Below are 44,337 nucleotides of genomic sequence, written 5' to 3'. Positions count from 1 at the left end.
TCTCTTCGCACCATACTTGCTGTATGACGAGGATGACCAGATGGTCATCTTTGTGTTTTTGGAATGCCCCCTCGGTGATTAGCGCAGCCCGGTAGCGCATCTGGTTTGGGACCAGAGGGTCAAAGGTTCGAATCCTTTATCACCGACCACATTTGAAAACCCCGCTCAGGCGGGGTTTTTGCTTTTTGGCGTTTCTCTTCCGCTTTTTCCTGTCACGTCTTTTTACACTTCTTCAGGCGCCTGTTCGCCACGAGTTCGCTATGCTGGGGCCCGGAGCCGCGAGACAGGGGACGCTCGGGCACGGACCCGATACAAGGCCTATGCATCACCATATCACTTCTCTTCAACTCTCCGTGCTGGCCATGGCCGCACTGCTGCTGGGTGGCTGCGCCCTGCAGCCAAAACCGGAAGATCTTCTGATGGGCGCCGCCCCCAAGCCAAAGGCGGAACTCGAGGCCACCTTGGTGACCAGTGGTGGCTTCTGCGTGACCCTGAGCGAGCAGGGCCGTCTGCTGACTCAGCCCTGCGATCAGCAATCGAACCAGTCATTCAGCTGGGATGTCGGTGCCCTGCAACTGGCCGGGGATTGCCTGGTCGCCAAAGGGGAGGATGGTCTGGGGATGGAGGCGTGCCGGGAGGAGAGCCATCAATGGCTGTGGCAGGGGGATCGTCTGTTCAATCGGCAGGTGTCGCTGTGCCTGGATGTGGCGGGTCGCCGTCATAAGCCGGCCGTCCCCCTGCGCCTCGCCGAATGCTATGGCGGCGCCAACCAGAGCTTTGAGTGGACGCCATCCGGCACGCTGTTGAACCGTCTGATGCACCCGGCACTGGCGTGGTGACAAGAGAGCGAGAAACAAAAAGGGTGGTCACATGGGCCACCCTTTTTCGATCCGCGATGGGGATGCCTTATCAGCGGGTCTGGGAGGCGAACAGTTTCTCCAGATAGACGGCAACGCCATCTTCATCGGAAGTGAGGGTCTGTTCATGCTCTGGCAGGGCCAGTTTGAGGCGATCGTGGGCGTTGCCCATGACCACGCCGCGGCCCACCATGCTCAGCATCTCGAAGTCGTTCATGCCATCGCCAAAGGCCACTGCCTGGGACATCTCCAGGCCGTGCTGCTCCAGCACGGCGCGCACGGCATTGCCCTTGTGCACGCCGGCGTGCATCACCTCGAGGCAGTCAGGCAGGGAGAAGGTGACGTTGATCCGATCACCATATTGCTGGTTGAGGTGCGCCTCTATCTTCAGCAGCTTGTCGTGGTCGCCGATGTAGAACACCTTGTTGACCCTGTCCTTCGGGTGGTTGGCCAGATCCGCCAGGCGGTAGCTGAAGCCGGAGTCGTGATGGAACTGCAGCAACCAGGGCAGCTCTTCTTCCACCAGCCACTCGTCGCCGTAGTAGACGTTGATGTGGATGGACGGGTCGCGTTCCATGGCGATCAGCTCGGCCGCCACCGTGCTCGGTAGCGCCTGGTTGTAGACCAGCTGATCCTGCTTGTCGTGTACCACGGCGCCGTTGGAGGTAATGAGGTAGATATCCAGCCCCAGTGCATCGCGGATGCTGCGCACATCCACATGGTGACGGCCGGTGGCGACCACGAACTTGACGCCCTGATCGACCAGACGGTGCAGGGTATCCCGGGTGCGGGAGGAGATCTGGTGCTGCCCGTTGAGCAGGGTACCATCGAGATCGGACACAACTACCTTGAACATCATTACCTCGACTTCAATTGAACGCCGGGGGAGTGTACCCCAGCGTCTGCCGTCACCCCATTTATTTAGGGATCCAAAAAATAACCAGCCCCTTCTGGTCGCGTCAGTAGCGCGCGAAGAAGGCCAGGGTTGCATTGAGCGCGGCGTGGCGCTGGGGATCCGCCTCGATGAAGAGCTCGTGCCAGGCCCCTTCGATACGCAGCGGCTTGCTCCCTTCACATTGGGCCTTGGCGCAGAAGGCCTCCTGGGCGGCGTTGTCCACCACGCTGTCCTCGCCGGCCTGCAGCAGCAGCAGCGGTGTCTTGATGGCGCCGGCGTCGGCCACGGCCGCGTCCGATCCTGTGATGGCCTGATGGATCCAGTGGGCGGTGGCGCCCCCCAGCCTGACCTGGGGATGCTGTTCGTAGATCTGGCGGAAGGCCTGATAACGCGCCGTGCTGTGGGTCAGCTCGTTGTCGGCAAAGCCGTGATCCTCATAGGGTCCCTGACCCGGGCCGTAGGGGGGCTCGCCCACCCAGCCGCCGACCGTGCCGATGGTGGCCGCCAACCCCTTGGCCAGCCACTTGGGCAGGCCGCCGAGGTTGATGCCCATCATGGGGGAGGAGAGCACCGCCGCCTGGATGTCGTTCGGCCAGCGTTCCAGATAGCGGGCCGAGATGGCCCCCCCCATGGAGTGGGCCAGCAGGAACAGCTTGGCGGGTTGGTCCTGGGCGATCACTTCATCATGAAACTGTTTGAGATCGGCGACATAGTCGTCGAACTGGTCGACATACCCCTTCTCCTTGTCGGCCAGCATGCGGTCTGACATTCCCTGGCCGCGATGATCGATGAGGTAGAGGCTGTAACCCTGACGCCAGAGATCCCAGGCCAGCTCCTGATACTTGAGGTAGCTCTCGACCCGGCCGTTGACGATGAGGATGGTGCGATCGATCTTGGGCTGGCGCAGGGCGGCATAGCGGAGGGTGACCCCGTCCTTGCCCTGGAACTCCCCCTCGACGGCATGCTGGCGCCAGAAGTCGGGCAGTGTCTGCTGATAGAGGGCGGGAACGTCGGCTTCAGTGGTCAGCTGGTAAGGATTGCTCACGGCAAGGGCTCCGGCAGAAAACAGGGTCAGGGCCAGCAGGGGCAGGTGGTTAAGCTTCATCAGTGTACTCTTCCGAAGGATCATCCGATTGTTGGGCGGCCCATCCTTTGCGGGTCAGCTGCATCTGCTGCCACCAGCGTTCGTCCGCCAGGATCTCGCCGGCCGGACCGAGCTGGGGGTAGGGCATCTCTTTCTCCTTGCAGAGCTGGGCATAGACGGGATAGCCCCCCTCGAACAAGATGGTGTTCTGCTCTTCCAGGCTGAGTGGACAGCCGCGCTGATAACAGCCGGCCAGTTCGCGCTGGCGCTGGGCCTCGTAAAGGATGGCGGCGGCGGCCACCGAGACGTTGAGGGACTGCACCATGCCTACCATGGGGATGACGATATGGTGATCGGCCAGGGCCAGCGCCTCTTCGCCGATGCCGTGCTTCTCCTGGCCCACCAGGATTGCGGTGGGTCTGGTGTAGTCGATGGCACGAAAGTCCACGGAGCTGTCGGAGAGGTGGGTCGCCAGGATCTGCATGCCGGAGGCCTTGAGTTCGGCCACCGCGCTGCCGATGTCCGGGTGCAGCTGCACGTCCACCCAGTTCTGGCTGCCGCGGGCAGTGCCCTTGCGCTTGTGGATCCAGCTCTTGGGCCAGACCGCGTGCACCCGGTGGATGCCGATGGCATCGGCGGTGCGCACGATGGCGGCCAGGTTGTGAGGTTTATGAACCTCTTCCATGCAGACGGTCAGGTCGAGCTGGCGCATGGCCAGCATGTCGGAAATGCGTTTGAAGCGTTCAGGAGTCATGTCGGTTTCTATGTCGTGAGGCCGGTGCATGCAACAAGGCTGGTGGCCTGCGGCATGGGGCCCTGGGTATCTCTTGAAAAGCAGCAGGCGGCTTGCGCCGCCTGTGTTCAGTTTTTCTGTCGGCTCACCCTGAGCACGTTGGGCATGACCCGGATCTTGCGCATGATGTTGGCGAGGTGGATCCGGCTCTTGGTGGTGATGAGCAGGGTGACCACATAGACCCGGCCATCCTTCTCCTCGGTGCTGATGGCGTGGATGTTGGCGCCGGTGGCGGCAATCACGTTGGCCAGCTCCGCCAGGGCGCCCTGGTGGTTGACGATCTCGATGCTGATGCCGGTGCGGAATTCCTGCTCCTGCTCCTTGTCCACCTCCCACTGCACCGGCAGGTATTTGTCCGGTTCGCGGCTGTAGCCCTTGATGTTGCGGCAGGACTCCTGGTGGATCACCAGTCCCTTGCCCGGGCTGATGTGGGCAATGATGGCGTCCCCCGGGATGGGGCGGCAGCAGTTGGCGAAGGTGACCAGCATGCCGTCGGCCCCCTTGATCGGCATCTTCTTGCTGGTGGATTTGGGCTGCTCTTCCGGCGGCAGTTCATCTCCCAGCATGCGGCGTGCCACCATGACGCTCATGGCGTTGCCAAGGCCCACGTCGGCCAGCAGCCCCTGCAGGTTCTCGTGTTTGGTATCGGCCAGCACCTGCTTGACGCGGGCTTCCGGAATGTCTTCGATGTTCTTGGCGCCGAGGGCATGGTTGAGCAGGCGGCGGCCCAGCACCACGGACTCTTCGGTGCGCAGGTTCTTGAGGAACTGACGTATCTTGGAGCGCGCCTTGGTGGTCACCACGAAGTTGAGCCAGGCTGCGTTCGGGCGGGCGCCGGGGGCCGTGATGATCTCCACCGTCTGACCGGAGTGCAGCGGGCTGCTCAGCGGATAGGGGTGGCGGTCGACCCGGGAACCGACGCAGGCATGACCGATGTCTGTGTGCACCGTGTAGGCGAAGTCCACCGGGGTGGCGCCGGCGGGCAGCTCCATGATGCGGCCCTCCGGTGTGAAGACGTAGATCTCGTCGGGGAAGAGGTCGGTCTTGACCCCCTCGATGAACTCGAAGGAGCTGCCGGCGCTCTGTTGCAGCTCCAGCAGGCTCTGCATCCAGCGCTGGGCGCGGATCTGGGCCGTGGTGCCCGAGCTGTCCCCATCCTGCTTGTAGGCCCAGTGGGCGGCGACGCCTTTGTCGGCCATCTGGTCCATGAACTCGGTGCGGATCTGCACCTCCACCGGTACCCCGTGGGGGCCCACCAGGGAGGTGTGCAGGGACTGGTAGCCGTTGGTTTTGGGGATGGCGATGTAGTCCTTGAAGCGACCGGGGCGCGGCTTGTAGAGGCTGTGCATCTGCCCAAGCACCCGGTAGCAGGTGTCTATGTCTTTCACTCTCACTCTGAAAGCATAGATATCCATCACTTCGTGGAATTGCAGTTCTTTCTTCTCCATCTTGTTGTAGATGGAGAACAGGTTCTTCTCGCGTCCGCTTACCTGGGCATCGATACCGGCTTCCCGCAGACGCCCCTCAATCTCGCTCTGGATGGAGTCGATGATCTCGCGCCGGTTGCCACGGGCGCGGCGTACCGATTCCCGCAGTACCCGGGAGCGCATGGGGTAGAGCGCCTCGAAGCCGAGCTCTTCCAGCTCGTTCTTCATGGTGTGAATACCGAGGCGGTTGGCGATGGGGGCGAAAATCTCGAGGGTTTCCCGGGCGATGCGGCGACGCTTGTCCGGTCGCAAGGAGCCGAGGGTACGCATGTTGTGAGTGCGGTCGGCCAGCTTGATCAGGATGACCCGGATGTCCTGGGTCATGGCCATCATCATCTTGCGGAAGTTCTCGACCTGGGCTTCCTTGCGATCGCGGAACTTCAGCTTGTCGAGCTTGGAGACACCGGAGACCAGCTCGGCGACGGCGTTGCCAAACTGCTCGGCAAGATCGTCCTTGGTGACAGGGGTATCTTCGATGACGTCGTGCAGCACGGCAGCCATCAGGGTCTCGTGATCGAGACGCATGTCGCCCAGGATGCGGGCCACGGCAACGGGATGAGTGATGTAGGGTTCACCACTGGAACGCATCTGTCCCTGGTGAGCATCACGGGCTACCACATAGGCTTGCCTGAGCTTCTCAACCTGCTCGGGTGGCAGGTAGGAACTGGCTATTTCTTTAAGATTTTCAAATAAATACAAGACAGTCCCCGCAGCGGTTAAACGGCAATCCGTGAAATTGAGGGTATGCCCTCGAGTTTGCGAGGTTTTCGAGCGGTTGTAAATGGGGAGAACAGCCGGCACCCGGGCGGGCGCCGACTATGGGAAGCGACTGACTTAGCCGCGACCTTCTGCGATGGCAGCAACGGCAGCCAGCTCGGCGGCTTCCTGCTCTTGCTGCTCGTAGCGGTCCTGAGTATCCATCACCTGGTTGTTGACCAGACCCAGTTCGATCTCGCGCAGGGCGATCACGGTCGGCTTGTCGTTCTCTTCGTCGACCAGGGGATCCTTGCCTTGTACCGCGATTTGACGAGCGCGGCGCGCGGCGACCAGCACCAGGTCAAAACGGTTACCTACCTGTTTTACAGCATCTTCTACAGTAACGCGGGCCATGCGGGACTCCAGTGTTTGGGCTTTCTGTGATTGAAAAAGCGGTGTTTAAAAATGACGCAAAAGTTTACTTGTTTTTGGCTTACTCTGCCAGTAGCTGTTTCAGCAAGTTTTGCTGGGCCTGCTGTTGCTGACGCATTTCCAGGCGCTGGCACTCGATGACGGCCCTGAGCTGGAACAGTGCCTGCTCAAAGTCTTCATTGATGATGACATAGTCATACTCGTCGTAGTGCACCATTTCGGCAATGGCTTTCTCCATCCGGCCCTTGATCACCTCGGCGCTGTCCTGGCCGCGGCCGATCAGGCGGCGCTCCAGCTCCTCGCGGCTGGGGGGCAGGATGAAGATGGACTTGGTCGGCATCAGTTCGCGGATCTGGCGGGCACCCTGCCAGTCGATGTCGAGGAAGACGTCGATGCCCTGCGCCAGACAGGCCTCGATGGCGGCGCGGGAAGTGCCGTAGTAGTTGCCGAAGACTTCTGCCCACTCCAGAAAGTCACCGCGCTCGATCAGCGCCTTGAACTCTTCCACCTTGACGAAGTGGTAGTGCACCCCGTGCTCTTCACCGGGACGGGTGGCGCGGGTGGTGTGGGAAACCGATAGTTGCATCTTGCCGGCGGCGTTGTGCTGGGTCAGCAAGGCATTGAGCAGGCTGGACTTACCGGCCCCGCTCGGGGAAGAGATGATATAGAGAGTGCCTTGTTGCGCCATGTCTGTACCTTTAAGCGATGATCCGCGCTTTGGTTGTAGCAGAGGCCGCCGTCTTGTGCCCGATAAGGGAGACGGTTGCTCGCAATGCGCGGAGGAATCAGAGTCAGGAGGATGTAAAGGCGGCGAATGTTAGCAGATGGGGGCGGATAAAAAAACGGCCGGAATCATATTCCAGCCGATCAAAATATCCGTAGCTTGCTGTGCGGGCGTTACCCGCATAGAGGGCCATTCTGCCCACGGAGCCGGGGCCGGGCCATCAGATTATCCCTGCGCCAGGGCTCGGAATTTCCGAGTTGCCCTGGGTCGGTAGAAGATGCTTGTCGGTACAGAGGCGGTCGAAGGCGGCGATGACCCGCTCGCGGCTTATCTTGGCCATGGCGTCAGGATCCTTGAGGCGGGTGCGCCAGCCGAGCTCGGCCAGCGGCTTGCCGGTCTCCTGCTCAATCAGTTCCTGATAGACGCTGACCAGATAATCCCGGCACAGATAGGGGCCGGTACGGGCGGGGTTATGGTGGGCGTAGAGGCCGATCACGGGTGTCCCCACCAGGGTAGCCATGTGGGCAGGGCCGGTATCCGGGGCCAGCACCAGGCTCGCCTCGCCAATCAGCGCCAGCAATTGCTTGAGGCTGGTCTGCCCCACCAAATCTTCCGGCTTGCTCTGGCTGAGGCGTTGGATCTCGGCGGCGAGATCCCGCTCCAGCCTGGCCGGTCCGCCGCACAGATAGACCTGAAAGCCCTTGTCTGCGGCGTGATCCGCCAGCGCGGCGTAGCCGGCGGCAGTCCAATTCTTGAATGCCTTGCTGGCAGCGGCGCAGATGAGCAGGGTCGGCTTACCACCCACCTTCTCCCGGGCCCAGGTCTGGTGCTCGGCGCTGATGGGCAGTTGCCAGTCCGGGGTCAGATCTTTTATCCCGAGCTCTTTGGCGAAGGCGAGAAAGCCGTCCAGCACGTGGGGGGAGGCGGGTGAGGGGACCCGATGGTTGGTGAACAACCACTGACCGTCGCTGGCGCGCTCCCGATCAAACCCGAGTTTGACCTTGGCCTTGATGCCGAGGGTGGCGATGCTGGCGCGCATGGCGGCCTGCAGGTGGAGCAGGGCATCGAACCTGCGCCCCTTGAGGGTCTGCCAGAGATCGCGATAGCCGCGCCACCCCTTGCTCTTGTCGAAGGGAATGACCTCGACCCCCGGCAGATCGGCGAACAGGGTCGCCTCAATCTTGCCGGTGATCCAGGTGATGCGGGTCTGGGGCCACTCCCGCTGGATGACGCGCACCAGCGCCAGCGCGTGGCAGCAATCTCCGATGGCGGAGAGCCGCAGGATGCAGATGGAGGAGGGCGGCGTTTGGAACAGCGGCATGATGTGGCGCAACGATGGCAAAATGGATGGATGGCATTATGCAAACTCCCCTGTGGATTGTAAAATTGCGCCGGTTGCCCGACCGGCACGGCTTTCTGAATGGATGCCCTGCCCCCACTATCGACCGGAATTCTCATCATGCTGACACACACCACCCACAACCAGGTCTGCTGGTATGCCGACGGAGTCTTCCGCGATCCTTCCCCTGCCTTGTTCGATCCTGTCTGGTGGCAGACCCATCGCCAGGTGGTGGGCTCTTCCATCGGCCGCGGGGTGACCTGGTTCGTGAAGGATGAGTCCCGTCACTTGGTGCTGCGTCACTACTACCGTGGCGGCATGGTGGGCAAGCTGGTGCGTGACCGGTTCTGGTTTGAAGGGGTGGAGAGCAGCCGGGCCATGGCTGAATATCGTCTGCTGGCGACCCTGAGTGAACAGGGGCTGCCGGTGCCGCGCCCCTTTGCGGCCCGCATGGTCAAGCAGGGGCCCTTCTATCGGGCCGACATCCTGATCGAGCGCATTCGCGGCGCCAAGGATCTGGTGGCCCTGCTCAAGCAGGGGCCGATCGCCGGTGAGGTGTGGCACAAGATAGGCAAAACGGTGCGCCAGTTGCACGATGCAGGGGTCTATCATGCGGATCTCAACAGCCACAACCTGCTGCTCGACAAGGAGGGCAAGGTGTGGGTGATCGACTTCGACAAAGGAGCCATCCGCTCCCCCGGCAACTGGCAGCAGGCCAACCTGGAGCGGTTGCTGCGCTCCTTCAACAAGGAGTCGCAACTGCACACCAGCTTCCACTTCGTGCCGGAGAACTGGCAAGCCCTGATGGCAGGCTATCAGGGCAAGGTGGCGTGACGTCGGGCTTCACTTCGTAGCAAGCCCTGATGGCGGACCACCAGAGGCGAGAGGTGCGAGGCCAGCGATGCTGGCGCGGTTGCTCGGCGCCAGCACCAATGTTACTTATTGAGTGTGATTGCTTGGACAGATATTCAGATCCGGTTTCGAGGCGCGTGATGGAAAGGTATGAGACTCCCGGGGTTGAGGTCACCACTCCCCTTGAGGTGACGCTGATGGCACAGGCCATGGCGATGTTGGAGGCCGGGATCTGGACCTGGTCGGCCGGGCAGGGTCTGAAGCGGGACCCTTCCTGTCTGCAACTGCTGGGTCTGGAGGGGGGCGAGCTGGGAGATCTCGGCTGGCTGGATCGGGTACATCCGGATGATGCTCCCCGTCTGGCAGAGGCCATGGAGGCCTGTCAGCATGGGCGCAGCAACGGGCTTCGACTCGAGTACCGCATCCTGCACCATCAGGGCCATTACATCCGGCTGGAGGAGCGGGTCCGTCGCGACGAAGGGGGTCAACTGCTGGGGGTGGTTCGCCATCTGGATGCCGCCATGGCGCCCCTGGAGGATCGCCACGACACGGATCCCCTCACCGGCCTCGAGAGCCGCAGCCACTTCGAGCTGTTGCTGGATGAACGGCTGGCCAGCGAGAGCGGCAGTTTCTGTCTGCTGCAGTTCAGCGTGGATCACCGCAGCAAGATCCTGCAGTTGTTCGGGGAGGCGGCCTGCGACGCCATGCTGGCCAAGCTGGCCCGCATCGTGCGCCGCGAGCTGCGCCGGGAAGATCCCTTCGCCCGTTGGGACGAAGACGGCTTCATCCTGATGCTCTCCCAGACCGATCGGCTGAGCGGCCTGGAGATTGCCGAGCGGCTGCGTCTCGAGATCGCCGACGCCAGCCTGCTGCCCCAGCGTCCGGTGACCGTGAGCATCGGCCTGGTGCAGAGCCAGAGTGCCGAGCAGCTCGATCACCTGCTGGCCCGGTTGGCCTCCTGCCACGGTCAGGCGAAGCGGGAACACAACGCCGTGGTCGGCTGACGGCCAGTCACTGTCCGCGTACCCATTGACGCCGATGGACCCATCAGCGTCAATGGTTTTCAGTCAGCGCTCACTGACCTGCTGACGCTGGCAGACCCAGAGAGAAGCCAGCATCAGCAGGGCGCCCAGACCGAGCCTGAGCAGGTCGGTATCCTTTCCCCAGAGCACCAGATTGACCAGCAGACCCGCGGGGATCAAGGCGTTGTTCATGATGGCCAGCACGCCGCTGCTGACCAGGGTCGCCCCCTTGTTCCACAGGAAGTAGCCGAGCCCGGATGCCCCGACCCCCAGCCAGAAGAGGATGCCCCATTGCAGGGAGCTGGCGGGATATTGAGGTTTGCCCAGCAGCCACCAGGCGGGCAGGGCGATCACCAGGGCGCCCAGATAGAAGCAGCCGAACACCGCCAGCTGGGGCGGCTGCTCAGCCTCCCGGGCCAGCAGCACCTTGTAGCCTACCTGGCCCAGAGCGAAGCAGACGTTGGCGCCCTGCACCACCAGGAATCCCAGTACATAGTTTTCGGTCAGGCCGTCGAAACGGATGACGGCCGCCCCCAGCACCGCCAGCAGGGCCCCCCACAGATAGACAGGCTTGAAGCGCCCTTCCAGCAGGTCGTGGATCAGGGTGACATAGATGGGGGTGAAGATGGTGAACACCAGCACTTCCGGTACCGTCAAGAGCAGGAAGGAGTGGTAGTAGAAGAGATACATGATGCCGAGCTGGATGGCACCGAGGGCCATCAGCTTGGCCACCAGATCGGGGCGCAGCCAGCGACGGCGCAGGAAGGGCAGAAACACCAGGCTGGCGAGCACGATGCGGGTCAGTACCGAGAAGTAGGCATCCACCTGACCGGCAAGGTAGACCCCGATCAGGCTGAAGGAGAAGGACCAGAGCAGGGTAACCCCTATCAAGTAGTTCATGTGATTGAATTGTCGTCAGTTGTCAATTTGGAGGGCGCTATGATGGCCGAGTTGGAAGGCGCGATCCAGCGTTTATGGGAAGGGTTGTCACAGATCGGAGCATTTGCCTTCGAGGCGAGCAACGGGGCCGGATCCGCCACCGACTGGTGCGGTCGCGGGGAGGGGGCCGTGGTGGTGACCGATCACCATGGGGGGTGGCTGTATGCCGAGACGGGTCGCTACACCACGCCCCATGGCCGGGAGCTGACCATGCACAACCGCTTCTGGTGGCAGCGCACCGCACGGGGGATCATGCTCTCCCACCTGCGCTACGAGCAGCCGGTGATGCTGTTCGAGCTGTTGCCCCGGGGGGACGGGCACTGGGTCACGGCCGAGCCTCACCGGTGCGGGCAGGATCACTACAGCGCCGAGCTGACCGAAACCTGCGAGGGTTTCCTGCTCACCTGGCAGATAACGGGGCCGCGCAAGAACGAGCGGTTGAGTTATCGCTACGGACCAGAGGCGCAGAGATAAAAAAACCGGCGCAGGGCGCCGGTAGAGGGGACAAATCGGAGGTTTTGTTAAAACGGTCCCAAAAACAGGAGAGATACACTCTCGTCACACACGCAGAGAGGGTCTTCAGGCATTCAGTGCATAGTTCAGCATGGCTTGCAGCTTGCTGTCGAAGAACCAGGGCAGCAGCACCATCAGCAGACCCAGCACCCCGGCCAGCCGGTGGCGATACTGCCAGCCGGCTATCAGTACCAGACCGCCGCAGAGGGTGGTCAGGATGCCTGACATAGGGCAGCCTCCCGCTGTTGGCGGCGCTGCTGTGCCCACTGGTTGAGGGCGACCGAACCCAGGATCAGGGCCAGCGCCACGCCCGTGGTGGACTGGATCTGCTCGCCGAGGAACAGGGCTCCCAGCATGACGCCGAACAGCGGCACCAGGTAGTTGCTGAAGGAGGCGAAGGTCGGGCCCGCCTTCTGGATCAGCGCCATGTAGAGGAAGTAGACCAGGCCGGTACAGAAGATCCCCAGCATGGCGACGGCGCCCATGGCCTGCTGGCTCGGCAGGGTGAGGGTGCTCAGGTCGGCCACGAAGGGCGCGGCCAGCAGCAGCTGGATGGCTGAGGAGATCAGGATGTTGCGGGCCACGACCACAGGATGGTCCTTGGCGAAGCGCTTGATCATCAGCAGGCCGATGGCGAAGCAGCTGGCACCGAACAGGATGGCCATGGCACCGAGCAGGCCGGCATTCATGCCGCTGGTCAGCTTGGGCCAGAACAGTACCAGCACGCCGACGAAGCCGATGATCACGGAGACGAGGCCGCCCTTGGTGATTCTTTCACCAGAAATAAACAAGGGAGCCGCCAGAATGGTCACAAAGGGGATACAACCCATGACCACGGCCGCGATGGCGCTGTCCACATACTGTTGTCCCCAGGCCACCATGATGAAGGGGATGGTGGCGTCGAGCAGGGCGATCAGCATATAGGTTCGCCAGGGTGTGTGTTCACTCTTGAGGCGCATGAACAGGCAGAGCAGACCCAGGGTCAGGCTGCCGCACAGGGCGCGTCCGGCGGCCACCATGATGGGGGGCAGTTCAGCCACGGCCTGGTGCATGAAAATGAACTGGGAGCCCCACAACAGGCCGATCGCCAGCAACAACAGATAGCTACGCATTTGAATCTCCGATGTAATTCGCCTGCGCATTCTATGCAATCTGCTACTATGCCAAAAATGAATTGTCGTCATTCAACTATGGCCAATATCGATGGAACTGCCCCTCTCCCGCCTCGACCTCAACCTGCTCACCGTGTTCGACATGCTGATGCAGGAGCGCAACGTCACCCGTGCCGCCGAACGGCTACACCTCTCCCAGTCCACCGTCAGCCATGCGCTGGGGCGCTTGCGCCAGGCGCTGGATGACCCCCTGTTCGTGATGAGCCGGCGCGAGATGATGCCGACCGAACGGGCCAAGGCGCTGGCGAGCCCGGTGCGCCAGGCGCTGGCCATGCTGGAGCAGGGGCTGCGTCAGGCCAAGGGATTCGACCCGGCAAGTGCCCGGCGGATCTTTCGCATCGCCACCCCGGGCTCGGTGGAGCACGGTCTGGTGCCGGTGCTGGTGGAGTGGATGGTGCAGCAGGCTCCCCACTGCCGACTGGAAGTGTGCGAGCTGGCGGACAGCGACTACGAGCGGGAGTTGGAGAAGGGGGAACTGGATTTGGTGATCGGGTTTGCCGGTGCCAACCACCTCTCGCCCCGGTTGTGGCGCGAGGAGTGGTTCAGCAATCCGCTGGTCTGTTTGTCGCCCCTCGGCAGCGCCCTGCCCGACATGCTGGGGCCGGGAGAACTGGTCAGCCGCCCCCATATCCACACCTCCAGCTGGGGCCACAGCCAGGCCATGGTGGATCTCTGGCTGGCCCGTTTCGGGGTGGAGCGGGAGCTGGGGGTCAGGCTGCCGAGCTTTATGGCGGTACCGCCGCTGATGGCGACCGGCCGCTACCTGGTGGTGGTGCCCGAGATGATCGGGCGCCACTTCTGTCGCCACTATCCGTTGCGCCTGCACCAGCTGGAACCCGCCATCCCCATCGTCTACCTGATGGCGGGCCACCCGCTCAGTGCCCATGACGAGGCGATCGGCTGGTTCAAGGGGTTGTTGCACCGGCTGGCGAAGGAGCGCTACGGCGCGGATGCGCTCGGCCATCCCGCGCCGCAGGGGGCAGATCACGCCAATCCGGAGAAGTAGTCCAGCCCCATCGCCCCCTTCACCTCGGCCAGCACCTCGTCGGTGAGGGCCCGGGCCTGCTCGGTACCCTGCTGCAACAGGCGCAGCAGCTGGCGCTTGTCGGCGATGGCTGTTTCGCGCCGCTCCCGCATCGGAGCAAGCAGGGTCTGCAGGCAGTCGTTGAGTACCTGCTTGCAGCGCATGTCCCCCAGACCACCGCGCTGGTAATGGGCCTTCATCTCGGCCACCAGTGCCTTGTCGGGGTGGAAGGCATCCAGATAGGCGAACACCGTATTGCCCTCCACCTGACCCGGATCGCTCACCTTGAGGTGATTGGGGTCGGTATACATGGCGAACACCGCCTGCCTGATCTCGTCGCTCGACATGCCGAGTTCGATGGTGTTGCCAAGGGACTTGGACATCTTGGCCTTGCCGTCGATGCCGGGCAGGCGGCCGGTGTCGCTCAGGATGGGCTGGCACTCGGTCAGCACCTCTTTGCCCACCAGGGTGTTGAAGCGGCGCACTATCTCGTTGGTCTGCTCCAGCATGGGCAGCTGATCCTCGCCCACCGGCACGTGAGTGGCACGAAAGGCGGTGATGTCGGCGGCCTGGCTGACCGGATAGACGAGGAAGCCGGCGGGCAGGCTGCGCTCGAACCCTTTCTGCTGGATCTCCGCCTTGACGGTGGGGTTGCGCTCCAGCCGGGCGACACTGACCAGGTTGAGGTAGTAGGTCGTGAGTTCGGCGAGGGCGGGCAGGGCGCTCTGCAGGCAGAAGGTGGTCTTGGCGGGGTCGAGGCCAGCGGCCAGGTAGTCGGCCATCACCTCCAGCACGTGATCGGTCACCTTGGCCGGGTTGTGGCCGTTGTCGGTCAGCGCCTGCAGATCGGCGATCATGACGAACTGGCGGTAATGGTGCTGGGCGGCCACGCGCTGGCGCAGGGAGCCGACGTAGTGGCCGATGTGCAGTTTGCCGGTGGGGCGGTCGCCGGTCAGGATCACGGGGTTGTGCATGTCACTCTCTCCAGTTGGGTGAGCCGGGAGGCGACATAGGGATGAAAACAATGACCGCCTCTCGGCGGTCACGGTGTTTTCTTTGGGAAATTTTACATAGAAAAGCAGTGCCGCCTGTTTAGAAGCAGCACCACCAGTAGTTGTGATTGAATGAGGTCATATTCATGGCAAATCACACTACGCCTGTTCGATCACTTCTGCAAGGGCACGACCAGCATGTCGCAGGGCACGGTATTCATCAGCTGGCGTGCGCTCGAGGTGAGCAGGCTCCAGAAGCTCTGGCGATGGCCGCACACCAGCAGGTCGATCTGGTAGTCCTTGACCGCCTGGTTGACCCGCTCGCTCAGATCGCCGCAGATGACCAGCTTCTTCTCGATGGGGTAGTCCACCGAGGCGAGGAAGGCTTCCAGCTTCTCCTTCGCTTCGGCGATCACCTGGTCCTGCACGTTGTCGATGTCGATGTCGATCATCTCGGTGTAGAGATCCTTGAGGTCCACATCCACATGGATCACCGACAGCTTGGCGCCGTTGGAGCGGGCCCGGTCGACCGCCTTCTCGATCACCTTGCGGTTGTCTTCCGACAGGTCGATCGCGGCCAGTACGTGTTTGTAATAGGTTCCATTCATGGGAGTTCTCCTCACTGATCCTGGGTCCACTATACCAATGTCTGCTGAAACTAAAACGGCATCGTCGCCACAGTTTCAGGATTTGCCTGACCCCGAACCGGAAGGCGTAGAGGTGCAGGTGGCCGGGGAGTGCATATTTTGAACAGGAGTTTGACGCCGGTCACAGGCGTGCTATTGCCCTCGGGAAGGTGGGGGAATAGGATGTGCCCGTGCTTCGCAATGAACACAAAACAACAAAAAGCATCTGAATACCGCTTTGGGGAGCCTCGTGCTCCCTTTTGTTTTTCTGCCCTCTTCCAGTCCATATCCCGTCCGACATCAAGGTAATCCCGCCCCCCTTGGTTATGCTGTAGCCAGTTCCCTTGGCAAAACGGCCAGGGCCCCTCACCTGCAACCGGGTGACGCTGTCATGGCCGTTTCTCATGCCCCACCGATGCACCGGAGAGTCCTTCATGATCATTCATCCCCAGATCCAGGGTTGTGTTGCCCGCAATTGCCACCCCATGGGTTGTCGCGCCGCCGTGCTGCAACAGATCGAACAGGTGCGGGCGGCGGGGCCGTTCAACGGGCCGAAACGGGTGCTGGTGCTGGGGGCATCGTCCGGTTTCGGGCTGGCGTCCCGGATCGCGCTCACCTTCGGTGCCGGGGCCGATACCCTGGGCGTCTCGTTCGAGCGGGGTCCCTCCGACAAGGGGCTCGGCAGTGCTGGCTGGTACAACAACATCTGGTTTCGTCAGGTGGCGGAGCAAGCCGGTCGCATCGCCGTCAACCTGATCGGGGATGCCTTCTCCGACACCATGCGCCAGCAGGCCATCGACGTCATCCGCCAGCAGCTCGGGCAGGTGGATCTGGTGGTCTATTCGCTGGCGAGCGGAGTCAGGGTGATGCCGAATGGCACACTGGTACGCTCGGTGCTCAAGACCACAGGCCAGCCGCTGCAAGGCTGGGGGCTGGATCTGGAGCACGATGCGCTGGTGCAGCAGTCGCTGGCGCCAGCCACTCCGGAGGAGATCCGCGACACCGTCACCGTGATGGGGGGCGAGGACTGGCAGCGCTGGATGCAGGCATTGCAGCAGGCGGATTGCCTGGCCCCCGGCGCCCGGACCGTTGCCTACTCCTATATCGGCCCCGAGTCCACCTATCCCCTCTATCGGGACGGCACCATCGGCTATGCCAAGGAGCACCTGCACGCCACCGCCGAGACCATCAACCTGCAACTTGCCGGGATCGGCGGTCATGCCTGGGTGTCGGTTTGCAAGGCGCTGGTGACCAAGGCGAGCGTGTTTATTCCGGTGCTGCCTGTCTATCTGGGCCTGTTGATGGGGGTGATGAAGGAGCGTGGTGTCCACGAGGGCTGCATCGAGCAGATGCAGCGGCTGTTTGCCGACAAGATGTACGGGCCCAGAGGAGTCGTCGCCGATGGCAACCGGCTGATCCGGATGGATGACCACGAGCTTGAGCCAGCGGTGCAGGCCGCCGTCTCGGCGCTCTGGCCCAAGGTGACGCCGGAGAACTTCCGCACCCTGGGGGATTTTGCCGGGTTGCGCCAGGAGTTCATGCAGCTCAACGGCTTCGAGCTGCCGGGGGTGGATTACGGTGCGCCGGTGAACGTGGCGTCACTCACTGAGCTGACGCCCTGACACCCGCACGAGGGGGCATCAGGCGACGTTGCAGGCCAGTTCAGGGGAAAGGTGGGGAGACTGGGCCAGCACGGTCTGGTTGCGCCCCTGGCGCTTCGCCTGATACATGGCCATGTCGGCCCGATGGATGAGCTGGCTCAGGCTGTCATCCTGCGTCGAGCGTTCCGCCACCCCGATGCTGATGGTCATGTGGGGGGCGGCCAGGTAGGCGATCCGGCTTCTCAGCTGCTCCGCCAGCCGCCAGCAGGTGGCCCCGTCCTGGGTCATGGCCACCAGAAATTCTTCCCCGCCCCAGCGCCCGATCAACTGCTGGTCCGGCGCCCAGCTCTTGAGCTCCCTGGCCAACTGCCGGATAGCCTGATCCCCCGCCTGGTGACCATGCTTGTCGTTGATCTGCTTGAAGTGATCGATGTCGATGATGAGCAGGGTCAGGGGCGTTTCGTGCAGCCACTGCTGACCCAGTCTCTCCAGCAGGGCGCGCCGGTTGGGCAGCCCGGTCAGCTGATCGAAGGTGGCGAGCTTGTAGAGGTGGCGCGAGCTGCGGTGGAGCCTGCGGGTGGTGAGCCCGAGCAGGATCAGAGCGACGGCCAGCAGCACCAGCAGCAGCAATTGGTAGTAGCGGGCACTCTGCTGGTAGAGCAGTTGCTGGCGCTTGCTCTCGTTTTCCTGCTGCAACGCGCGATTGCTGGCCTCGCTGCGAGCCAGATCCATCTCGACCTGGAAGGCGGCCGCGTGCTGGCTCAGGGTCTGGTTGAAGTGCTGCTTGTAGTACTGCATGTAGCGGGTCATGGCCCCGTAGGCCTCGGGGTAGCGGCCCAGATCGGCCAGTAACCTGGCCTGCATCGCCCGACCATCCATGGAGAGAGGGGCGGTGTGCTCCATCAGCAGTTGCAGGGCCAGCTGCTTCTCGCCACGACCCAGCAGGGTTCTTGCCCTGATCTCGGTCAGACGGGAGGCCGCCTGCGGGCTATCCAGCCTGTCATAGATGGCTTGTGCCTCCTCCAGGCTGCGCCAGGCGGCGTGCCAGTCCGCCCGTGCGTTGAACACCATGGCCTGGTAGCCGAGGACGATGGCGCGATAGTGGGGTGACAGGCTCGGCGTGGCCAGCAGGGTATCGAGCAACTGGCTGGCTCTGGCAGGCTGGCCCATGTCGATGTAGAGCCTGGCCATGTTGGCCCGGATGATGGCCTGGCTGTTGGGTTCGTTGAGCTGCACCATCTGGCCGAGGGCATCCTGATAATAGGTCTCGGCCTCACGGTAGAGATTGAGGTCCGCATAGAGGTTGCCGAGGGTCATCAGCAGACGGCCGCACTGCAAGGTGGAGAGGATGGAACCCGGCTCTTTCTGCTTGAGGTGATAGGCGGTCTTGAGCTCGAGGATCGCCTCTTTCATCTGCTGGGTACGGTAGAGGGCGAGCCCGTTGAGGGCATGCCACTCCGAGACCTGCCTGGGGTGATGCCGGACCGCTGGCCAGAGCTGGGTGAGCAGCTCGAGCGCCTGATCCGGCGTATCGGCATCCAGGGTCAGGGCAATCTGCTGCAACCGGAAGTCGAGCAGGCGAAGGGTCTCCTGCTGGGCATTGGCCAGACCGCGGGCGCGGGCATTGTCGCGCTGTGCCTGTGGATAGCGGCCAAGGGCTGCCTGGGCCAGGGACCTGGCGTAGAACAGTTCCATATCCTGCTGGGGACTGGCGTCGAGGCGCTGCAGATAGCCGACGGGATCGCGCGCCGCCTGCAATTCAGCCTCTTTCAGCAAGGAGGGAGCTGCCTGCAACTGGGTCATCCAGAGCAGCGCCAGTGCCATTATGAATCTCATTGAATCCTTTCCCCGACCAATGGCGCCATCATAATGGCTGATGTCACCTACACCATGTTTCTTTGCTTCTCTATAACCGTATGGGGGAGAGGATGAGGTGAAAAGTCGTCGCAACTGCGGGGTGCGTCGGTTGTCTCTGGTTGCGTCAGGATGCAACAGTGGCGACAATCGTGGGCAAATCACAGTGGAGAATCATCATGTTGGCCAAAGCCATGATCGAGAAGTTGAACGAGCAGATTAATCTTGAATTCTATTCCTCCAACCTCTACCTGCAGATGAGCGCCTGGTGCGAGGACAAGGGCTTCGAGGGGGCCGCCACCTTCCTGCGCCAGCATGCGGTCGAGGAGCGCCAGCACATGGAGCGCCTGTTCACCTACGTGAGCGAGACCGGCGCCATGCCGGTGCTGGGGGCCATCGAAGCGCCTCCCCATGAATTCAAGTCCCTGGGTGACATCTTCCGCACCACCCTGGAGCACGAGTATCACATCACCAAGTGCATCAACGGTCTGGCCCATGTCGCCTTCACCACCCAGGATTACTCCACCTTCAACTTCCTGCAGTGGTACGTGGCCGAGCAGCACGAAGAGGAGAAGCTGTTCAAGAGCATCGTCGACCGTCTGAGCCTGGTGGGCGAGGATGGCAAGGGCCTCTATTTCATCGATAAGGAGCTGGCCGAGCTGGCCAAGGGCGCCCCGGCCAGCATCATGGACGGCAACGCCTGATAGTCGTGGACACTTAGTGTTCAGTCAGTACAATGACGGCCCCTTGTAAAGGGGCCGTTTTCTATTTGCAGGTGTCCTTGTACCGCTGTGCTGGTGTCTGCCGGGTACAATGACGGTCCTTTAAGGTAAAGGGGCCGTTTTTCTTTTGATGGGTGAGTGACGATGAAACAGGTGGATGTGGTGGTGATCGGTGCCGGGGCGGCCGGATTGATGTGTGCGGCCCAGGCTGGCTACCGGGGTCGCTCCGTGCTGGTGCTCGACAACGCCAAGAAGCCGGGCCGCAAGATCCTCATCAGCGGCGGCGGTCGCTGCAACTTCACCAATCATCAGGTGGGTCCCCATGCCTTCCTTTCGGCCAACCTCCACTTCTGCAAATCGGCGCTGGCGCGCTATACCCAGCAGGATTTCATCGATCTGGTGGACAGGCATGGCCTGAACTACCACGAGAAGACGCTGGGCCAGCTCTTCTGCGACGACAGCGCCAAGGATATCGTCGACATCCTGCTGACCGAGTGCGACTGGGCTGGCGTGACCCTGCAGTTCCAGACCGAGATCCTCACCGTCAGCAAGACAGATGAAGGCTTCGTGCTCGACACCAGCAAGGGGGAGATCGCCTGCTCGTCGCTGGTGGTCGCCACCGGCGGCCTCTCCATGCCGAAACTCGGTGCTACCCCTTATGGCTTCAAGCTGGCGGAGCAGTTCGGCCTCACCGTGCTGCCGACTCGCGCCGGGCTGGTGCCCTTTACCCTGCATCAGGCCGACAAGGAGGCCTTCGCCGATCTGGCGGGGGTCAGCCTGCCGGTGGCGGTGACCGCCGAGGATGGCACCCGCTTCAAGGAGGCCATGCTGTTCACCCATCGCGGCCTCTCCGGCCCCGCCATCCTGCAGATCTCCTCTTTTTGGCTGGCGGGGGAGAAGATCCACATCAACCTGCTGCCGGATCTCGACATTCCAGAGACCCTCAAGACCTGGGCCCAGGCCCATCCTGCCCAGGAGCTGAAAACCGTGCTGGGGCGCGAGCTGCCCAAGCGCTTCGTCGACAAGCTGGTGGAGCTGGGATGGCTGGTGAGCAAGCCGATGCGCCAGTACAACGAACGGGAGCTGGAGGCGGTAGCCACCCTGCTGGGGGATTGGCAGATCCTGCCCAACGGCACCGAAGGGTATCGCACCGCCGAAGTGACCCTGGGGGGAGTGGATACCAACGCGCTCTCCTCCAAGACCATGGAGGCGCGCACCGTGCCCGGCCTCTACTTCATCGGCGAAGTGGTCGATGTGACCGGCTGGCTCGGTGGTTACAACTTCCAGTGGGCCTGGTCGTCGGGCTGGGTGGCAGGCCAGTACTGCTGAGGGATGCCGCATCCTTGCTGTGAATGGTCCCGTCAGCGGCCTCTCGGGTGACAACTTCCAGTGGGCCCGGTCGTCGGGCTGGGGGAGAGGCCGCACTGCTGACAAAGAGGCTCAGCGGATGAGTCCGAGCGGATCGGGCCGTGTCAGACGGCCCGAGTGATGGAACCAGACGCGGCCTGCTCAGGCCGCGTTTTTTATGGTCGGTCGCTGGCTGCCGGTTGGCCTCTAGCCTCTCCTGATATTGGGCAGGAAGGCGGTAAGCAGGCCAATAAGGGGCAGATAGGCGCAGACCTGATAGACGGTTTCGATGCTGGTGGCATCGGCCAATTTGCCCAGCAGGGCGGCCCCTATCCCTCCCATACCGAAGGCGAAGCCGAAGAAGAGGCCGGAAATGGTGCCGACCTTGCCGGGTACCAGATCCTGGGCGTAGACCAGGATGGCGGAGAAGGCCGACGCCAGGATGAGGCCGATGACGATCGACAGCACCGAGGTCCAGAACAGGTCGACGTGGGGCAGCAGCAGGGTGAAGGGAGCGACGCCGAGGATGGAGATCCAGATCACCCGCTTGCGACCGATGCGATCGCCGAGTGGCCCGCCGAGCACTGTCCCCGCCGCGACGGCAAACAGGAAGGCGAACAGATAGAGCTGGGCGCTCTCCAGCGACAGGTGGAACTTGTCCATCAGGTAGAAGGTGTAATAGCTGCTCAGGCTGGCCATGTAGAAGAACTTGGAGAACATCAGCAGACCGAGGATGGCCAGTGACCAGCCAATCTGGCGGCGGCTCAGGCCGGTGCCGGCATGGGCCTTCATCCGCCGATGGAAGCTGGCGGCATGGTGGCTGGACCAGCGGCCGACGAAGCTGAGCACGATGACCCCGATGAGTGCAAACAACGAGAACCAGGCCGCACTGCCCTGTCCCTTCGGCACGATGATGAGCGCCGCGAGCAGGGGGCCGATGGCCGATCCCAGATTGCCGCCGATCTGGAACAGAGACTGGGCCAGACCGGGCTGGTTGCCGGCCGCCATGCGGGCGACCCGGGAGGATTCCGGGTGGAAGACGGAGGAGCCCATGCCGATCAGCATGGCCGACAACAGCACGGTGCCAAAGCTGCCTGCCTGCGACAGGTAGAGCAGCCCCACCAGCGTGAAGCCCATGCCCAGAGGCAGGGAGTAGGGCATGGGTCTGCGGTCGGTATAGAGGCCGATCAGGGGTTGCAGCAGCGAGGCCGTGAACTGGTAGGTGAGGGTGATGAGACCTATCTGGGTGAACGACAGATCGAGCCCCAGCTTCAGGAGGGGATAGATGGCCAGCAGTACCGACTGCATCATGTCGTTCAACAGGTGCGAGAAGCTGATGGCGGCGATCACCGGATAAGCGGTGGTAGTCGGGTTGTCCACCGCGGGCGGGGCGGTGATCGGGGTGTCGGTACTCAAGGTCTTGTCCATGGCTGGGGTATCACTCCCTCTACCATGCCCTATCCCGGCGCATCTGGACATAACCAAAGTGGGCGAACGCCCGGATTGCGTTCGCGTGGCGCGCAGGCCGTTCATGCTGACGGCGTGTGGATGGCTGGTCAGATCTTGTGCTTGGCGCGGGGCGGATTAGTATAGAAGGCCTGCCGCCGTTATCCGGCCCATCACCCGCCATGGAGGGAACATGTTCGAAAGCCTGGGTGTCATCAACGTCTGGACCTATCTGGTCGGTCTCTTCTTCATCATCATCGCCCCGGGCCCAAACTCCCTCTACGTGCTGCGAACCGCTGCCGTGCGCGGCATAGGCCCGGGTTATCGCGCCGCTCTCGGCGTCTTCGTCGGCGATGCCATTCTCATTTTCTGCGCCTATCTGGGGATCGCGTCCCTCATTCGCACCACCCCATTGCTCTTTACCCTGGTGCGCTATCTGGGCGCCATCTACCTGCTTTATCTGGGGGTGAAGATCCTGCACGCGAACTTCATCGCCAAAAAGGCGGGACCGGCGTCCGAGATGGATCCCGGTGAGCGCTATTTTACCAAGGCCCTCACCCTGAGCCTCACCAATCCCAAGGCGATCCTGTTCTACGTCTCTTTCTTCGTGCAGTTCATCGACTTCAGCTATGCCCACACCTGGATCTCCTACCTGGTGCTGGCTGGCATGCTGGAAGCGATGAGCTTCGTCTACCTGACCCTGCTGATCTTCGGCGGTACCCTGATGGCCCGCTTTTTCCGTCAGCGCCAGACGGCGGCCCGTCTCGGCAACGGCCTTATCGGCCTCTTCTTCATGGGGTTTGCGGCCAGGCTGGCGACGCTCTCCTCCTGACCCTGGGGATTGCTGACCGTCCGGTGTCGGGCACCTAGTCTGGCCAGCAATCCTTGCCCACGGGGATGAAGCGGGACTGGTAGACGATGAGCTTCTGGTTGCCCGGCTGATTGATCCCGGGATTGTGGTAGGTCTCCCCGGGCAGCAGGTACTTGCTGTCCGCCTTGCTGTCCGCCTGCTGGCAGCCCCGTTTCACCATGAACTCGAAATAGGTGTTGCCGGTATTGGTGATGGCGCTCTGTGCCGGGTCCAACTGGTATGCAAAACGTGACTGACGCGGGCGCACCACCAGGATGGACTGCAGGGCCAGTTTCACCTCGACGGTTCCCCGGTGCTGCGTCTGGCCGCCTTCATCCACCTGGGCTGCCGGTGACTCGGTGAAGGTGATGCGGTAGTAACGCTCATGGTCATCGGCGGGCCCCTTGTAGTAGAACTTGACGTTCTGGGCATGTCTGGCGTGCAGGGTGAAGCGCCTGGGGGCAAACAGCAGCTCACCGGGGACGGTGGGCAGTGTCCTGCCTCTAGCCGTGGGGTCGCTGATTTTTTCCATCTGTATGTCGTACAGCTTGGGTGAAGCACTGTTGTTGGTCAGGGTTCTGGTAATGAACTCCTGCTCTGGCGCCATGGCAAGAGTCATGGCGCCGATGTCGAGGGCGGCGACCTGTGAGGCCAGCAAGCCGCCCAGCAAGGGCCAAAGTAGACGATGCATGTTGTACTCCATGGTCAGCGCCAGGTCCCCTTGATGGTGATGGTGCCGCTTTGTTCCACCTCGCCTTCCCACATCTCGTCGCCCATGGTGCGCTGCACCATGGGATCGGTCAGGTCGAATTCCAGCGCCAGCTTGTAAAACCGGGTGATGCCCTGGCCGTTGACGGGATCATTCCACTCCTGTGGTGGTTGATTGTCCTGTATTCCGAGGGTGCGAATATCCACCGGTGTGCGATCGCAGCGAATGGCGTGCCGTGAACCCGCTCCATGAGCCACCGAATCGAATACCAGTCTGGTAGGGATGGGGACGGCCTGTTCAGGTGCGAAGGTGCCTGCCGGATAGAAAGTGCAATATCCCCGATAAGGCGAACCTCTGTCCTGTGAAATAGAAATTTCCAGCATATCGGCACTGATGGGGCCGCTATCAGAGATATTGTATGAGAAGCTCAGAATGTCTTTTCCGACCTGCCCCTCCCTGTAAGGATTGCTGACGCCCTCCGAAGACAAGATGGATACGCTGAAGTCCCGCGGCTTTATCACGATTTCAGTGGTGCCACTGAATTCATAAAACCCACTTTCCGGTGCTTTCACATTTCGCATGTTGAAGTTAATCAAACTTCTTGTCAGTTGATCCTGAAGCCCGAGTCTGACCACCTGTTTGAAAAAATTACTGGAGAGAAACAGATAAATAGACGATTGCCCATTGAGATAGCCGATCTTGTAGTCAGCACCCTTGCTTGCCCAATTGGTGAGATTTGCGCTCATTTGCACATCTGCACTGGCAATGGCGCTGTTCAGGGCCGCATTTTTTATGTTTGTGTATACATAGGGATCGGAGAAGGACTGACTACCATCCTGACTGAAATCGTAGTCAAGAAAACGGCAGAGAATCCCATCACGGGTACCCAGCCGATAATTCTCGCAGCCTTGTGAACCGGGTAACACGTAGGGGGCTCCATTGCTGTCCACGATCACTTCACTGATGGCATTGGTCTGTATAAAGCGCAGATGACCCGCTTTCTTGTGCTGTACCTTTCTCACATACCAGGTGCCGCTGCTTTGATCTATGCAACGCTCACCCGAGGCTGCATCATAGGTTCTGGTGGTCCTGCAGAGGTTCATTTCCCTGTTCAGGATGGCTCCAACCGGCATTGTACGCAGGTAATCAAAGAAGCTGGCGCTCAATTTTGCATGAGCATATCCAGTTGCCGCCTTCGTTAATCCAAAGAAACCTGTTTCATTGACGACGCTCGGCTTGTTGACCGCTTCTGCCGTTTGCGGGTCACATCCAGACCAGCTCTTTATGCAACGCTGATTGATATAAGGATACCGAATCGGGCCGTTTTCCCACATGTCGATATTGTCGTTGGTGACTGAGTAGTTATAGCCATTGTCTGCATATGCCAGGCTGACCTGTCTGGAGTCGGACGTCCAGGCATTACCACCCGACAGGCGAGGGTCCAGATAATCGGTTGGGGTAATGAATAAATTGTTGTCCTCCTGATTTTCAATAAACAGCAAATGACGAAGATCGGCATCAGCCAGATTATATTTTGTGACAGCCGCACTGCCTTGCTGTGCCCAGCCGGCGCCAAGTGCAATGACCAGCAGCAATCTGTGTGTGATGTTCATGTTCAATACTCTCTCACCATGGCGTAGGTGGGCAGTCCCTGGCAGGTCACGATGCCGACCCAGGCCGCGCCCGTGTGTTGTGCAAGATCCAGGTCGGCTTCACAGAAGTCGCTTCCCCGGCGGAAAGTCAGCATGGGGTTGGCCTTGTCCACGTCCAGGGTGAACTCGCCGACCTCGTTGGTCACCGTGGTGCCGATGTGGTTGTCAATGCGGGCGTTAGCAAGCAGCGAGCCATCTTCTGCCCTGAGTACGCCAAACACGGTGACCATCTCCTTGATGCTGCTGCCGGCATCCAGAGTGGCGACGTTGCCGGGGAACAGGGTGTAGCGCTGCTTGCCGGTGTTGATGTCATAGCTGTCCTTGCCCGTCTTGCTGTTGAGCAGTTCCACTTCGTATTCCTGATAAGGCGGGAGCGCCAGGAAGGTCTGTTCCCCTTGCAGGGGGTAGTCCTGTCCATTCACCTTGGCGAGCATCTGTCCTTCCCGGTGGATGCCGGTATTGATGATGAGGCCTGAACCAGAGGTGCTCCGGCTGGATGCGATCACGTCGTTCTCCGTGGTTATCAGGGCACCCCGTGCAATCAGGTTGCCATTCACGTCGCCGCCATGACCGCGACCCAGCGTCATGGTGCCGCCGATGACCCTGTTCTCGAACCCCAGGGTGCCGGAAAGCGCCATATTGTGTGTGTCGCTGCCGTGCATCATGCGGGAGGCATTCAGCGCGGCCAGATTGATGGCTCCCTCCATGCGCTTCTGATAGTTGAGGTTGGCCGTGGTCTGGCCCTGCTCGTTGCTGCTCATGCCGAAGCTGAACAGATTGTCGAACGGGATGGAGTAGTCCAGGGTGATGCTCTTGTTGCTGAATCCATTGAGTGTGCCACTGTCGCTCTGCAGGCTGGCGCGCATGGAGAGGTTGCCGTATCGGCCCGCATAGAGGTGCTGGTAGTAATCCGCATAACTGCGATCGCTGTTCATCTGACGGTCGTGCGTGGTGTTGAAGGTCAGCTGGCCCATACCGCTGGCCCAGCCACCCAGATTGATCGTGATGCCGGCAGAGTAGAGCTCGGTTGCACTCACTCCCAGGGCATCGCCTGCATACAGTTTTTCCTGGCTGACCCACAGGGAGGCATTGTCATGGGCTTGCAAGGAAAGGCTGGACGCCAGCCGCCAGGAGTGATCGGTGGACAGCATGCTTTGTAACTGGGTGCCGAGGCGATCCGTGACCTGCCAGCTTGCGCGTGCCTCGCCGACGGCCGCATCCCTGAAAGCATAGGTGGTCGTCGCCAGATCAAGGGTATCCAGCGAGCGTGCCAGCGACAGACCGAGCAGGGGGGAATCGCCGCTGTGCTGGCTGTTCTCCATCATGCCTCCCCACCATTGCCATCCCCACTCCCGGGTAAAGCCCTGATTGCCGCCCAGCTTGGTGACTCGCTGGGTGGTCGTGCTGGTCAGGCGGCCGTCGACATAGACTTCGACCGTGACGTTGTAGACCCCGTTGGGGAACGCGGAGGTGTCGATGTGCTGGTTGCCGATCGCCAGGTTTTGCAGGCCTATCAGGCGTTCATCCCGATAGACCCTGGCCTCGCCGTTGGCGGGCATGAAGACTTGCACCGGAGTGGTCGATTCGTTGGTGGTCTGTTTTCGAGATTGCGCCTGGTTGCCATAGGATGCGCCGTAGAGGCGACCCGTGGTCAGGCCCGTCACCACCCCCAGTGTCTGCAGGTCCCATGTCGAGACCATGCCTGCTGCGATGCGGCGATCATCGAGATCCCGTTCGTACATGGCGCGGTAGATATCGCCGCTCTGCTCCGGCTCACCCAGGTTGTAAAGGGAGGCATCCACGGCGACATGGTGCGCGCCCAGCCCGACGGTACTCTCCAGCTGCAGGAAATTGGAGTCCTGGTGCCCGCTCTGGGGGGTATTGATGAAGGAGTAACCCAGGTTGTAGCGCTGTACGCCCGTCAGGGTGTCCACCGTCGGGGTCAGTGCGACACGGTTGTCAGATTGCCTCGCCTGGCCAAAGGCATCCCGTGACACCCGGATGGTGAGCAGCATGGCGACGAGGTCCAGCTGCATGCTGGCATCGGCATCGATCTGCAAGGCGCCATCGGCAGAAAAGGTGCGTCTTTGCTTGCTGGAGAGCAGAGTGGTAAGGGCATCGTTCAGCACGCCTTGCTGCTGGCCGGCACTGAAATCAAGGTGCAACAAGTGCAGCTTGCCGTCTTGCAGCAGCAGGGTGGCATTGCCGATGGTGTCGTCGGTCAGGGTGTCGATCCTGTTGTCCTCATCCGTGTATCGCAGGCGTACCGGTACCGCCAGCCCCTCTTCCAGCGCCTTGGCAAAACTGGCAGGAATGATGACGTTGGCAATTTTGAGAGGGGCAGCAGTGCTGGCCGAGGCTGACATCGCAATCAGCCAGGAGAGCGGCAACAGCCAGGCTTTTTTCAACATATCGAGCACCATGGTTCCGGGTGTGGAGATCGAGAGCCGTCACCCTGCAAGAGGGTGGGGCGGCACCGTGATAGGGGGTTACTTGATGACGACGAATTCCTGACCCAGCCAGAGTCCCAGGTGGCTCTTTGGATCACGCATATTGACCTGCTTGAACCGGCGTTGCTTGCCCGGCAGGTCGTAGTAGGTTTCCTTGCACAGCTCCTCGCCTTTCAGGCAGGGGCCATACGCTACCGTGCGATAGGAGGCATTGCCCTGGTTGGTGAGCGTGTCGTCCTTCAGGTCATAGGCGAATCGGTGCTGGCGTGGTGTTACCACCAGAATGGTGCCTATCTGTGCTGACGTGGTGGCAACAGCCTGACGGCGTTCGTTGCGCTGATCGTCGACGGAGAGCGCCGTGTCCAGCCAGCGGATGCGGTAGTAACGCTCCTTGTCATCCTGCGGACCCTTGTAAAAGAACCTGACGTTGTTTTTGGCATTGGCGGGCAGCATCAGCCGACTGGGTGACAACATCAGCTCGCCGCTGACTTCCATGGGGATCTCCTGCCCTCCCTCTTCCGGTGAGGTGATGCGTGTCACGCTGATCGTGACCAATCTGGCCTGGTCACTGCCATTTTCAATCTGTTTGGCGACCTCCTGGCTGCCTGCATCGATGAAGGTGGTGACGGCGCCGACATTGATTGCCTGGCTGATACCGGGAATGAGCAGCAGCCATATCGCTGCAATTTTCAGGTTCATGATGTGCCCCTAAGAGAACAAAGGGCCCCGCAGGGCCCTCAATGGTACGCGGTGGATGAGTTAGCTCCAGTTCGCTACGAACTCGACGTTGACTTCACCGCTCCACAGGCCGTCCGGCAGGGCGTCAAAGGTGGTGGGGGTGCCGCTGGCAGTGGCACTTTCAATGTTGAAAGTGAAGGAACCCTGCGCTGTGACGCGTTCGGCATCGTTCTTGAAGCCGTTGGCAAGAGGAGAAAGATTCCCCCCCGTGATGCCGGCAGCGGTGTCGATCAGGGTGGTGTAGGCGGTTGTGCTGACCGGTGCGCCGCCCCACAGCACGCCCACATCGACGGTGGAGTCGCCACCCAGGTGATTCAGGGTGCCGTTCAGCTTCTTCGCCTTCAGGGTGAAGTCGGTCGCGCTGGCATCACCCTTGATGGCGACATCGAACAGGCCGTTGACGGTGTTGAACCCCTTGATCCCTTCGGCATATTGGAAGGAGAGGCTGGAGAGCGGGGTGACCACCAGCTCGGAAGTGGTGTCTTTCTTGGCAGTGGCCTGCCAGGTCGCGACGGCAGACGCTTCTACGGCGGCTTGAGCGGTGGCGGCAAAGCCCAGGGTAGCCACGGACAGAGCAATCAGAGTCTTCTTCATTACGATATTTCCTACATATCTTCTGGGTGGTATTGACCACCCGGTTGGTTCATTGCCCGTCAGGGGCATGCCTTGCCACGTTGGCGACGATTCGACCAGTCGTGGCAGCCGGACCTGGAATATGTTTCTCCTCGGACCAGCTTGTTTTTTCGTCGACTAAGATAACGATCGGATCTGTTTTGATCGACCGAATGGTGCGTAGGAAAAATCTCAAAGGATGATGGGGCGCAAACTTTATAAAATAATTGATTTCCCTTTCCTTTCAGTGGGTTGTTGTGTCTCATGTATTTGATTTATATGTTTTTTAGGTCTTTTATTGCGGGAGGAAGAGCACAGGGAAAACCGGGAAGGAGGGGACATCAACGAGGGAGGGGACCCGGCCACCACCAGGCTCCATACGAGGCAAATAAAATGCAATATATTGATAAATATATAAAAAATAAATGAAGCTATAATGGTGATTAACTTGAGAATGCCATTTTTATATTTATTTAACATATTGAAAACAAGATCAAGCTGTATGGTGTCGTTGCTTGATTTGTAGTTAATATGCTCGTCGGACAGGGCTGAATAACGGATATATATATGGCGAAGGTATTGATAGTTGATGATCATCCAGCAATAAGAATGGCCGTGAACATGTTGTTGAAACAGGAAGAACATCATGTGCTAGGCGAGGTTGATAATGGTGTCGATGCTATCGCCATGGCCAGGAAAACCCATCCAGATATTGTCATTCTTGATATTGGAATACCTCAACTTGATGGCATCGAAGTGATAAAGAGAATCAAGATGCTGGATATTGGCGCCAAGATTCTGGTGCTGTCTGCACAGTCCACTCATCATATTATGGTGCGGTGCCTGCAAGCTGGCGCCGAGGGATTCTTGTCCAAGCTGGATGATTTGTATTTGCTGAAGGATGCGATCGCAAAAATAGAGAAGCGGCAACTCTATTACCCCCGTGACGTCATCGCCGGCGCCAGGCATGCCCATACGGTCGATCGGGAAGATCTGCTGTCGACCCTCTCTTCCCGCGAGATGAGCGTGCTGCTGCAGATTTGTCAGGGTCATGCCAACAAGCAGATTGCCCAAAGCATGCTGTTGAGCGAGAAAACCGTCAGTACCTACAAGACCCGGTTGATGAAGAAACTCAACATCACCAACATCGTTGATCTGATCAGTCTGGCCAGACGGCAGAAACTGCTGTGAACAGGGCGAAATTGCTGTTGCTTCTGCTGGCGCTGGTCTGGGTGTGGCCGCTGGCGGCCCAGGAACCGGAAGAGCCCCTGCTGCAAGTCTATTCGCGGGATGGCGGGGAATACCTCGATGCCAGCCCCTTGCCGCTGCATGGGGAGGAGTGGCGCTGGTTGCAGGAGCGCGAGCGGCTGATCCTGGGAGTGCCCAGACCTGACAACCCGCCTATGGACATCACCCTGAGGGCGAATGCTTATGAAGGGGTGACGGCCGACATCGTCGGCATGTTGACCCATCTGCTGCACATCGAGATCCTGGTGAAGGGATATCCCTCCAGGGCGGCTGCCATTGAAGCGCTCCAGCGGGGGGAGATCGATCTGCTGAGTACCTCCAATTCCTATGAGCGGGAACAGCATCTTCTGCTGACTGACAAATATATTGCTGACGACCCAGCCATCTATAAAAACATTCAGGTCAAAGAGCGAGAAATAAGAACAATAGCCGTGCCGGAGTATTATTTGCCGTTCATGGACATCATGCGCTATCTGTCGGACTACAAAATTAAAATATACCCGTCCCGCTATAGTGCATTGTCCGCGGTGGCATATGGTCAGGTTGATGCCGTCATGGTGGACATGATCTCCGGCAATTTCATCGTCAACAAGTTCTATCAGAGCAGCATTCAATTATTGAAGCCGCTCTATATCGATACCGCCGGTTTTGCCTTTGCCCTCAATCCCAAGGAGCGGCGACTCAAGAGGATCATGGATATCGCGCTGGGGGAGATCCTCGAGGGCAAGCGGGCGGAAGTGGCCAAGCGCTGGAATGGGGGGGGCCTCTCCATCGGTGCCAGCAGAATCGACCTGAGCCGCGAGCAATGGGAATGGCTGAGCAAACGGGAGAAGATCCGGATTGCGGTGAACAGCGGCATCCCGCCCCTCAGTTTCTATGACGTCACCGGTACCATGCACGGCGTGGTCGCCGATCTGCTGCAGGTCATGCGAGCCAAGCTGGGGGTGGAGCTCGAGGTGGTGCCTGCCAAGACGCCGGAGCAGATGACCCAGTTGCTGGATAGCGGCCAGGTGGATGCGGGGGTGTTGAGCCCTTCTGCCGAGCGCAGGAACCGCTATCTGTTCAGCCGGGCCTTTGTCCTCGATCCCCTCTCCTATGTGGTGGGGCTGCGCCACCGGGAGGTCCCCCCTGCATCGCTGCTCAAGACCGGCACCGTGGCCATGGTCAGAGGCTTTATCTCGACCCAGGCCATCGAGGCGGAATACGGCAAGCTGACGTCGCGGCAGTTCGATACGATTGAAGATGCCATGCGCTGTGTGGCGATGGATGTGTGCGATGTGACCATACTGCCGCTGCGGGTGGCCAAGTACTACGTGAACAGCAAATTCCCCGACAGCCTGATCATTACGGGGGAGCTGTTCGATTCCATCCCCATCGGTGCCGCGTTGGCGGTCACCCCCGCGCATCCCGTACTGCGGGACATTCTGGACAAGGTGATTGCCATCATTCCGCCGGATGAGCTGGAAGGGCTCTCCAACCGCTGGCGGGTCAATGTCAAACAGGAGAGTGTCTCCTGGCAGGAGTTAATTCAGGAGTTCGGGGTCTTTATCGCCTTGATCCTGCTGCTGACCCTCTGGGTTGGCCTATGGGGGCTGTCCCTGCGCAAGCAGATCCGCGAGCGGCGACTGGTGGAGGGGGCGCTGAGCACCCAGCTCAAGTTCATCGCCGATCTGGTGGACGGGACACCTCACCCCATCTATGCGCGGGATTTGAAGGGGATCCTGGTACTGTGCAACAGCAGCTATGCCAGCTTCCTTGGCGAGCCCAAGGTCAGCCTGCTCGGCACGGGCCTGGACGACGCGCGAACGCGCTGGCCTTTTCTTGCTCCCCTGCACGGGGATCTGGTGCTTTCCTGTGACAGCCGCCGTGCCCAGGAGGGGGATCACCGTCTAGTCCTGCCGACGGGCGGGGTCGACGTCTATCACTGGGTTCAGCCTTACTACGATCTGAACGGCAATGTGCAGGGGGGCGTGGGAGGCTGGATCGACGTCAGCGAACGGGTACGCCTGCTCGATGAGCTGGCGGTGGCCAGCCAGGAGGCCCAGGAGGCAAACCGTGCCAAGAGCACCTTCCTCGCGACCATGAGCCACGAGATCCGTACCCCCATGAATGCCATCATCGGCTTGCTGGAACTGGCGCTCAAGCGGGGTCGGCTGCACGAGGAGGATCAGGCCTCCCTCGCCATTGCCCATGGCTCGGCCAGCGATCTACTGAGCCTCATCGGCGACATCCTGGATATTTCCAAGATCGAGTCTGGCCGGTTCGAACTTGCCCCCGAACCCCATGACATCGTGACCCTGACAGCATCGGTCGTTACCGTCTTTACCGCGTTGGCGAGGCAGAAAAATCTGCGGCTGGATCTCGTCACGGGCGATCCGTCCTGGGTGCAGATCGATGGTCTTTGTTACAAGCAGATCGTCTCCAACCTGATCAGCAACGCCATCAAGTACACCGAGCGCGGGTCGGTCACGGTGACGCTGGCCTCCCGGGTCAGCGATGGCTGGTGTACCGTGCAGCTCACCATTCTGGATACCGGAATCGGCATCGATCAGGCCGAGCAGGCCAGGCTGTTCGAGCCCTTCAGCCAGGCCAGCCAACCCGAGAAAATCCAGCAGTCGGGTACTGGGCTGGGTCTGATGATCTCCCGCTCCCTGTGCGAGACGATGGGCGGCTCCCTGCAACTGGAGAGTGCGCCCGGGCAGGGGACCCGGGTCAGTATCGAGATCAAGCTGCCGGTGGCTGATGCCGTGGCGATGCCCGCCACGCCTGCACAGGAGCCGGCGGTGGAGCCGGTGCGGCGACTGAAGATCATGGTCGTGGACGATCATCCAGCCAACCGGTTGCTGGTCAGCCAGCAACTGGCTTATCTGGGTCATGACGCCACGGCCGTCGAGTCGGGAGAAGAGGCGCTGCAGCTGCTGATCGGAGCCAGGGTGGATGTCATCATGACCGACTTCAACATGCCCGGCATGAACGGCTTCGAGCTGGTTCGCCAATGCCGGGAGCTGGAGCGGCTGCACGGCTGGCGACGCACCGTGATCCTCGGGCTGACGGCCGATGCGCGGCAGGAGCAGATCAATGAAGGGCAGGCGGCAGGGATGGATGACTGTCTGTTCAAGCCCGTCGGACTGGAGGCGCTCGATCACTGCCTGCGTCGGCACATGCAGCGGGAAGAGCAGAGTGACATGGTCGTCTGCATGGAGGAGATCCGGCGGTATCTGGGGCCGCTGACCGCACACCAGTCGACCCTGATGGTGCCTCTGTTAGCCGAGTTCGTGCGGGCCAGTGACGACGATATCGCGGGATTGCAACGGGCCGCGGAGGAGGGGCATGTCGGCCAGTTCATCGACCGCATACATCGCCTGAAAGGGGGCGCCAGGATCATGGGCACTCTGAAACTGGTGGCGACCTGCAGCGAAATAGAATCCTGGGAGCTCGATCAGGCCAGGCTGCCCGAGGCGCTGGCCCGTTTGCAGCAAGAGTACGAGGTCGTTCGGCTGGCGGCGACCCAACTGCAGGTGATGGAAGGGGAGGAATGAAGGCATGGGAACATGCCTTCGGCTCCTGTGGTCAGCCCAGCCAGTACACCATCAACTCATAGGCGGCTTCGCCCACCTGGTCCGGTCTGGCTGACGGGGCCTGATAGCTGAGGTAATAGCGGGTCGCCTGCGCCAGGGGGAGGGCGCGGCTTGCTTCGAGGGGTTGTCCGTTGAGCGCCAGCGTGATCCGGAGATCATCCTGCTGTGGCAGGGAGCCGTAGAGTGCGCGGGCTTGCAAACGATAGGTGGTGTTGAAATCCGGGTGGCTCAGGTCTGCTGCCAGGATCTGGACGGGAGCCTGTGCCGGATCCGAATTGATGGCCTGGAGGCCTGGGTGGGTAAGCGCTACTTCCATGTTGGTCTCTTTGCTGGCGGTGGCCTGCCAGTTCAGCTGGCTCACCTGCGTATTGGCGTGAACGGCGGCACTGCTGCAACCGATCATCACTGCCAGCACCATGCTTTTTTGAAACATAGTTATCTCCTTTGTCGGACTGGGCCCTCCTTGGCGAGGGCCTCCTCTTATCGGCGCTTTCCCCGAAAGCTGAACCGCTCTCCCCGGATTCGCCCATGAGTCGGCGGCAGATAAGGGGTATGATCCGCCCCCTGGCGCCATGCCATTGACGGAGGAGAGCCATGCTCGAAAATCAGATGATGTTGTTGGCGGTGTTTGAGCGGGCGGCGCTGATGCTGATGACGCTCTTTCTTCTCACCCGCACCCGGCCGTTTCAGCGATTGTTCCAGAAGCGTGACCACACCCCGGCCGAGCTGGTGCTGGTGGCGGCCATCTTCTGTCTGTTCGCGGTGTTCAGCACCTACACCGGCATTCCGGTGGAGGGGGCCCTCATCAATGTGCGGATCATCGCCATCATCTCCGGCGGCATCCTGTTCGGCCCCTGGGTCGGCATTCCGGCCGGGGTCATCTCGGGGCTGCACCGTTATCTCATCGACATGGATGGCCACACCTCCATTCCCTGTCTCATCGCCAGCATCATCGCCGGCCTGCTGGCCACCTGGCTGCACCTGCGCTGTCGCAAGTCGCGGCTCTGGCTCTATGGCATCCTGGCGGGGATGGCCTGCGAGGGGCTGACCATGCTGCTTATCTGGCAACTGACCGAGCCCCATGCGGTAGGTGTGGAGATTGTCAGTCATATTGCCTACCCGATGATCGCCGGTGCGCTCTGTATCGGGCTCATCATCAAGCTGGTGCAGGACCTGGACGACGAGAAGGAGCTGATTGCCGCCAAGCAGGCCAAGCTGGCGCTCGACATCGCCAACAAGACGTTGCCATTTTTCCAGAACATCGATCGCCACTCCCTGAGCCAGGTGTGCGGCATCATTCGCAGCGAGATCAGCGCCGATGCGGTGGCCATCACCGATACCCGCGACGTGCTGGCCTATGTGGGGGTGGGCAAGGATTACTACGAGCTGGACGAGCACCACGCCATCAGCGACATGACCCACAGAGCGGTGCTGCTGGACCAGATCATCATCAACAACGATCTGCGCCAGTATCACCTCTCCGATTTCCACTCGGTCATCATTATTCCGCTGCGGGAAAACGGCGCCGTCAGCGGCACCCTCAAGATCTACTATCGCCGCACCCACAGCATCACCAGCTCCCTCAAGGAGATGGCGGTGGGTCTCTCCCAGCTCATCTCCACCCAGATGGAGGTGTCGCGCATCGAGCAGCTCAAGGAGATGACCCGCAAGGCGGAGTTCACCGCGCTGCAGAGCAAGATCAACCCCCACTTCCTGTTCAACGCCCTCAATGCCATCTCGTCGCTGATCCGCATCCGTCCCCAGCAGGCACGCCAGCTGATCGCGAACCTCGCGGATTACCTGCGCTACAACCTCAACAAGGGGGACACCCTCATCGACATCCAGGAGGAGCTGCAGCAGGTGCGCGACTACGTGGCCATCGAGCAGGCCCGCTTCGGCGACAAGCTGGAGGTGGTGTTCGAGGTGGACGACGTGCATATCCAGGTGCCGAGCCTGCTGTTGCAGCCGTTGGTGGAAAACGCCATCCTGCACGGCATCCAGCCCCGCAGTGCGCCGGGTCGGGTCACCATCGAGGTGAAGCAGCTGGCGGGCGGCATCCGGGTCGCGGTGCGCGACACCGGCTACGGCATCAGCCAGGCGGTGATCGACGGGGTCGCCGCCGGTCGGGTGGAAAGCCGCAGCATCGGTCTGATGAACGTGCATCAGCGGGTCAAGCTGCTCTATGGCGACGGCCTGCACCTCAAGCGGCTGGAGCCGGGGACCGAAGTCTGTTTCTATCTGCCTGATCAGGAGGCAATGCCATGCTGAAAGCCATCATAGTGGAAGACGAATACCTTGCCCGCGAGGAGCTGGCCTTTCTGGTGGGGCAGCACAGCAACATCGAGATAGTGGCGAGCTTCGAGGACGGGCTGGAGGCGTTCAAGTATCTGCAGGATCACGAGGTGGACGTGGTGTTTCTGGATATCCAGATCCCCGCCATCGACGGCCTGCTGCTGGCCAAGAACCTGCACAAGTCCAGCCATCCGCCCCACATCGTCTTCGTCACCGCCTACAAGGAGTTTGCGGTGGAGGCGTTCGAGCTGGAGGCATTCGACTACATCCTCAAGCCCTACAACGAGCCGCGCCTCATCAATCTGCTGCAAAAGCTCGAACTGGCGGGCAAGTCCCAGCCCCAGGGTGCGGAGTCCGGGACGCCACAGAACCGCACCGTCAATCTGGTGAAGGGGGAGCGCATCATCGTCACCCCCTGCGAGCAGATCTACTACGCGGAAGCCGACGAGAAGCTGACCCATGTCTACACCCGTACCGATCGCTACGTGATGACCATGACCCTCAGCGAGTTCGTCAACCGGCTGCCTGCCGAGGGGTTTTTTCGTTGCCACCGCTCCTACTGCGTCAACATCAACAAGATCCGCGAGATAGTGCCCTGGTTCAACAGCACCTATCTCATCCGGCTCCATGACCTGCCGTTCGAGGTGCCGGTCAGCCGCAGCAACATCAAGGCGTTCCGTCAGCTGATGCGGCTCTGATTGTCATTCATTCCCGCCGATCTGCATTTCATGCCTTAATCGGTCGGCGGGAGTGGCGTCTTGCCTATAGTGGCCCCAATTTCCTTAAGGCCATTGACCGAGACGCATCATGACCATCGATCTGAATCGCACCCGCTACCTCACCCTGTTGGGGACCATCATCACCCAGTTCGCGCTGGGATCCGTGTACACCTGGAGCCTGTTCAACGCCCAGCTTTCCGACAAGCTGGACGAACCAGTCAGCCAGGTCGCCTTCGCTTTCGGCCTGCTCAGCCTCTCCCTGGCGGTGGCCTCCTCCCTGGCGGGCAAGCTGCAGGAGCGGTTCGGGGTGCGCAATGTCACCCTGGGCGCCGGCGTGCTGCTCGGCATCGGCTTCTTCCTCACCGCTCATGCCAGCAACCTGGCGATGCTCTACCTCTGCGCCGGCATCTTGGTCGGTTTTGCCGACGGTACCGGCTACCTGATGACCCTCTCCAACTGTGTGAAGTGGTTCCCGGAGCGCAAGGGGCTCATCTCCGCCTGCTCCATCGGTGCTTATGGCCTTGGCAGCCTGGGTTTCAAGTACATCAACCTGCTGCTGCTCTCCAGCAATGGCCTTGAGACCACCTTCCAGCTGTGGGGGCTGATCGCCATGTCCATGGTGCTGGTGGGTGGCATGCTGATGAAGGATGCGCCCCAGCAGGCCTCCGCCGTGCAGCAGAGCGAGAATCGCGACTTCACCCTGGCCGAGGCGATGCGCAAGCCGCAGTACTGGATGCTGGCGCTGATGTTCCTCACCGCCTGCATGAGCGGTCTCTACGTCATCGGCGTAGCCAAGGACATCGGCGAGAAGATGGTGGGCTTGCCGGCCGTGGTCGCCGCCAACGCCGTCGCCATCATCGCCATGGCCAACCTGGGCGGCCGGCTGGTGCTGGGCATCCTCTCCGACAAGATGTCCCGTATCCGGGTCATCACCATCGCCCAGTTGATTACCCTGGCGGGCATGGCGCTGCTGCTGTTCGTGCCGCTCAATGCCAACCTCTTCTTCGTGGCAGTGGCCTGTGTGGCGTTCAGCTTCGGCGGTACGATCACCGTCTACCCCTCGCTGGTGAGCGACTTCTTCGGCCTCAACAACCTGACCAAGAACTACGGCGTCATCTACCTGGGCTTTGGTCTGGGCAGCATCATCGGCTCCATCGTGGCCTCCCTGTTCGGCGGCTTCATGGCGACCTTCAACCTCATTCTGGTGTTGCTGGTGGTGGCCCTGGTGCTCTCCCTCACCATCCGCCTGCCGGCTCCCGTTGCGGCTGTCGACAGGGCCTGACCCCTCTCGCTTCTCAAGTCATAAAAAAGACCCGGGCCTTGGCCCGGGTCTTTGCATGTCAAGGGGTGGACTCAGCGCGGAGGCAGACCCAGCAGGGCGCGCAGCTGGTGCGCGGTGGCCTCGACCGCCGGCCAGTCGCGGCCAGTGACGGTGACGTGGCCCATCTTGCGGCCGGGGCGGGCTTCGCCCTTGCCATAGAGGTGAAGGTGCACCCCGGGCAGGGCCAGGGCGCCGGCCCAGTCCGGCGTGCCGTCTTGCCACAGATCCCCGAGCAGGTTGAGCAGGATGGCGGGCTGAACCTCAGCCTGCGCCGGCAGCGGCAGATCGCACAGGGCGCGCACCTGCAACTCGAACTGGCTGCAACCGGCGTTGTCGATGCTGGGATGACCCGAATTGTGGGGCCGGGGGGCCATCTCGTTGACCAGCAGTTCACCGCCTACCAGGAAGAACTCCACCGTCAGCACGCCCACATAGTCGAGGGCGGCGATGATGTGCTCGGCGATGCGCTGGGCCTCGCGCTCCAGGGCGGGCACATTGGCCGGGGAGCGGGTCTGATCCAGGATGCCGCCGCTGTGCCAGTTCTGCACCAGGGGCAGGGCACTGATGGCACCGCTCGGACTGCGGGCCAGGGTGAGGGCAAACTCCCCCTCCAGTGGCAGGCGTTTTTCCAGCACGCAAGGGACACCGCTGGCGGCCAGGGCCGCTGGCAATTCGCCCGCATTGTGGATAGTCCACTGCCCCTTGCCATCGTAGCCCTCGCGGGCGGTCTTGAGGATGGCGGGGAAGAGGTCGCCGGGCAGGGCGGGCAGCGGCTCGCCGGGCAGCAGGGTCAGGTTCGGGGCGACCGGTACGCTGGCGCGGGTCAGGAAGGCTTTCTCTTCCCGGCGATCCTGACAGACACGTACTGCGCTCGCGGCCGGGCGCACCGGCTTGTACTGCTCCAGCAGGGCCAGGGAGGCGGCGGGCACGTTTTCGAACTCGCAGGTGATGGCGTCGCAGCGGCTGGCCAGATCGCGCAGGGCATCGGCATCGTCATAGGCGGCCACGATCTGCTCGTCGGCGGCTGCACCGGCGATGCTGATGGGGTCCGGGTCCAGCACGATCACCTTGTAGCCGAGACGGTGGGCAGACATCACGAAGTAGCGGCCGAGCTGGCCGCCACCGAGCATACCCAAAGTGGCGGGGGGCAGTATCATGCCGGCTCCTCCAGGGTGAGCGCCAGCACCCGGTCGCGCTCCTTGGCGCGGAAGCCGTCGAGCTGCTGGTGATAACGGGGAGCGTCGCCATCCTGGGCGACAGAGAGCAGGGACACGGCGAACAGCCCTGCGTTGGCTGCACCCGCCTCGCCGATGGCGAAGGTGGCGACCGGCACGCCCTTGGGCATCTGCACGATGGAGAGCAGGGAATCCATCCCCTTGAGCTGGCGGGTGGGGATGGGCACGCCCAGCACCGGGATCGTGGTCTTGGCGGCCAGCATGCCCGGCAGGTGAGCGGCACCGCCGGCGCCGGCGATGATGGCGCGCAGACCGCGATCGCGCGCACTGGCGGCATATTCAAACAGGAGATCCGGGGTGCGATGGGCGGATACGACGCGCGCTTCATAGGGCACGCCGTGCTCCTTGAGGATGCGGGCGGCGGCCTGCATCACGGGCCAGTCAGAGTCGGAGCCCATTACCAGGCCGATCATAGGGGGGGTCGTCATTACGGCTTCCTCGGATGTCAAACGTTTGCCGCATGTTACCAAAAAGCCGTGGGATCTGGCTCAACATTTCTTGTGTTTGACCCGCTCGAATGACGGTCAACGAGCCTCAAGGTACGAGAGGGGGCGAGGATCTGCGCCACTTGGCACCGGCTTTGGGTAAAAACGACATTAGAAATCCAGATGGCTATACATCCAAGGCAGCTCTGCCTATAATCCCCCCGCTTTGGCGCATCATGCTTAAAAGGGAATCCGGTGAGAATCCGGAGCTGGCGCGCAGCGGTAAGGGGGAACGAAGCGACATCAGGGCACTGCCGTCAGGTGGGAAGCCGTCGCCGTAGGCCATCAGCCCCCAAGCCCGAAGACCTGCCAAAGTTCGTATTTCGGGCCGAGAGAAACCGGCCACGAAGTAGATGCTTACGCGAACTTAAGGATCTCTCATGTCCAAGACATTATTGGCGGCTGCCCTGTTGCCAACGGCGGCCTTTGCCCAACAACTGACCATCCCCGTCAATCCCACCATGGTGGTGACCGCTACCCGTGTCGCCCAGCCTGCCTCCAGTGTGCTGGCGCCCGTCAACGTGGTGACCCGTGACGAGATCGATCGCCTGCAAGCCCAGACCGTGACCGACGTGGTCAAGACCCTGCCCGGCGTGGAAGTGGTCAGCAACGGCGGCCGCGGCCAGCTCAGCTCGCTGCGGGTACGTGGTGGCACCTCTTCCCAGACCCTGGTGCTGGTGGACGGGGTGCGCAGCGCCTCTCTGACCGCCGGGATGACCGAGCTCAACAACCTGCCCCTCAACCAGGTGGAGCGGATCGAATATATCCGCGGTGCGCGCGCCACCATTTATGGATCCGATGCCATCGGTGGGGTCATCAATATCATCACTCGCCCGGATCAGGGGACCAATCAACACAAGTTCAACTTGGGTGCGGGCTCCCACAAGCAGCGTCAGGCCGCCTTCAGCAGCGCCAGCCAGGTGGGTGATGCGGGTCAGATCAAGGTCGCTGGTGGTTTCGATGACGAGACCGGCTACAACGTGCATCCCATCGTCGGGGTGAACGATGGCGACAAGCATGGCCACCGGGGCTACAACGCCATGGTGGATTATCAGCAGGCGCTGGCCAGCAACTGGGATCTGTTCGGTACGACCCGCTGGTTCCGCAACATTGCCCAGTACGACAGATCCTCTGCCGCTTCCGCCTGGGGCCCGGCGTTTCATCAACGCAACGAGACCTGGACCGAGAACCAGAGCTACCAGCTCGGCTCCCGCTATCACGACGAGCGCTACCTGAGCGAACTGCGCGGCGCCTTCTCCAAACAGGATGCCTACGACTACCCGGATACCAGCGGCCGTGATCAGTCCGCTGATCGACTCTATACCCGTCAATACACCCTGAACTGGGTCAACAGCGTCAAGTTGGACGAGAGCTGGACCCTGGGGGGAGGCGCCGACTGGCAGCGCGACATGCTGGACGATAGTTCCCGCTCCTCTGGCGTCGCCTTCCCGAGTGACGCCGATGAGCGTGACAACACCGGGCTCTATGCCCTGGCCCAGTTTGACAACCAGGTCTGGCAGGCCGAGCTGAGCGGTCGCAGCGATGACAACGAGCAGTTCGGACGTCACAACACCTGGCAAACCGGCGCTGGCTGGCGCTTCGTTGAGGATTATCGCCTCAGTGCCCGCTACGGCACCGGTTTCCGTGCCCCCTCCTTCAACGATCTCTACTACCCGGGGTCCGGCAATCCTGATCTGAAGCCGGAAGAGTCGAAAAGCCACGAGTTGATGCTGGACGGACAGACCGCTGGTGTGGAGTGGCGCTTGACCGGTTATCGCAACGACTTCGAGCAGATGATCCAGTGGGCACCGGACAGCCAGGGCATGTGGACGCCGCAAAACGTCGGCAAGGCGCGGATTGAAGGGGTTGAACTGGAAGGGGAGTTCGAGACCGGCTGGCTGAGCCATCGCGTTTCCGCCGAATACAAGGATCCCAAGGACAAGGCCACCGACAAGCAGTTGCAGTTGATCTCCCGCAAGGGGGCCAAGTGGGTGAGCCAGGCGCAGTGGCAGCAGTTCGATGGCTCCCTGAGCTGGATCTACCAGGGTGAGCGTTATGGTGACGCGGCCAATACCACCCAGCTGGGCGGCTACAGCGTGTGGAACCTGGCGGTGGGCTATCAGGTTGCACCGTCCTGGAAGGTCTCCGGCAAGATCAGCAACCTGCTGGACAAGGAGTACCAGACCTCGGTGGGTTACCCGGCCGACGAGCGAGCCTACTATGTGACGGTGGACTACACACTCTGATCCCCTTGTCTGGATTCTGAAAAATCAGGGGCCCTGCCATTGGCAGGGCCTTTTCTATTGGCGCCGGGCGGGAGTATGATCGCGGCCTCGCATTCAAGGGGGAGCTCAGGTGGCCAATATTCTCGTGTTCGACTCCGGTATGGGCGGTCTGACTGTCTATGGGGAGATCCGTCGCGCTCTGCCGGAGCACAACTATTTCTACAGTTTCGACAATGCCCACTTTCCCTATGGCGAGTTGAGTGAGGCGGCCCTCATCGAGGCTTGTACCGGACTGGTCAGCCACATGGTGGCCGAGCACGCCATCGATCTGGTGGTGATCGCCTGCAATACCGCCAGCACCATTGCCCTGCCATCCCTGCGTACCGCACTCAGCATTCCCGTGGTCGGCGTGGTCCCCGCGATCAAGCCTGCCGCCGCCCTGACCCGTAACGGCTACATCGGTCTGCTGGCAACGCCCGGCACCGTCAGCCGTGACTATACCCATGAACTCATCGCCCAGTTCGCCCCGGGCAAGCATGTGCTGCTGAAGGGGGCCACCGAACTGGTTATCGAAGCCGAGCGCAAGCTGGCGGGGTTGCCGGTCAATATGGCCCTGCTCAGAGAGGTGCTCGCAGACTGGATGGAAGGGGAGGAGAGGCCGGATACCCTGGTGCTGGGATGTACCCACTTCCCCTTGCTCAACGAAGAGATCAAACAGCTGATGCCGGAATGCCAACTGGTCGATTCGGGTCTTGCCGTGGCAAGGCGGGTGGCGCATCTGCTGGCGACACTGTCGGTCCAGGCGCCTGGCGAGGGGACGGGGCGTGCCTACTGCACGCGACTGGATGCAGGGGCCCAGAAACTGACAGCCCCCTTGCAAGCTTGGGGGCTGTCGTCACTCGAAGAAGTGGTGTACTGAATATCAGGCGTCGACGTCGTTGACGTCCTTCTCATCCCGGTCCCGCTTGTCATTTGCTTCACGCACTTTCAGGGTGCGCTGCTGATACTCCTTGTCATTGAGCGCGGCGATGGCCTTGGCCGCATCGGCGACAGGCATCTCCACAAACCCGAAGCCCCTGCGTTTGCCGGTGGCCTTGTCCTTCATCAGACGAACTGACAGTACCTGACCCTGCTCGGCAAAGAGTTCGCGCACCGCAATCTCGTTGGCGCGATAGGGCAGGTTGCCTACATATAAGGTACAGGTCTCCTGGCTGGTTGCCTGTTCGAGGGCGGTGGCAGGCGCACGGTTAAGGAAGAGCGGTACCACGAAACCGCCAATGGCCAGACCGGCGGCAAAAATGACTTCGACTTTCAGAGAGAACTGCAGGGCCTGGGCAACCAGATAGCCGAGCAGCGCCAATACCAGAGCAAGAACTGCTGCCTGCACATAAACGGGAAACTTGGATAAATTCATCTTTAAAGACCTTTTGTAAATGAAAGCAAAAAAGGTGCAACACTCTATTCACCTTCATGGTAACCAGCTTTACGACCAGACGCTACCATGGACCACTTGAGGCAAATTATCCGCTTCAGTATGGCATTCCTTCAGCCAGGAAGATCCTGATAAATGCCAATAAAAGAGGGCTGAAATCATCAGCTTGTGGATAACATTGTATATATACACTGGGTAAGTTGTTTCTAACTGGATAATTTGAAGTTTCCGTGACTTTCTTCAAAAATTCCCTTGTCATCGCAATCGGCCTCCCTATAATGCGCCCCTACCAGCACGGCGGAACACGCCGAACTGATGAGCTCGCTTCCTTGTGAAGCCAGCGCCGAAAGAAAAGCGAAAACAACCGCTTGACT

The 44,337-nt window shown here is 61.2% G+C and carries 39 protein-coding genes, 1 tRNA gene and 1 riboswitch; of the genes, 17 read left to right on the top strand and 23 right to left on the bottom strand.

Features of this window, described 5'->3' with window-relative positions:
- The first annotated feature begins 72 nt into the window (after positions 1–72).
- Both BGO64_RS17150 and BGO64_RS17145 read left to right on the top strand, forming a co-directional pair.
- Positions 73–149 (top strand) — tRNA-Pro (locus BGO64_RS17150).
- Positions 150–320: 171 nt separating this feature from the next.
- Complete coding sequence (locus tag BGO64_RS17145; protein ID WP_103261047.1) at positions 321–839, top strand: ricin-type beta-trefoil lectin domain protein; 519 nt, start codon at positions 321–323, stop codon at positions 837–839.
- A 70-nt stretch (positions 840–909) separates the two neighbouring features.
- On the opposite strand, the gene BGO64_RS17140 is transcribed toward BGO64_RS17145, so the two are convergent.
- The 7 genes from BGO64_RS17140 to BGO64_RS17110 all read right to left on the bottom strand — a co-directional run bounded on the left by BGO64_RS17140 (position 910) and on the right by BGO64_RS17110 (position 8,289).
- On the bottom strand, positions 910–1,713 hold the full coding sequence (locus BGO64_RS17140; RefSeq protein ID WP_253583940.1) for a Cof-type HAD-IIB family hydrolase: 804 nt from the start codon (positions 1,711–1,713) through the stop codon (positions 910–912).
- A gap of 103 nt (positions 1,714–1,816) precedes the next feature.
- Positions 1,817–2,857, bottom strand: coding sequence for an alpha/beta fold hydrolase (locus tag BGO64_RS17135; RefSeq protein ID WP_286701068.1), 1,041 nt, complete (start codon positions 2,855–2,857; stop codon positions 1,817–1,819).
- On the bottom strand, positions 2,847–3,590 hold the full coding sequence (gene trmH, locus BGO64_RS17130; protein WP_164882906.1) for a tRNA (guanosine(18)-2'-O)-methyltransferase TrmH: 744 nt from the start codon (positions 3,588–3,590) through the stop codon (positions 2,847–2,849). Before trmH ends, BGO64_RS17135 begins: the two co-directional genes overlap by 11 nt.
- 107 nt (positions 3,591–3,697) lie before the next feature.
- Positions 3,698–5,815 (bottom strand): bifunctional GTP diphosphokinase/guanosine-3',5'-bis pyrophosphate 3'-pyrophosphohydrolase, encoded by a 2,118-nt coding sequence (gene spoT / locus BGO64_RS17125; RefSeq protein ID WP_039040667.1) that lies wholly within the window; start codon positions 5,813–5,815, stop codon positions 3,698–3,700.
- A 135-nt stretch (positions 5,816–5,950) separates the two neighbouring features.
- Positions 5,951–6,226, bottom strand: a complete 276-nt coding sequence (gene rpoZ, locus BGO64_RS17120; RefSeq protein ID WP_005307060.1) for a DNA-directed RNA polymerase subunit omega — start codon at positions 6,224–6,226, stop codon at positions 5,951–5,953.
- A 79-nt stretch (positions 6,227–6,305) separates the two neighbouring features.
- The gene (gene gmk / locus BGO64_RS17115) at positions 6,306–6,932 is read right to left on the bottom strand and encodes a guanylate kinase (protein WP_128296556.1); all 627 of its coding nucleotides are present in this window, start codon (positions 6,930–6,932) and stop codon (positions 6,306–6,308) included.
- A 256-nt stretch (positions 6,933–7,188) separates the two neighbouring features.
- On the bottom strand, positions 7,189–8,289 hold the full coding sequence (locus BGO64_RS17110) for a glycosyltransferase family 9 protein (protein ID WP_049637090.1): 1,101 nt from the start codon (positions 8,287–8,289) through the stop codon (positions 7,189–7,191).
- 138 nt (positions 8,290–8,427) lie between these two features.
- Here BGO64_RS17110 and BGO64_RS17105 point away from each other — a divergent pair, with 138 nt between their 5' ends.
- Entirely contained in the window at positions 8,428–9,141 is a 714-nt protein-coding gene (locus BGO64_RS17105) for a 3-deoxy-D-manno-octulosonic acid kinase (RefSeq protein ID WP_010672321.1), read from the top strand.
- A gap of 158 nt (positions 9,142–9,299) precedes the next feature.
- Positions 9,300–10,163 carry a GGDEF domain-containing protein gene (locus BGO64_RS17100; protein ID WP_286701067.1) on the top strand — a complete coding sequence of 288 codons (864 nt, stop codon included), beginning with the start codon at positions 9,300–9,302 and terminating at the stop codon, positions 10,161–10,163.
- A 63-nt stretch (positions 10,164–10,226) separates the two neighbouring features.
- On the opposite strand, the gene BGO64_RS17095 is transcribed toward BGO64_RS17100, so the two are convergent.
- Positions 10,227–11,081: a carboxylate/amino acid/amine transporter gene (locus tag BGO64_RS17095; RefSeq protein WP_053287971.1), complete on the bottom strand. Its 855-nt coding sequence runs from the start codon at positions 11,079–11,081 to the stop codon at positions 10,227–10,229.
- Between the two features lie 42 nt (positions 11,082–11,123).
- Between BGO64_RS17095 and BGO64_RS17090 the strand changes: the two genes are divergently transcribed.
- Positions 11,124–11,594 (top strand): DUF6314 family protein, encoded by a 471-nt coding sequence (locus BGO64_RS17090; protein WP_286701069.1) that lies wholly within the window; start codon positions 11,124–11,126, stop codon positions 11,592–11,594.
- A 105-nt stretch (positions 11,595–11,699) separates the two neighbouring features.
- Here BGO64_RS17090 and BGO64_RS17085 read toward each other — a convergent pair whose 3' ends face one another.
- On the bottom strand, positions 11,700–11,861 hold the full coding sequence (locus BGO64_RS17085) for a hypothetical protein (RefSeq protein ID WP_010672325.1): 162 nt from the start codon (positions 11,859–11,861) through the stop codon (positions 11,700–11,702).
- Positions 11,846–12,745: a DMT family transporter gene (locus BGO64_RS17080; protein WP_042882104.1), complete on the bottom strand. Its 900-nt coding sequence runs from the start codon at positions 12,743–12,745 to the stop codon at positions 11,846–11,848. The genes BGO64_RS17085 and BGO64_RS17080 overlap by 16 nt, the downstream gene beginning before the upstream one ends.
- Before the next feature lie 91 nt (positions 12,746–12,836).
- Between BGO64_RS17080 and BGO64_RS17075 the strand changes: the two genes are divergently transcribed.
- Positions 12,837–13,811, top strand: coding sequence for a LysR family transcriptional regulator (locus tag BGO64_RS17075; protein ID WP_045522672.1), 975 nt, complete (start codon positions 12,837–12,839; stop codon positions 13,809–13,811).
- Here the strand turns inward: BGO64_RS17075 and trpS are convergent.
- Positions 13,790–14,803, bottom strand: coding sequence for a tryptophan--tRNA ligase (gene trpS / locus BGO64_RS17070; RefSeq protein ID WP_286701066.1), 1,014 nt, complete (start codon positions 14,801–14,803; stop codon positions 13,790–13,792). The genes BGO64_RS17075 and trpS overlap by 22 nt on opposite strands.
- 191 nt (positions 14,804–14,994) lie before the next feature.
- A complete protein-coding gene (locus BGO64_RS17065; protein WP_010672329.1) occupies positions 14,995–15,429 on the bottom strand; it encodes a universal stress protein in 435 nt (144 codons plus the stop codon).
- A gap of 452 nt (positions 15,430–15,881) precedes the next feature.
- On the opposite strand from BGO64_RS17065, the gene fabV reads away from it, so the two are divergent.
- Positions 15,882–17,069 (top strand): enoyl-ACP reductase FabV, encoded by a 1,188-nt coding sequence (fabV, locus tag BGO64_RS17060; protein ID WP_286701065.1) that lies wholly within the window; start codon positions 15,882–15,884, stop codon positions 17,067–17,069.
- An 18-nt stretch (positions 17,070–17,087) separates the two neighbouring features.
- Here fabV and BGO64_RS17055 read toward each other — a convergent pair whose 3' ends face one another.
- A complete protein-coding gene (locus BGO64_RS17055) occupies positions 17,088–18,872 on the bottom strand; it encodes a GGDEF domain-containing protein (protein WP_041214204.1) in 1,785 nt (594 codons plus the stop codon).
- A 209-nt stretch (positions 18,873–19,081) separates the two neighbouring features.
- Between BGO64_RS17055 and ftnA the strand changes: the two genes are divergently transcribed.
- The gene (gene ftnA / locus BGO64_RS17050; RefSeq protein WP_010672333.1) at positions 19,082–19,606 is read left to right on the top strand and encodes a non-heme ferritin; all 525 of its coding nucleotides are present in this window, start codon (positions 19,082–19,084) and stop codon (positions 19,604–19,606) included.
- A gap of 162 nt (positions 19,607–19,768) precedes the next feature.
- Complete coding sequence (locus BGO64_RS17045) at positions 19,769–20,953, top strand: BaiN/RdsA family NAD(P)/FAD-dependent oxidoreductase (RefSeq protein ID WP_042882115.1); 1,185 nt, start codon at positions 19,769–19,771, stop codon at positions 20,951–20,953.
- Between the two features lie 225 nt (positions 20,954–21,178).
- On the opposite strand, the gene BGO64_RS17040 is transcribed toward BGO64_RS17045, so the two are convergent.
- Entirely contained in the window at positions 21,179–22,399 is a 1,221-nt protein-coding gene (locus tag BGO64_RS17040; RefSeq protein ID WP_286701064.1) for an MFS transporter, read from the bottom strand.
- Between the two features lie 211 nt (positions 22,400–22,610).
- Here BGO64_RS17040 and leuE point away from each other — a divergent pair, with 211 nt between their 5' ends.
- Positions 22,611–23,249: a leucine efflux protein LeuE gene (leuE, locus tag BGO64_RS17035; RefSeq protein ID WP_151027502.1), complete on the top strand. Its 639-nt coding sequence runs from the start codon at positions 22,611–22,613 to the stop codon at positions 23,247–23,249.
- A gap of 34 nt (positions 23,250–23,283) precedes the next feature.
- Here the strand turns inward: leuE and BGO64_RS17030 are convergent, their stop codons facing one another.
- The 5 genes from BGO64_RS17030 to ecpA all read right to left on the bottom strand — a co-directional run bounded on the left by BGO64_RS17030 (position 23,284) and on the right by ecpA (position 29,410).
- Positions 23,284–23,958 (bottom strand): fimbria/pilus periplasmic chaperone, encoded by a 675-nt coding sequence (locus BGO64_RS17030; RefSeq protein ID WP_286701063.1) that lies wholly within the window; start codon positions 23,956–23,958, stop codon positions 23,284–23,286.
- 14 nt (positions 23,959–23,972) lie between these two features.
- Positions 23,973–25,589: a fimbrial adhesin EcpD family protein gene (locus BGO64_RS17025; protein ID WP_261999747.1), complete on the bottom strand. Its 1,617-nt coding sequence runs from the start codon at positions 25,587–25,589 to the stop codon at positions 23,973–23,975.
- A 2-nt stretch (positions 25,590–25,591) separates the two neighbouring features.
- Positions 25,592–28,039 (bottom strand): fimbrial biogenesis outer membrane usher protein, encoded by a 2,448-nt coding sequence (locus BGO64_RS17020; protein WP_286701062.1) that lies wholly within the window; start codon positions 28,037–28,039, stop codon positions 25,592–25,594.
- A 78-nt stretch (positions 28,040–28,117) separates the two neighbouring features.
- Complete coding sequence (locus BGO64_RS17015; RefSeq protein ID WP_045522689.1) at positions 28,118–28,777, bottom strand: EcpB family pilus assembly chaperone; 660 nt, start codon at positions 28,775–28,777, stop codon at positions 28,118–28,120.
- 60 nt (positions 28,778–28,837) lie between these two features.
- On the bottom strand, positions 28,838–29,410 hold the full coding sequence (ecpA, locus tag BGO64_RS17010; RefSeq protein ID WP_010672341.1) for a common pilus major fimbrillin subunit EcpA: 573 nt from the start codon (positions 29,408–29,410) through the stop codon (positions 28,838–28,840).
- A 585-nt stretch (positions 29,411–29,995) separates the two neighbouring features.
- Between ecpA and BGO64_RS17005 the strand changes: the two genes are divergently transcribed.
- Positions 29,996–30,619, top strand: a complete 624-nt coding sequence (locus tag BGO64_RS17005; protein ID WP_286701061.1) for a response regulator transcription factor — start codon at positions 29,996–29,998, stop codon at positions 30,617–30,619.
- The gene (locus tag BGO64_RS17000) at positions 30,616–34,215 is read left to right on the top strand and encodes an ATP-binding protein (RefSeq protein ID WP_286701060.1); all 3,600 of its coding nucleotides are present in this window, start codon (positions 30,616–30,618) and stop codon (positions 34,213–34,215) included. Before BGO64_RS17005 ends, BGO64_RS17000 begins: the two co-directional genes overlap by 4 nt.
- A 31-nt stretch (positions 34,216–34,246) precedes the next feature.
- Here BGO64_RS17000 and BGO64_RS16995 read toward each other — a convergent pair whose 3' ends face one another.
- Positions 34,247–34,687, bottom strand: coding sequence for a hypothetical protein (locus BGO64_RS16995; protein WP_045522692.1), 441 nt, complete (start codon positions 34,685–34,687; stop codon positions 34,247–34,249).
- 161 nt (positions 34,688–34,848) lie between these two features.
- Here BGO64_RS16995 and BGO64_RS16990 point away from each other — a divergent pair, with 161 nt between their 5' ends.
- The 3 genes from BGO64_RS16990 (at position 34,849) to BGO64_RS16980 (ending at position 38,547) form a co-directional block, all read left to right on the top strand.
- Positions 34,849–36,522, top strand: coding sequence for a sensor histidine kinase (locus BGO64_RS16990; protein WP_039040684.1), 1,674 nt, complete (start codon positions 34,849–34,851; stop codon positions 36,520–36,522).
- Positions 36,516–37,244 (top strand): LytR/AlgR family response regulator transcription factor, encoded by a 729-nt coding sequence (locus BGO64_RS16985; RefSeq protein WP_286701059.1) that lies wholly within the window; start codon positions 36,516–36,518, stop codon positions 37,242–37,244. Before BGO64_RS16990 ends, BGO64_RS16985 begins: the two co-directional genes overlap by 7 nt.
- A gap of 109 nt (positions 37,245–37,353) precedes the next feature.
- Positions 37,354–38,547 (top strand): L-lactate MFS transporter, encoded by a 1,194-nt coding sequence (locus tag BGO64_RS16980; RefSeq protein ID WP_069651565.1) that lies wholly within the window; start codon positions 37,354–37,356, stop codon positions 38,545–38,547.
- A gap of 71 nt (positions 38,548–38,618) precedes the next feature.
- On the opposite strand, the gene BGO64_RS16975 is transcribed toward BGO64_RS16980, so the two are convergent.
- A complete protein-coding gene (locus BGO64_RS16975; RefSeq protein WP_286701058.1) occupies positions 38,619–39,743 on the bottom strand; it encodes a 5-(carboxyamino)imidazole ribonucleotide synthase in 1,125 nt (374 codons plus the stop codon).
- A complete protein-coding gene (gene purE / locus BGO64_RS16970) occupies positions 39,740–40,249 on the bottom strand; it encodes a 5-(carboxyamino)imidazole ribonucleotide mutase (protein ID WP_029313402.1) in 510 nt (169 codons plus the stop codon). Before purE ends, BGO64_RS16975 begins: the two co-directional genes overlap by 4 nt.
- A 207-nt stretch (positions 40,250–40,456) precedes the next feature.
- Positions 40,457–40,634: riboswitch (cobalamin riboswitch) on the top strand.
- Between the two features lie 52 nt (positions 40,635–40,686).
- Between purE and BGO64_RS16965 the strand changes: the two genes are divergently transcribed.
- Positions 40,687–42,552 (top strand): TonB-dependent receptor domain-containing protein, encoded by a 1,866-nt coding sequence (locus tag BGO64_RS16965; RefSeq protein WP_286701057.1) that lies wholly within the window; start codon positions 40,687–40,689, stop codon positions 42,550–42,552.
- A gap of 109 nt (positions 42,553–42,661) precedes the next feature.
- Positions 42,662–43,450 carry a glutamate racemase gene (murI, locus tag BGO64_RS16960; protein WP_201970121.1) on the top strand — a complete coding sequence of 263 codons (789 nt, stop codon included), beginning with the start codon at positions 42,662–42,664 and terminating at the stop codon, positions 43,448–43,450.
- A gap of 3 nt (positions 43,451–43,453) precedes the next feature.
- Here the strand turns inward: murI and BGO64_RS16955 are convergent, their stop codons facing one another.
- Positions 43,454–43,945: an RNA recognition motif domain-containing protein gene (locus tag BGO64_RS16955; RefSeq protein ID WP_029313407.1), complete on the bottom strand. Its 492-nt coding sequence runs from the start codon at positions 43,943–43,945 to the stop codon at positions 43,454–43,456.
- Positions 43,946–44,337 lie beyond the last annotated feature (392 nt).

The sequence above is a fragment of the Aeromonas sp. 62-46 genome (assembly GCF_001898585.1).
Taxonomy (GTDB): domain Bacteria; phylum Pseudomonadota; class Gammaproteobacteria; order Enterobacterales; family Aeromonadaceae; genus Aeromonas; species Aeromonas caviae.
This window is presented reverse-complemented; position numbering and strand designations above follow the sequence as displayed.

Excerpts from the sequence above, each read along its gene's own strand:
- BGO64_RS17020 (WP_286701062.1), bottom strand. The coding sequence starts at position 28,039 with ATGTTGAAAAAAGCCTGGCTGTTGCCGCTCTCCTGGCTGATTGCGATG.
- ecpA (WP_010672341.1), bottom strand. The coding sequence starts at position 29,410 with ATGAAGAAGACTCTGATTGCTCTGTCCGTGGCTACCCTGGGCTTTGCC.
- BGO64_RS16955 (WP_029313407.1), bottom strand. The coding sequence starts at position 43,945 with ATGAATTTATCCAAGTTTCCCGTTTATGTGCAGGCAGCAGTTCTTGCT.
- BGO64_RS17065 (WP_010672329.1), bottom strand. The coding sequence starts at position 15,429 with ATGAATGGAACCTATTACAAACACGTACTGGCCGCGATCGACCTGTCG.
- BGO64_RS16995 (WP_045522692.1), bottom strand. The coding sequence starts at position 34,687 with ATGTTTCAAAAAAGCATGGTGCTGGCAGTGATGATCGGTTGCAGCAGT.
- BGO64_RS17030 (WP_286701063.1), bottom strand. The coding sequence starts at position 23,958 with ATGCATCGTCTACTTTGGCCCTTGCTGGGCGGCTTGCTGGCCTCACAG.
- BGO64_RS16980 (WP_069651565.1), top strand. The coding sequence starts at position 37,354 with ATGACCATCGATCTGAATCGCACCCGCTACCTCACCCTGTTGGGGACC.
- BGO64_RS17105 (WP_010672321.1), top strand. The coding sequence starts at position 8,428 with ATGCTGACACACACCACCCACAACCAGGTCTGCTGGTATGCCGACGGA.
- BGO64_RS17095 (WP_053287971.1), bottom strand. The coding sequence starts at position 11,081 with ATGAACTACTTGATAGGGGTTACCCTGCTCTGGTCCTTCTCCTTCAGC.
- fabV (WP_286701065.1), top strand. The coding sequence starts at position 15,882 with ATGATCATTCATCCCCAGATCCAGGGTTGTGTTGCCCGCAATTGCCAC.
- BGO64_RS17110 (WP_049637090.1), bottom strand. The coding sequence starts at position 8,289 with ATGCCGCTGTTCCAAACGCCGCCCTCCTCCATCTGCATCCTGCGGCTC.
- BGO64_RS17025 (WP_261999747.1), bottom strand. The coding sequence starts at position 25,589 with ATGAACATCACACACAGATTGCTGCTGGTCATTGCACTTGGCGCCGGC.
- BGO64_RS17085 (WP_010672325.1), bottom strand. The coding sequence starts at position 11,861 with ATGTCAGGCATCCTGACCACCCTCTGCGGCGGTCTGGTACTGATAGCC.
- rpoZ (WP_005307060.1), bottom strand. The coding sequence starts at position 6,226 with ATGGCCCGCGTTACTGTAGAAGATGCTGTAAAACAGGTAGGTAACCGT.
- BGO64_RS17055 (WP_041214204.1), bottom strand. The coding sequence starts at position 18,872 with ATGGCACTGGCGCTGCTCTGGATGACCCAGTTGCAGGCAGCTCCCTCC.
- BGO64_RS17090 (WP_286701069.1), top strand. The coding sequence starts at position 11,124 with ATGGCCGAGTTGGAAGGCGCGATCCAGCGTTTATGGGAAGGGTTGTCA.
- BGO64_RS17045 (WP_042882115.1), top strand. The coding sequence starts at position 19,769 with ATGAAACAGGTGGATGTGGTGGTGATCGGTGCCGGGGCGGCCGGATTG.
- BGO64_RS17040 (WP_286701064.1), bottom strand. The coding sequence starts at position 22,399 with ATGGACAAGACCTTGAGTACCGACACCCCGATCACCGCCCCGCCCGCG.
- gmk (WP_128296556.1), bottom strand. The coding sequence starts at position 6,932 with ATGGCGCAACAAGGCACTCTCTATATCATCTCTTCCCCGAGCGGGGCC.
- BGO64_RS17135 (WP_286701068.1), bottom strand. The coding sequence starts at position 2,857 with ATGAAGCTTAACCACCTGCCCCTGCTGGCCCTGACCCTGTTTTCTGCC.
- trpS (WP_286701066.1), bottom strand. The coding sequence starts at position 14,803 with ATGCACAACCCCGTGATCCTGACCGGCGACCGCCCCACCGGCAAACTG.
- BGO64_RS17015 (WP_045522689.1), bottom strand. The coding sequence starts at position 28,777 with ATGAACCTGAAAATTGCAGCGATATGGCTGCTGCTCATTCCCGGTATC.
- purE (WP_029313402.1), bottom strand. The coding sequence starts at position 40,249 with ATGACGACCCCCCCTATGATCGGCCTGGTAATGGGCTCCGACTCTGAC.
- BGO64_RS17145 (WP_103261047.1), top strand. The coding sequence starts at position 321 with ATGCATCACCATATCACTTCTCTTCAACTCTCCGTGCTGGCCATGGCC.
- BGO64_RS16990 (WP_039040684.1), top strand. The coding sequence starts at position 34,849 with ATGCTCGAAAATCAGATGATGTTGTTGGCGGTGTTTGAGCGGGCGGCG.
- trmH (WP_164882906.1), bottom strand. The coding sequence starts at position 3,590 with ATGACTCCTGAACGCTTCAAACGCATTTCCGACATGCTGGCCATGCGC.
- BGO64_RS16975 (WP_286701058.1), bottom strand. The coding sequence starts at position 39,743 with ATGATACTGCCCCCCGCCACTTTGGGTATGCTCGGTGGCGGCCAGCTC.
- ftnA (WP_010672333.1), top strand. The coding sequence starts at position 19,082 with ATGTTGGCCAAAGCCATGATCGAGAAGTTGAACGAGCAGATTAATCTT.
- BGO64_RS16965 (WP_286701057.1), top strand. The coding sequence starts at position 40,687 with ATGTCCAAGACATTATTGGCGGCTGCCCTGTTGCCAACGGCGGCCTTT.
- leuE (WP_151027502.1), top strand. The coding sequence starts at position 22,611 with ATGTTCGAAAGCCTGGGTGTCATCAACGTCTGGACCTATCTGGTCGGT.
- BGO64_RS17005 (WP_286701061.1), top strand. The coding sequence starts at position 29,996 with ATGGCGAAGGTATTGATAGTTGATGATCATCCAGCAATAAGAATGGCC.
- BGO64_RS17075 (WP_045522672.1), top strand. The coding sequence starts at position 12,837 with ATGGAACTGCCCCTCTCCCGCCTCGACCTCAACCTGCTCACCGTGTTC.
- BGO64_RS17080 (WP_042882104.1), bottom strand. The coding sequence starts at position 12,745 with ATGCGTAGCTATCTGTTGTTGCTGGCGATCGGCCTGTTGTGGGGCTCC.
- BGO64_RS17100 (WP_286701067.1), top strand. The coding sequence starts at position 9,300 with ATGGAAAGGTATGAGACTCCCGGGGTTGAGGTCACCACTCCCCTTGAG.
- BGO64_RS16985 (WP_286701059.1), top strand. The coding sequence starts at position 36,516 with ATGCTGAAAGCCATCATAGTGGAAGACGAATACCTTGCCCGCGAGGAG.
- BGO64_RS17140 (WP_253583940.1), bottom strand. The coding sequence starts at position 1,713 with ATGTTCAAGGTAGTTGTGTCCGATCTCGATGGTACCCTGCTCAACGGG.